Genomic DNA, 49781 nt, shown 5'->3' on the forward strand with positions numbered 1-49781 from the left:
CGTTTAAAGGCTATCTGGATAATGTGTACTAATCCCATCACCAGTATGCCCAACGCGCGTTTGGTAGAAGAGGCTTTGAAGAAAGCAAAGTTTGTAGTGGTGCAAGAGATCAGCAATAAGCCCGAAACCCTGGCTTTTGCCGATGTGATTTTGCCCGCCGCTGCCTGGGCCGAAAAGGAAGGCACCATGACCAACTCTGAGCGCCGTATTAGTTATTTAAACAAGTTGATCGATCCACCCGGCGAAGCGTTGGCCGATGCAGAAATCATATGTCGATTTGCGCGTAAATTGGGCTACAAAGGGTTTGATTATGAAAACCCGGCCGCTATTTATGCCGAGCATGTAAAGCTAACCGCCAAAACCAATATCGACATTAGCGGCCTGAGTTATGGGGTGCTGAAAGAAAGAAAAACGGTACAGTGGCCCTATAAAAAGAAAAATGCCGGTGCAGGCACGCCGCGCTTGTTTACCGATAAAAAATTTTATACCCCAACACAAAAAGCCAAAATACATGCTGTTGCTGATACGCTTACCAGCGAGTTGCCGGATAATGATTTTCCGTTCATTCTAACCACTGGCCGTATTCGTGATCAATGGCATACCATGAGCAAAACCGGGAAGGTAAATAAGCTTAATCAGCATTACCAGCAGTCGTTTTTAGAGATTAATCCTGCCGATGCCGGCCGTTTAGGTATTAAGGAGGGCGATGTCAGCATCATAACCTCTAAGCGTGGTACGGTACAGGTTAAGGCTAAAATATCGAACCAAATAAAACAAGGCGTAGTGTTTTTGCCTATGCACTGGGGCAAGATTTTAGGTAATGATCTTAACCGGGCAAACAACATTACCAGTGACAGGGTCGACCCTATATCTAAAGAGCCCGACTTTAAATTTTGCGCCGTGAACGTCACCCGCTTTAAAAAGCCTTTTCAGCGCATCGTGGTTATTGGCGCCGGTGCCGGGTCTTACGGTTTTGTAAAATCATACCGCGAGTTAAACTGCGATGATCAAATCACTGTGTTTAGTAAAGAAAATCATCCATTTTACAACCGAGTTATGCTGCCCGACTACATTAGCGGCGAGCAGCAGTGGGAGCAATTGGTAAAAATGACGGACGAGGAAGAACCGGGTTACAACATCAACCTGCTGCGCGGCGTAAGCATTGAGCGGGTTGACCGCGAAAACAAGTTTGTGGTTGATTCGCGCGGTATCAAAACTCCTTATGATGTGTTGCTGATGGCTACGGGCAGCCGTGCGGCAGTGCCTAAAAATGTGCCAACACTGCCGGGTATTTTTACCATGCGTACCCGTAACGATGCCGATGGCTTTAAAAAACACGTGCCCGCAAACGGCCATGTGGTTATTGTGGGTGGCGGTTTGTTGGGCTTAGAGATGGCAGCTTCGCTTCGCGAGATAGGTGTACGGATAACCATTATACAACGTACCTCGCGGTTTTTAAACCGCCAGTTAGATGCTTTGGGTAGCCAGTTGCTGCACGAGGAAATGGTTGACCAGGATTGCGATATTTATTATGATGATGAGATTCAGTTGTTTTATGGCCGATCAAAATTAACCGGGATAGGCTTAAAAAGCGGTCGCAAAATAAATTGCGATGCTATGATACTAGCTGTAGGCACCACGCCTAATATGGAGCTTGCCAAAGCCTGCGGACTGGAATGTCGCCGAGGTGTATTAGTTAATGAGCGTTTGCAAACCAGCGATCCAAACATTTATGCTATTGGCGAAATTGCTGAATTTAACGGCACACTTTACGGCATTACCGCAGCAGCCGAGCAGCAGGCCCACGTGGTTGCCGAGTACATGAACGGTGACATTGCCAGCTATTACCAAGGCAGCCTGTTTATGAATATTATCAAGATCCACGGTTTTGATTTGTGTAGCATTGGACTGCCTGAGTGCCCGGATGACCCGGCGTACGAGGAAGTGGTATTTATTGATAAGGCCAAACGTTACTATAAAAAATGTATCATTCATCAAGACAGGTTGGTGGGCACCATTTTGATTGGCGACAAAGGCGAATTCCAGGAATTTAGGGACCTGATAGCCAATAAAACCGAACTAAGCGAAAAGCGCCTGCAATTATTGCGCAGTGGGAGCAAGGCCGAACCGGTATTGGGTAAGTTGGTTTGTAGCTGCAACAACGTAGGTAGCGACAATATCTTTAAAAAGATTGAAGAGGGATGCCATACATTAAAAGATGTATGCACAGGAACAGGTGCTGGTACAGGGTGCGGATCATGCCGCCCGGAAGTAAAACGTTTGTTAGACGAAGCATTAGGAAACTTTTTAGCAAAAGCCGTTTAAAATGGAGCACCTCATCAAAATTAACCTGCCGGGTGGCTTTATATCAGCTGGTGACTTGTATGAAATACTGTTAATAGCTGAAAGCGCCGGTGCAACTGATATTCGTTTTGGCAACCGCCAGCAATTGTACTTTAAGGTAACTGCGGATAATTTAGAGGACCTGGAACTCGATATGCTCAAATCTGAGATTAGCTACGAAACGGATGCGGACATTCATCCCAATATTATCAGCTCGTATGTGGCTGATACCATTTTTACCCATCAGGAAGCTTGGCTGCGCGAGGGTGTTTACAAAGATATTTTTGATGGCTTTGACTATCAGCCCAAGCTTAAAGTGAATGTTGTTGATAGCAATCAAACTTTTGTGCCGTTTTATAGCGGTAACATCAATTTCATTTCTTCGGTTGTAAATAATTACTGGTTTGTTTACATCAGGTTTCCTAAAACAATCAAGGTGTGCTGTTTTCCGTCGTTGGTGTATTCTGAAGATATTCCCGCATTCGCCAAAGCTGCTGAAGAGCTTATTTTGCAGCAAAAGGATTTGTTTTATGATCAGTCGGTTGTTGACGAGGATTTATTCTTTGAAACCCTATTAGCGCGGCTGCCATTGGCGTATCGCCAAATAAGCGAAGCCTTAAAACTGCCGGATTTTTCCTTGCCCTATTACGAAGGATTTAATAAATACAGTAATAAATATTGGCTGGGTATTTACCGCCGTAACGAGTTGTTTAAGCTGAGCTTTTTAAAGGATATTTGTTTATTATGCCTTAAAAGTCGCATAGGGCAGGTGTACAGTACGCCATGGAAATCTATCATTATTAAAGGTATTGAACAAACTGATCGCAATCTATGGGGGCAGATATTAAGCAGGCATCGTCTTAATATAAGGCATGCCGCAAATGAGCTTAACTGGCAGGTAGAGGATATTTGCGAAGAAGGGCTGGCCCTAAAACAGCACCTTGTACAACAATTTGAAGGGGCTGATTTACGTACTTATCAATTAAGTTTCGCAATAAAAACACAACCCAAAACCGGTTTGCAGGCATCTGTCGTTCTCAAAAAAACCGCGTCGGGCTTGTATGATATTTTGCATACACGCGATTTTAACCCTAACTCTAAAGAAGAAATTTTTTATGCTACGCAGGTAGAGCCACAAGGCTTAAGTGAGAAACTTATTGCACTGTGCGGTGGATTTTATGACCGGCAAAGCAGTAGTAGTCTATTGGCGGTATCCGACGCCGTGGATGAAACTATCATACAGCAAGAAATAATAAACGTTTATGAATGCAAATGCTGTCTTACCCGGTACGACGAACGTTATGGTGACCCACAAAATGACATTGAAAAGGGTACACCGTTTGATACTTTAACCGATTATTGCTGCCCTGTTTGTGAAGCGCCTGCTGTCGAGTTTTCGTTGATAGAGGCGTAGACCTAGTTATGCCGTTATGGGTAGTGTAAACCAAAACGTACTTCCCTTGCCAAGTTCACTATCCACACCGATCTCGCCGCCATGCCTTTTAACTATCTCTGCACTTATGTAAAGGCCAAGCCCTAAGCCACTATAGTTTTTACTGGAGTGGTCTGCACGATAGTAGCGGTCAAAAAGGAAAGGTATTTTCTCTGGTGCAACGCCTGGGCCGGTGTCCCTCACAGAAACTTTAGCTTTGTTATCAATTTTTTCGACGATAAGATAAATGTTTTTGGAGCTTGGGGCATACTTCACCGCATTGTTTACAAAGTTAACTACAACCTGATCTATGCGGTGTTCATCTGCATAAATTTGTAATTTATCATCACCTTGTAATATAAGTTCATGCTGTCCCTCTACGCGGACATGGTTACAACAAAGATTGAGCATTTCTGCAATAGTAAAAGTGGTTTTATCTAAGGGCAATTGCCCTTCTGTGAGGCGGTTTACGTTCAATAATTCATCTATCAAGACGCCCATTTTGTCCATGCTTCGGTTAGCTTGGTCAATAAGCTTTGCCTGCATTGGCAATGCAGGTTGATTTTTCATCCTGTCCAACAATTGTAAAGAGGCTTTCAGGCTGGTAATGGGTGTTTTTAGCTCGTGGCTGGCTATACTTAAAAATTCGTCCTTACGCTGCTCTAAGCTATGCTGTTCGGTTATATCAGTATTAGTTCCAAACCAATTCAATATTTCCCCCTCTGCATTTTTAATGGGTACAGCACGCGATAAAAACCAACGGTATTTCCCATTCGTTCCTAACAACGGAAACACGTCTTCCCAATCTTCACCACTTTTAAAATGGCGTGCAATTTTCTCAGCTACCCGGTCCAAATGGTCGGGGTGATGAACCCTTTGCCAACCCCCACCTTGCATTTCTTCTAATGTTGTGCCAGTAAAATCAAACCAACGTTTGTTATACCAAAAAATTGAACCTTCCGCATTGGCCATCCAGGCAAGTTGCGCAATGTTGTCCGATATCATGCGGAAGCGCTGTTCCGCGGCCTCTAATTGTAAACGAGCTTCTACATGGGTAGTAACATCGGTCGCTACAACCATGATATCTCGGGTAGTGTCATTATCTCCCTTTATCGGATGATAAACAAAATTTATATAGCAATCTCGTAATGTGCCTTCCTGTATTAGCGAAACTTTAACTTCGTTACCATAAAAAGGCTGTCCGCTAGTAAATACATTATCCAGTATTTCTAAAAAGGGTTGACCTTCCAGCTCGGGCAAAGCAACATGCAAGGGCTGGCCTATTATTGCTGCGCTCTTGCCCCAAATATCAAGTATCATTTGATTGGCAGAGCTAACAATTAGCTTGCGCCCTCCTAAAGTGGCGATTGCAACCGGTGCCTGAGTGATTAAGTTACGAAAACGAGATTCGCTCTCCATCAAGCTTTCATTGGCTTTAACCAAATGCTCTTGCGAAGAATGTAGTTCTTTATTTGCAGCATTTAATTCTTCATTAATGGCTGCTGCTTCGTCCATTATAGAATTAACAGTTGCCTGCGACTGGCGCAGGTCTTCGTTTATCGTCGTTAATTCATCATTAATGGCCTCAGTCTCTTCTCGTTGTTGGGTTAGGTCGTCATTTGCGACTTGCTGCTTGTTAATTTCAGTCAGCGCAGATAACCGTAATTCTACCTGGTCCATTGCAGCTCTCGCTAAACCAGCTAATATTTTCTCGTCTTGCTTTGAAAATAAGCGGGGTTGTTTATCTATTACACACAAGGTGCCTATCATAAAGCCGTCATGAGTAATTAGCGGGGCGCCGGCGTAAAAACCTAAGCCAAAATCGCCGGCGACGTTAGGGTTGGCAATTAAACAGGGTTCTTTAAGAGCGTCTTCAAAAACGGTAACCCGTTCATCAAGTATAGCCAGTGCGCAAAGGCTGTGGCCCCGGTTGGCTTCTTTAGCTTTACCCATTCCGACATTTGACTTGAAGAAAACGCGGTCAGCATCTACTAACGATAAGAGGGAAATAGGAACATTGAAAATCTCCGACGCCAATTTGGCAATATTATCAAATGATTCTTCGGATGGGGTGTCCATAATCCGGTAACGTTTAAGCGCAATGAGACGCTCAGCATCGTTGTCGGGAACAATGTTTTTTCCGAAAGTGTTTTCAATCATTTGTTTTAATTAATAAAAGGGAAGGCAAAGATAATAATTTAACTAGAACAAAAATTAAAATAGGTAAAGATCAAGTGTTGTTTTCGTTAAATGATATTAATGCCCTCAATTTAGCATTAATATCTGGTATGTCGTTGTGTAAATAGTTGGATTGCAAAGTTTTAAGGTTTGGTTCGTGATAGGGTTTGAGCGCTTAGATGATAGCATCTTTAAAAGAAATAAAAAAGCCTGTCACATTTTCATGTAACAGCCTTCTACGAGTAGCGGGGAGCAGGATCGAACTGCCGTCCGTTAGCTAACGGATATGATGCTACGCTCTAGCCATCTAAAAGCTTAATTTTTCTATTATAATGCTCCGAATACTAGCGCGTCCTTTAGATGATTTTAATTGTTTCTCCCTTTTCATAGCGTCAGATTTCATGTCAAACTGTTCCGTATGAACAATTGTCCACGGACGATATTTAATTGTATGACCTTTAGTAGCCAATTCATTATGAGAAAGGAGGCAGTTATGCAAATCAGCTGTATAGCCAACGTAAATTTGATCAAATAACGGGGAATACAAAACGTAAACGGTAAACATACGCTGGGATTAAAGTAGGAAGGCCCCTTAAAGGGGCCTCACCGGTAGCGGGGAGCAGGATCGAACTGCCGTCCGTTAGCTAACGGATATGATGCTACGCTCTAGCCATCTAAAAGCTTAATTTTTCTTTTATAATGCTCCGAATACTAGCGCGTCCTTTAGATGATTTTAATTGTTTCTCCCTTTTCATAGCGTCAGATTTCATGTCAAACTGTTCCGTATGAACAATTGTCCACGGACGATATTTAATTGTATGACCTTTAGTAGCCAATTCATTATGAGAAAGGAGGCGGTTATGCAGATCAGCTGTATAGCCAACGTAAATTTGATCAAATGACGGGGAATACAAAACGTAAACGGTAAACATACGCAGGGATTAAAGTAGGAAGGCCCCTTAAAGGGGCCTCTACCAGTAGCGGGGAGCAGGATCGAACTGCCGACCTTAGGGTTATGAATCCTACGCTCTAACCATCTGAGCTACCCCGCCTTACATAAAATCAGTAGTTAATTCTGAGTTTTGTTATGCTTTTTTTATTGGGATGTTCTATAAAGGCGTCCCCTAAAAAAGGTTTGCAAATATAGGATAAATTCGTTTCCTTTAAAAAAAATCTTAACATTGCAGCTTAAGCCTGATTTATAGACCCCTTTATGTCTGAGAAGAAGAAGTTTACTATTGAGTATGAAATCAAATCATCTCCGAGAATATTATATACCTTTTTAAATGAACCTAACGGCTTATCGCAATGGTTTGCTGATGATGTATCCGTACGCGACTCGCTTTATACCTTTACCTGGGATGGCGAGGAACAGAAAGCCAAACTGGTAACTATTAAAGAAAATAAATTGGTAAGGTTTAAATGGTTGGATGATGAGCCACAGTGTTATTTTGAAATGGAAATTATCCAGGACGAACTGACCAACGATGTAGCCTTAGGCATTACCGATTTTGCCCTGCCAGAACTTGTTGGCGAAAGAAAATTAATCTGGGATAATCAGATTCAGTACCTTATTAGCGTTATAGGTGCCTAACGGGATAATTTTTCCCTAATTTTGCGCCAGTGAAAAAAATACACCTGCTATTGCTAAAATCATTTATAAGGCCCTTTTTGGTGACCTTTGTGATAGTGATGTTTGTGTTGTTAATGCTGTTTCTATGGAAATACATTGATGATCTTATAGGCAAAGGTTTCGAGTGGTATGTAATAGCCGAGCTGATGCTATACGCCTCGGCAACTAACGTGCAAATGGCACTGCCTCTGTCGGTACTGCTTTCTTCTATAATGACCTATGGCAGCCTAGGCGAGAATTACGAGTTGGTTGCTATCAAGTCTGCCGGTATATCATTAACGCGTGCCATGTATCCCATGCTGGTAACGGTGTTAATATTAGGTATAGGCGCATTCTTCTTTTCTGATTATATGTTACCCAAAGCCAATCTAAAGTACTATTCGTTACTTTGGGATGCCCGCGAACAAAAGTCGGCTAATTTTTTGCCTGAGGGTGTTTTTAGCAGCAGTTTCCCAGACTATACCATCAGGGTTGAAAAAAAAGACGAGGATGGACAAACTCTGCATGGTCTTACCATTTATTACAAAGGTTCAAATTTTGGTGACCAGCCTTTTGTTATGAAGGCGAAGAACGGCAGGATGGTACGCTCAAATGACAATAAGTATCTGGTAATTTATCTGGAAGACGGCATTCGTTATGAGGAAGCTCCGGGCACCGGCGCTTTTAATCCACACCCACGGCAAACATTTACCAGGTATCGTTTTAAGTTTACGCAACAAAAGCTGAAGCTTGAGGGGCTGGGATTTAAACGTACGGACGAAAAACTATTTTCGAGCGCGTTCCAAATGATGAGCCGCAGATTGTTGTTAGACACCATTAGCAAAATAGACCATGTTATAGATAGCGGCCGCCGGGTCAACTTTGCGCAGGCATCAGCTTATATAAAATACTTTAACATGCCTAAAAAGCCCACCGATAGTACTTTGAAAATTGAGAAGTACAATCAGGGTGTCATGTCGTTTGGCAATAACTCGCAAGAAGGTGGTTATATTCAAAACGCTTTAGGTGAGGCAAGGTCGGTGTTGGATTTGATGAAATCTCGTGCCGATAGGTATAAGGAGGCTTCGTATAGCGTCCATAGTGCAGCGGTTGAGTATCAAAAGAAATTTACCTTATCAGCTGCCTGCCTGGTACTATTTTTAATAGGGGCACCGTTAGGCGCAATCATACGTAAAGGGGGGTTGGGCCTCCCGGTAGTAGTGTCGGTAGTATTTTTCCTTATCTATCACATTATATCAACCATTGGCGAAAAGGCCGTAAAAGCCGGCGATGCTTCGCCGCTTGTAGGCATGTGGATAGCTATCGCGATATTAACCCCTATAGGTTTGTTCCTTTCATACAAAGCCGCGAATGACTCGGTAATATTTGATGCTGATTTATACAAACGCTTGCTAAATAACAGTGTTGGCCGTGTGCTTTCAGCCTTTAAAAGCAAAGTAAATTTGGCGGGTAAAAGTGTTGAGTAATAAGGGCTAAACATACCTTCGATTGCTAATAATTTATAAAGCACTAAGTTTACAAACTACCGACGCTATATTTTAGATTAACCATTAACTTTGTTATTGTAAGGGGCGTATCTATCGCAAAAGCTTACCAGAACTAAATCAAATGCTGAACACCATTCCAGAAGCCATTGAGGCAATAAAGGCCGGTAAAATTATTATTGTTGTTGATGATGAGGATCGCGAGAATGAAGGCGATTTTTTAGTAGCGGCACATTACGCCACACCCGAGGCTGTTAACTTTATGGTACGTCATGGTCGTGGGTTGGTTTGTGCGCCAATTACACAACAACGCGCCAGCGAGCTGGAATTAGAGCCAATGGTGAGCCATAATACCACATCATACGAAACCAACTTCACTGTATCTGTAGATCTTTTAGAAGGCTGTACCACCGGTATTTCCGCATCAGACCGGTCAAAGACCATTATGGCGTTGATTGATCCCGCCACTAAGCCCGAACACCTGGGCCGACCGGGGCATATATTTCCTTTAATAGCCAAAAATGGGGGCGTGCTGCGTCGTGCCGGGCATACCGAAGCGACGATTGACTTTGCTGTATTAGCCGGGCTTGAGCCTGCAGGTGTTATCTGCGAGATAATGACCGAAGATGGCGAAATGGCCCGTTTGCCCGAATTGCTTGAACTGGCCAAAACGCATAATATGGTTATTGTATCCATTAAAGATCTGATAGCTTACCGTTTAGATGCAGAGACGATGATCCGTAAGGAGGTATCAGTGAGATTACCCACAGAGTGGGGCGATTTTGAAATGATTGCCTACACCCAACTTAACACCGGCGAAAACCATATGGCCCTTGTTAAAGGCGAGTGGGAACCCGACGAACCGGTAATGGTACGTGTGCATAGTTCATGCGTTACAGGCGACATCTTTGGATCATGCAGGTGCGATTGTGGTCCGCAGTTACATAAAGCTATGGAGATGATAGCAGCCGAAGGCAAAGGCGCCATAGTTTACATGAATCAGGAAGGTAGGGGTATTGGCTTAGTTAATAAACTAAAGGCTTACAATCTGCAGGATAATGGCTTTGACACTGTTGAAGCAAATCTTCAATTAGGCTTTAAGATGGATCAGCGTGACTACGGCATTGGTGCACAAATATTGCGTAGCCTGGGAATATCAAAAATGCGCTTAATGAGTAACAATCCAAAAAAACGTGCCGGGTTGATTGGTTACGGTTTAGAGGTGGTTGAAAATATCGCTATCGAGATTGCCTCAAACCCACATAATGAAGCTTACCTTAAAGCTAAACGCGACAAGATGGATCACACCATCATGCGCGATCATTAATTAATCTTCGTAATCATCTTTCCTCGCAGGCTGGACCGGTTGTACTGGTGTGGTTGTAGGCGTACTGCCTGATAATGGTGTAGTTGTCGGCGTTGGTAACGGCGCAATGGGTAGTGCCCTATTTGGGTTTCGTCCCCTTGTAAATAGTCTTCTGAAAAATTCGCCGAAGGTGTCAAAATCCCGTTGATACACCAAACCTAAACCATTTACATACTGCGGCGCCAATTGGCCAATTGTATTCAAAGTAGTGGTGTTGAGTACCCTATAAGAATAACGTGCCTTCAAGGATCCATCCGGACGTATGAGATAAGAAGTTTCAAAGTCTTTAGTAAGGTTGCCAAAATTTGAGTTTAAAAGATTTTGGTTGTTAAAAAGATCATTGCTACCTGTGCTGTTGTTGTATAAACTGCCGCTAAAGCTTAGCCTGTCGTTAAAGAATTTCAAGGATGCGCTGGCATCATTAAATGATCGTATGTTGAAATCGAAATATTTAATGTTTGATTGCGCTATCAGGTTGTTAATCTTATTAAATGCAAACTCGCTCACCGCGCTACTGGCGGTAGCAAAAGCCTGGTTAGCAAAGTTGCTACCCGTGCCAGAATTAAAGTTTCGCCTTACAATAACACTTAGCGCCTGTTGATTACGGTTATTAGCATCGGCCAGGTAAGTGCCTACATCATCTTTAACAGACGGATTGGTAGGAAAAGTGAAATCAAAATCAATCTGCGGTTGTATTAACGATTTGGTTAACAATAATTCTGCCTGTACCAATACCAACTCACTTCCTTTAGGCGATTGTAAGCCTGCCGCAGTATATAATGGTTTTATATCCGTCCGTACCTCGTAGGTAGCTTTAAGGTTTATCTCTGCATTAGCCGGATTACCTGTCCAGCGGATGGTGCCGCCCTGATTTATAGTGAATTTTTTGTTGATGAAGTTTTTGGCTGTAAAATCAAAATTACCCGAGGTGATTATAAACTCGCCAAACATATCAAAATCGCCAAAGCTGTTGATGCGCAGCTTCAGATTTTTTGACTGTCCACTGCCTTCTAACACACCGTAATCCGTAGTGATCTTTACTATGGCTTTTTCATCAACAGTAAGGTCAAAGTTTAGGGTAACGCCATTAAATGATTTAACTTTTTCTTCGCCTTTTAAGCCTATCGTGTCTTTATGGCTCACAAACTTAATAAAATCGTATTCGCTTACGGTTGAGGATGTATTTAATGGAAGGTTAAACACCGTACCGGCTTGGGTAGTAGCGGTAATATTAATGTTCATGTTATCAACCGGACCGCTAAAGCTAAAATCGCCAGAGGCAAATGCTTTACCAAAATAGATGTGATTATCTTTAAAGTTAGTGTTAAGCGCCATCAGATTACGCGCTACTAAGTCCACGTTGATAGTAGGGTTAGAAAGGCTGTTCAGATCGACCGTGCCTTTGGCAGTACCACTACCACCATAAATGTCTTTCAACACCAGGTTATTGATGTTTACTACACTGTTTTTTACACTTAGCTTATCGCTTATGGTGTAGGCTGTTTTTAAGTAGTTAACCGTTAAGCCGGTATTGTTCAGCGTGAGATCGCCATTCAACTCAGGCTTTGATAAAGATCCGGTCAGTTTCAAGTCGGTGGATATGGTTCCTTTTAAATCTGAAACCAGGTCTTTGATAAACGGCTCAAAAATGATAGCCTCGGTTTCGCGCATTTTTACGTCGAAGTCCAGCTTGTCATCTTTATCTGTGCCTAGGTAATAAGCACCACCAATGTTCAGCGTTTCAAGGCCTTTGTTCAGAATGTTAATATTTACATTGGCCTGCTTGCGTTCGTTATCCAGGTTTGATAGTACTTTGATATTGCCCACCAGGGTATTATTCATCTTAAACGAATCGATATTCAGCTTGGCATCAATGCCCGGTGATTTAAGTATGGAGCTAAACACCACATCGCCATTTAGTGTGCCACTTATATTAAGAGCCGCAGCTTTAGTGAGTTCGTTAAGTGTACTCATCCTAAACTTGTTAAAGGTAAGTGTCAACTTATCAGCAGAGTTGTCAGATATAAATCCATCAATGCGGGCACGTTGCTCCCCATTTGAAAGCTCAAAATTCTCAATCTTAGTTTTACCATCAAGCAAACGTATACGCACTTGCTCCTGCAAACGCCACTTTTGACCTTCTAAAATGATATCAGACGGCAGTAGCTTTAATTTGGCCGTAGTGTCCCTGCCAAACTCCACCAAGCCGTAAAGATCTAACTGATTAGTAGCGTCTTTGTCTGCCAGCTTAACGTTAAACTGAAGGCTATCGTTGTTTACAAAATTGGTAATGTTAATGTCCTTGATAAATAAATCATCACTAAGGTCTACACGTTTTAATGATACGTTGAGCGCCAGGTTTTCATCACTGGTGCTTTCGTCCAAAATAAGGTCGTGAAAAACCATTTTGTTGTATTTAATGGTCTTTACGTAACCCGTTAAAGTAGCCGTTTTCTCGGCCGAATTAAACTGGCCAATAAATGTACCCTGTTCCGGTATCTTCAATGCCGGTAAAAATATCGCGGTCAGTGGGTCAAGATTCTTTATCTTGAGGTTAAGCTCAAAATGTTGTGGTTTTGTTGGGGTTATATTTGTTTTTAGCGATGGTATGTATTTTTTTGCGATACTTTTAAAGTACGATGGTAAAGTAGCCAGATCATAGCTTCCTTTAATACTACCGTCTAAAGCATCAGACCGTAAGGCTATCAACCGCTCGTCGCCTTTGCCGGTGGCAGATATATAAACAGAGTCAAGCAAATAATTATTCCGTGGATCAACTATCCTAACCGGCGAAAGTAAAATGTTGCCCTCAAAATTTTTCAGGTCGGTACCAGAAAACCTGGTTCGTAACTGCGCGCTGATAACTATGGTGTCTTTAGTTAATTTTAGGGTATTCAGGTTAGCATCATTAACATTAGCTACAAAACTGTAAACGGGCAGGGTAGGGTTAAGGTCCATGCTGCCGGTGCCGTCAAACTTAATGTGCTTGTCATTAATGGATAGCTTGGCGCTTATTTTTTTGTTAACGTATGTACCGTTTACCGCTATGTTTTTGTAACTATAGCCTTTAAAAGTAAAATAGGCTATGTTAGCGCTTACGTTTTCGTTTAGGTTTTTAAGCCCATTGCCACTACCTTTTATGTTGGCTTTAAAAGTGGTGCGGCCAATAATATTGTCGCCAATTAGTGTACCCAGGTCAAAGTCATACGCGTTGACAGTACCGCTGTAAGTCGGCACACCGGCTTTGTTCATTTTTAGTTTAATGTCGGGATCAAACCTGCCAAGCTGTGTTTTAAATACGCCTTTAGCGGCCAAATCGTTTTGGAAACCTTTAATAGAGCCGGTAAAGTTGATATTGCCAAATCGTCCTACCAAGTCTGGTACGGTAGCTTTAGCATTGCCACTAAAATTCTTAATCAGTACATTCAGGTCTTTTTTATTGGTAGCCAACTGGTCAAATTTTAAATCCAGATAAGTATGCTCCAAGTCGGGCAATCCTTTTAGTGTAAAATCGCCCTTTAAAAAAGTAGCTTGCCCGGCAGTAACTGTAAGATTGTTAGCTTTCAGGTTATTCACTTTACCGCGGATGCGGCCGTCAATGCCCAAGTCGAACTTTACGCCGTCAAGCCCGGTAGTGAAATAGGCTATATCTTTTGATGATATGCGCGACCCCTTGATGTTGCCGTCCATATAAACCTTGGTTGTAAAGTCGCCAAGATCTTTGAACGATTTAAAGCGCATGTCCAGGTAGTTCCTTATCAATGAGTTTGGGGTTTCAATGATAAGGTTTTTAGCTAGTATGCGGTTGGTATCGATAGCGAGGAGCCCCGTTAGATTTTTAAGGTAAAAGCCGGCCTTTTCTTTCAAGGTAAGATGCTGTACATCACCCATAAAAGTATGGTTCTTGATGTCCATGTTATTTACCGTTACGCTGAAATTAGAGACATCGAGATCAGAAAAATTAATGCCTTTTATTTTCTCTTTATTGTTTAAGTCGTAATACCTGAAATGGAAATTATTAACTACCGATTTTTGAAAGACTAAGGTCCAGGGTTTACCCGGATTGGCCTTTGTTGCTGCTTTCGAGGCCAGGCTGTCAAGAACAAATTGCAGGTTGGTACTGCTATTTTTATAGTTTTTTAAATAGAAAGATCCGTTATCCAGCTGTATCAGCTTAAAGTTAAGTTTACGCGCGCTAATGCTGTTAAAAATAGAGAAGCCATCAAGTTCAACAGTAAGCTTTGGCGTGCGTATTAAGGTGTCGCGTTGTTTGTCAAGGATATACAGATCCTCTAAGACAATGGCTGTAAAGGGTTTGATATAAAGGCTCTTGATATCAACCTCAGTCGCCAATTTTTTTGATAGATACGCGGTAGCCTTTTTAGCTGCCCAGGTTTGCACCGGTTTGTACTGAAACAGCAACAAGGCAATGCTTACCGTTAACAGTAGGAACAATACAATGCCTAAGGCTATTTTTAGTACTTTTTTAATAACTTTGTTGTTTAGTTCTAAATTCAAAAGTAAAATTCAAAAACGCGTAAAGTGTTTTGATTTTTGAATTTATAATGTATTTATATTCAATAGTTGCAGTCGGTTTCGACTTTAACTTTTGAGTTTGATTTTAAAAGCATGCCACCTGTAATTTTAGCCATCGAGTCATCTTGCGATGATACCTCTGCCTCAGTATGTGTTGACGGGATTGTGTTAAGCAATGTTATTGCCAATCAATCCATTCATGAAGCCTACGGTGGTGTTGTCCCTGAGCTTGCCTCCAGGGTGCATCAGCAAAATATCGTTCCGGCGGTTCAACAGGCGCTTGCAAAAGCAAAAGTAAGCAAAAATGACGTTGATGCAGTAGCTTTTACGCGCGGCCCGGGACTTTTAGGGTCATTATTAGTAGGTGTTTCTTTCGCCAAGGCGTTTGCGCTGTCAAAAAACATCCCGCTAATAGAAATTAACCATATGCAGGCGCATGTTTTAGCGCATTTCATAGGGTCAAACAAACCATCATTTCCGTTTTTATGCCTTACCGTATCGGGCGGGCATACGCAGATTGTTTTGGTTAAAGACTATTTTGATATGGAGGTAGTTGGCCAAACTCTTGATGACGCGGCGGGCGAAGCCATGGATAAAACCAGCAAGATACTGGGACTGCCTTACCCCGGCGGTCCGTTGATTGATAAGCACGCCCGTTTGGGAAACCCGGAAGCTTATAGGTTTCCGGAACCACAGATCCAGGGCTTTGACTTTAGCTTTAGCGGCTTGAAAACCTCAATACTTTATTTTATAAGGGATAACGTAGCTAAAAACCCTGATTTTATTGCGGAGAATATTAATGATATATGCGCATCGGTAGAAGGAAGAATTGTAAGCATCTTACTAAACAAGCTCAAAAAAGCCGCTGATCTTTATGATATAAAAGATGTGGCTTTAGCAGGCGGTGTTTCAGCAAACACAGGTTTAAGGCAAGGGCTGCAAAAAATGGGCGAAAAGAACGGCTGGAATTGTTTTATCCCTGAGATGCAATACTGCACAGATAACGCAGGTATGATAGCCATAGCAGGCTACCATAAGTATTTAAAGGGCGATTTTGCGGGGCAAGACGTCGTTCCGCTGGCAAGGATGCCATTTTAGCCACCATCCCCCTATGGGAGAATCGTGGATTTATATATAACATTAATTGAGTTAAAAATAACATATGTCGGCACCTTCACTAATTTTCTGGATAACATTTGTAGTGCCGTTTGTGGCGTTTTTGGTTTGGCTTATGCGCCAGGACAAACGTAAAGGCTGGATTGGGCTTATTGTTTTAAGCATCATTGTGATAGGGGCTATCACCTATACGATTATCAAAAAAGATGGTCAGGCTGACCCTAATACAGAGCAGACTCAGCAGGCACCAGACTAAAGTTGTACCCTTGCGCTGCCCAATATTCCATCGCTCTTGGTAACGCATACGCTAATCGATCAAAAGCCTTAAGGCTATCATGAAACAAGACTATATCGCCGCTGGCGGTATTTTTAATTACGTTTTGCAGGCATTTTTCGGGTTTTAAGCTAGTGTCAAAGTCGCCGCTTAATACGTTCCACATGATAAATTGCATGTGGGGATGGGTTTCTTTGATCAACTTTGATTGCGATCTTTTTATGCGGCCATAAGGCGGACGAAACATGTTACCCCCTATGATTTTATCAGCCTCTAAAAAATTATCTACATAGGTTTTATCAGTAGTATCCCAACCTTTAAGGTGATTGTAGGTATGGTTACCAATAGCGTGACCATCGGCTTTTACCTGTTCAAAAACATCCGGATGTTTCCGGATGTTATCGCCGATGCAAAAAAACGTAGCTTTGGCATTATACTGCTTTAAAATATTTAATACGAAGGGTGTAACAATGGGTATAGGCCCATCGTCAAAAGTAAGATAAATACAACGGGTGCTTCTGTCACTGTCCCACGTTAAATGAGGATATAGCTTTTTAAGCAACCAGGGTGTTTTTACCAAATACATATTAACAGAACAGAGATTTAAGGAATAAGATCTGAGAAAAAATCACTTAATTTAGTGAGCGTTATAAATAGTCATTAACAACAAGCTCAAATCTAACATCTACCGGCCGACATCTCAAATTATTGCACGAATAAGTTTATGACCCGATATAAAATAACCCGTATAGCCCTGGCAAGCCTGCTGCTTGTTACGCTGGTATATGCACCTGTATTCGCTCAGGAAAAAATCACGCTGCAAATGGCTGTAGACCGCACCTTGGCTAATAACTTGACGATAAAGCAATCGTTGGTTAATGAGCGTATTGGCGACGTGGATTTGCAACAAGCAAAAAATAATTTATTACCAAGCCTAAACGCAAGTACCCAGGGAGGGTATAACTTTGGCCGAAGCCAGATAGCGGGTCAATTTACCTATACTACAGCAACATCTTTTAACGCCAGCGGTAATGCGCAAATGCAGGTAACTGTTTTTCAAGGTGGCCAATTGCGTAACCAGATTATTCAAAACCGAATTGCGCTTGATGTTAATAAAGGCCAAACTGCAAAAGTGAAGAATGACCTGGTGTTAAACGTAGTAACTACCTATTTGCAGATTTTGACAAATCAAGATTTAGTGACGGCTGCAAAGCAACAAATTGATTTGGCTAATCAAACTCTGCAGCGGTCAGATATCAGTTTTAAAGCAGGGAATCAAACCCTGGCTGACCTTTCGCAGGCTAAGGCACAGGTATCAACAGCGACATTAAATTTAACCACTGCTCAAAATCAACTTGACCTTTCGTTATTGATATTAAAACAATTTATGGAGGCAGATCCGTATGCACCGATAGAAGTTGAAAGACCGGATATTAGTAAACTAACAGACATTCAAACTATTTACAATGCCAACGAAGTAGTGCGTACTGCAATGAATATTAATCCCGATATTCGGTTGGCAGAGCTGCAACAAAAGACTTCTCAGCAAGCTATACGTGTAGCTAAATCATATTATTATCCAACTGTGAGTTTATATGGAGGGCTTGGTTCTAACTACACAGACAGGTTGAAAACAAAAGTGATAGATGTAGATAATAATGTACCTGTGTATTCCCCTTATTCTGCTTTTAGTCAAATAGGCGACAATTTTAATCAAAACATTGGCTTAAGTGTTCAGGTGCCAATATTTAACAAATTTAACACACGTAGCAATGTGCGCAGAGCTGAGCTTAACTTTCAAAATGCACAGCTTAATACGCAAATTTCAAAAAATAACCTAAGCAAAACTATTATCCAGGCGGTGCTTGATCTGCAATCTGCAGATAAACAGTACCAATCAGCCACACAAACCTTTGAAGCGAATAAAGATGCATTGAACGTTACTAAGCAGCGCTATGATGTTGGGCTTGTAAATTCGTTAGACTATAACACGGCTGTAACCAATTTTAATAGATCACAAACGGATATGATCCAAGCCAGGTACAGTGTCATTTTCCGCAGCAAGATCATAGACTATTATCTAGGAAAAACTATAACATTATAAAAAAGAATAAATCCTCCACATATCATGGGAAAGACTACAAAATATACTTTAATTATACTTGGCGCGCTTGTGGTGTTGCTCATTATTGGCAAGGCCACCGGCATCATCGGTAAATCAAAAAAGACAGAGGTGGCTACCGAAAAAGCTGCCATTCGCGAGATCAACGAAACGGTATCTGCCAGCGGCAAAATTAAGCCACACATTGAGGTAAAAATCAGTCCGGAAGTATCCGGAGAAGTGGTTGAACTACCTGTAAAAGAAGGCGACGTGGTAAAAAAAGGTCAGCTTTTGTGTAAGATCCGCCCGGATATTTTAAAATCAGGTTATGACCGTGCTGTTGCGTCATACAACTCGCAAAAAGCAAGCGTCGGCAACTCGGGTCAGATGTTAAAACAAGCCGAAGCTACCTTTAACAACCAGGCGTCAAATTATAAACGGAGTAAGGAGCTTTTTGATAATAAAGTGTTAACAGCGGCCGAATTTGATAATGCCAAAGCCAGTTATGAGGGTGCTAAAGCCTCGCTAGAAGCTTCAAAGCAAAACGTGATAGGATCGCGCTACGGTTTGGCGCAATCGCAAGCTACGGTTAAAGAGGCGCAGGATAATTTGTACAAAACTACAATCTACTCACCGGTTGATGGTGTAATATCAAAATTGGCTATTGAAAAAGGCGAACGTGTTTTGGGTACCAACCAATTTGCCGGTACCGAGATCATGACCATATCAGACTTGAGCCAAATGGATGTCAATGTTGACGTAAACGAGAATGATATCAATCGCATCACTCTCGGCGACCAGTCGAAAATTGAGATCGACGCCTTCTTCGGTAAGAAATTTACCGGCGTAGTTACAGAGATTGGTAGCTCGGCTAACGTTGTAGGCACCAATGCCGATCAGGTTACCAACTTTACCGTTAAGGTAAGGATAGATGCGGCATCGTACGCCAACCTGCTGGCTAAGTCATCGGCTAACCCTTCTCCGTTTCGTCCGGGGTTAACAGCTACGGTGGAGATCAATACTAACCACACCAAAGCGCTTTCTGTACCAATTCAATCGGTAACTACCCGCGAGGATAAAAAGAATGACGAAGAAGGCCCTAAGAAAGATGCAAAAGTAGCTAAGATTGCCAACGCGCTAACTAAAGAGTACGTGTTTGTTTACGAAAACGAGAAAGTAAAGCAAGTAGAAGTAACCACCGGCATACAAGACGATATGTACATACAGGTACTATCCGGCATCAAAGCGGGCCAGGAAGTAGTGTCTGCACCTTACCCGGCCATATCTAAAACCTTGAAGGATAAAGACGAGGTTACTAAGGTTGACAAGGCCAAGCTATTTGCTGGCGATAAAGAGAAAAAGAATTAATGGGATTAAAGTTAAAAATGTGCGGACATGCACATGATTTAATAATTGAGGCTAATCGTAAGATTAGCCTTTTTGCATACTTTCCCGCTCCTCCCGTTCATTACCTGATATCCGCCCATTTGCATATCTGCACATCTAACCATTATTGTTAACTTTGCGTTAATGCAGCAAAAAAATAACAAGGTATTAGTTGTAGGTGGGGGTAGCTGGGCTACGGCCAATGTTAAAATATTGACCGATAACACCACCGAAAAAGAGGTTTTTTGGTGGATGCGTAATGAGCAAGCTGCAGCGCATGTGAAGCAGTTTAAACACAACCCTAATTACCTGAGTTCGGTTGAGATTAATGTGCCTGCCGAAAATATTTCGACAGACCTTAAATCCCTGATCGCTAAAGCCAATGTTATTTTATTGAATGTACCTGCGGCTTTCCTGAAAGAGGCTTTGCATGACATCACGCCAGAAGATTTTGTAGGGAAAAAGGTAGTATCGGCTATTAAAGGAATTGTGCCTGATGAGAACCTGATAGTGGGCGAATTTTTGAATACTAAGTACAATATATCCTTTGATGATATTGTAGTGATCAGCGGTCCCTGCCATGCCGAAGAAGTGGCGCTTGAAAAATTATCTTACCTAACCATAGCATCCGGCGACCCCGAACTTGCGGCTGAATTTGCCGCGATGCTAAACACGCGGTATATTAAAACCATTGTATCTGATGATATATTCGGCACTGAATATGCCGCGGTATTAAAGAATATCTACGCCATTGCCGGTGGCATTTGCCATGGTGTTGGCTATGGCGATAACTTTCAGGCGGTGCTGATATCAAATGCTATACGCGAACTGATGCGCTTTGTAGATGCCATACATCCCATTACACGCGATATTAAAGAGTCGGCCTACCTTGGCGACTTGTTGGTTACTGCCTACTCTCAATTTAGTCGTAACCGTACCTTTGGTAATATGATAGGCAAAGGCTACACCGTACGCTCTGCCCAGTTAGAGATGAATATGGTGGCGGAGGGTTATTACGCCATAAACTGCCTACACGAAGTTAACAAGCAATACAATGTAAACATGCCAATTGCCGATGCGGTGTATGCCATCCTTTATCAAAAAAAGTCGCCGGCTTATGAGATGAAGAAGTTGGCTGAGCAGTTGAATTAGTTGTGATAATTAGATAGTAAAATAATTGATTTGCTTATTGTATAAGTTGTTCATTTTGTGTTATTATGGTTTTAGCGGCTAACTTTAAGTCGCCATTCTTTTACAGCTTTTCTTTTTCCCGACAGCTTTGGCAGCAAAATTGTAATAGTATCTGTAAATACTACTACCATGAAAAACATATTAAAAATAGCATTAGTTACAGGCGGTATGTTAGCTGCCATGCAAGGCCCGGCCTGGGCGCAAGAAAACAAGCCGGTTGGGAAACAAATTACCGAAGCAGGTAAAGACGTAGGTAACGCTACAGCTACTGCGGCTAAAGATGTTGGTAAAACTACCGCTAAAGGAGCTAAGGCCGTAGGTAAAAAAACATCCCAGTTAGCATCAAAAGGTGCAGCCGCGGTTACTGACAAACGCTACAATGGCCATTGGGCACAAACAGGCGAACTGGTTTACATAGATGAGTATAACAGGTACTTTTATGTAGATAAAAAAGGACATCGCCAGTTTATTACAAAAGTACAAATGCGTACTACTAAACCGTAAATTAAATAGTAGTCAATTAATATCGCCATGAAAACTTATGCTTTAATAGCCATCCACATAGTTACGGCAGTGCTGTTGGCGGGTATGGCGTAACTTAGCAATAAAGGTTACAGATTAGAGATTAGTTGATAGAGAAGAGAAGAAGGATAGGTGAGGTATCAGCAATCTTTAATCTGTAATTAGTATAATACAAAAAGCCCCTACGAAGGGATCGAAGAGGCTTTGAAACTAAAACTAAACTAAAACTATCTTGTAAAGAATAAAGATTGGGGATTAAACCAACCAATCTTTATTCTTTAATTGCTGATCCTTAAAACTTAAGATCTGCGTTTACGGTCGCTACGATCTTCGCGGGCTTTGCCTGAAAAATCACGGAAACCAGCATTAGCGCTTGGGTTACCACGGTAACCACCATCACGACGGTCGCCACCGGCACTGCGGTTGCCGCCATCACGACGATCTCCGCCACGGTCACCACCACCACGATATCCACCTCCGCCTTCGCGACGATCGCTACCACCACGGTAACCACCTTCACGACGGTCGCCACCACCACTACGGGTAGTGCTTGTGCCTTCGCCAGATACTTCTATACGTACTTCGCGGCCTTTAAATTCAACGCCTTTAAAGTTATTTATTACAGCTTCACTGTCAGCATTTGGGACTTCAAAGAAGGAATACACACCTTTAACGTCAATCTTACCTACGGTACGGCCGCTAATTTTAGCATTTGTACAGATATAGCCCAACAAGTCGCCACGGTTAAACTCGTCTACCGAGCCTAAGTTGATAAACAAACGGGTATATTCTGATGGTCCGCTTTCGCCACGTGGAGCGCGTTCGCTACGTTCTCCGCGCTCACCTCTTTCACCACGCTCACGATCAAATCTGCCTTCTTCAACAGGGGCATTTAAATCAGCTGCGTTTTTATAATAATCTAAAAAGCGGTTAAACTCGATAGATGCAAAACGTTTAATAAAGTCTTCTTTAGAAACGTCTTTAAACTCTTCCATAATACGCGGAAGATATTGTTCAATTTGCTGCTCGTTAACTTCTACTTTGTGGATAGTGTGAACGATAGAGAATAATTGTTTCTCGCAAACGTCAAAGCCGGTTGGGATATCAGTTTTAACGAATTTTTTACCTATAACACGCTCAATCTGACGAATCTTACCTAGCTCTTTTGCATTAACAATAGCGATAGATACACCTGTTTTGCCGGCACGGGCAGTACGACCGCTACGGTGGGTATAATTTTCAACCTCGTCTGGTAAAGAGTAGTTAATTACGTGTGTTACGTCGTTAACATCAATACCACGTGCAGCAACGTCTGTAGCAATTAATAGCTGCAGGTTACGCTCGCGGTAGCGTTTCATCACTTTATCACGTTGTTGCTGAGATAAATCACCGTGCAACGAGTCGGCATTATAACCGTCCTTCATTAACGCTTCGGCAATGTCCTGAGTTTCAATTTTAGTACGGCAAAATACGATACCAAAAATGTCAGGGTTAAAATCAACAATACGTTTAAACGCGGCATACTTGTCACGGGCACGTATTACATAGTACTCATGCTCGATGTTGGCGTTGCCGGTGTTTTTAGTACCCATGGTAAGCTCAAACGGCTCATTCATGTACTTTTTAGCTATGCGGCGTACTTCGGCCGGCATAGTTGCAGAAAACAGCCATGTTTTCTTGGTGTCTGGCGTGGTAGACAAAATACTGTCAATATCTTCCTGAAAGCCCATGTTGAGCATTTCATCAGCTTCATCCAATACTACAAATTGCACCTTTGTGAAATCAATTGCCTTACGGTTGATAATATCAAGCATACGGCCAGGTGTGGCAACGACGATTTGAACGCCGCGACGGATCTGGCGTAATTGGTCAGAAATACTAGCTCCACCATAAACGGCAACAACGTTTACGTTGTCCATTTTTTTGGAGTAATTTTTAATGTCGTTAGTAATTTGCAAACAAAGTTCGCGTGTTGGGCATAAAATAAGCGCCTGTGGATGATTTTCTTCGAAATCCAACAGTTCTAATAATGGTAGGCCAAAGGCAGCAGTCTTACCGGTCCCGGTTTGGGCTAATCCGACAAAATCGTTGCTGCCTGTTAACAATACCGGGATTGACTGTTCCTGGATTGGCGTAGGGTTTTCAAACCCTAACTCAGAGATGGCATTAACAATATCTTCACGGATTCCCAGATTAATAAATGGGTTCATGATTTAAAATAACGTATCTGGCTACATCGCCAAATCGGGCGCAAAGGTAAGGTTAATTATCGGAAATCGCAACAGATACGCCATGTTTTAGATTAGTTACACAGCGTTTGAGCAGATTGATAGTTGAAAAATGGCGGTAATTGGCTTTAATCGGTTAGTTCTTATCTGGTTTCAACAACCCCTTGTTCTTACTATTATAAATAATAAACAACCCAATAACCCCTGATGTTATCCACACATCGGCTACGTTAAATATACCGGTTCGGATATCCCCGACGCCTATGTTCATAAAATCGGTAACCCGGCGGTCGTAAATAATGCGGTCAATAATATTGCCGAGTCCGCCGGCTATGATCATGGAAAAACAGAAGAGCTTAAAATTGGTAAAGTTGCCAATCTCTCTCATCACATAAACAAACAAAGCTATCATTACAGCGAGGGGAATTATGCTCAGCAGCCAAAAGCTCCAGGGCTGCGGCAGGCTATCGCCAAGGCTTAGAGCAGCCCCTGTGTTTTCAACATATTCGAAGCGAAAAAAATTATTCCAATAAACTTTGGGTTCTCTAAACATCAGGTGGTCTTTAGCCCATTGCTTGGTAACACGGTCAAGACCAATAAATGCGAGGCAGGCAAGGCAAAACCAAATTACTTTAACCCTTGTTTCTTTTGTCATAATACTAATGGAGATGGCTAGTTATCTCAACCTGTCGGCAGAGCGTACTAGTTTTTCGTCTTTTTGGATAGACTTTTGCGCAATAACTATCAGCAACAAACTTACAGATAGCAGGATAATACCAACACCATAGTTGCTCATATTTAAATAAGCGCCACCCAAGACATCTTTAACGGTTTGCGCCGCCCAATAGCTATAACCAATATTTAGCACCATTAAAAGGTAGCAAAGGTTGATCTGTGTTTTCCGATCTTTATACATAAAGATCACTATTAGCGGCAACAGTGCTACAAATGCAGTGGCTAAGGTTAGCACGGTAAAAATCTCTGTGTGAACGCGCTGTCCATTAATATCCTGATAAACACCGGTAACCATAATGGTTAGGGCTTTGCCATCAACATAAGCATTGTTGATAAGCGGAAAAACAAACAGCGCGGCTATTACGAGCCCTGCAGCAAAAAGATATATGCTTTGTATACGTTGTAGCATTTTGATTATATTTATGCAACAAATATAATAGCGAGTATTGATAAAACTATCATACGGGCTGACATTATTGAAAGTGTAAATAAACTTGTAAATTTGGCCTCCTTAATTGTTAAAACAACATGGCACAAACCCCTGATGCTTCGCTCACACCCAAAGAGGTTAAGTTTGAAGACAATCATTTAAAACGAATGTTTCTTGAACATTTGAACAGCATATATTTGGGTAAGCACCACCTGCTTGATTTTTTTGAGGAGATAAAAGAAATGGCTTCGTTAAATCAGTTAAAGCTTGCAATAGAAGAACTTAAAAGCGATACCCAAAAACAAATTGAGCAAATGGACGCTATTTATGTGTCCATACATAGCACACCCTCTAATGTAAGTGTATTGGGTATTAAGGGTATGACTTTAGAAGCGTACCTTTCTGTTATTAAATCGGTAAAGACGCCGTTGGAGCGCGATGCCTTTGTTTTGTTTTACGTGCAAATTATTGAAGGCATTGAGATAACCTACTTTAAGGTGCTTAAAAACCTGGCTAAGGCCATAGGGTACAATAATAGCTTTTTAGACCAACCCTTTGACCTTGCTGTTGAGAATCGACTTTTATTTGAAGCCATTTATAACGAGTATATTAATTAATTGATTATCATATCCTAGCTTAGCCAAACTTAATTCCCAATCGCTAACCAACTAATTACTATTTTTGCCTGATGGCAAAGTACCGCTATTTTATAGAGCTTTCTTACGATGGTAAGAACTATCACGGCTGGCAAACCCAGCCTAATGCTACGGCTGTTCAACAAGTTCTGGATAAAGCGCTTAGTACAGTTTTACGCCAGCTTATTGAAACTTTAGGTTGCGGCCGTACGGACACCGGCGTGCATGCTACTGAGTTTTTCGCCCACTTTGATTGTGATCATTTAATCGAAAGCCAGTCGGCCATGGACAATATTATTCGTGGGCTGAACTCTATTTTACCTCGTGATATCGCCATAAAGAACATTTTTGAAGTTGATGCCGGGACTCATGCCAGGTTTGACGCTACTTTACGCAGTTACCAATATCATATTCATTTTAAAAAGGACCCGTTTAGAAACGGTTACTCGTGGTTGCTGCGCGACGTGCCCGACCTGGAGCTGATGAACCAAGCCGCCGCTATTATTATGGAGTACACAGATTTTAGTAGTTTTAGTAAATCAAACACGCAGGTTTTTACTAATAATTGTAAGATTTATAACGCCGGATGGGAAGGAAACAGCAATGGAATACAATTTAATATTTCTGCCGATAGATTTTTAAGAAACATGGTGCGCGCCATTGTTGGTACCATGATGATGGTAGGCAAAAAAGAGATCCCGCCAGAGGGCGTCCGCGAAATTATTGAAAGTAAGAACCGCAGCAATGCCGGCACATCAGTACCTGCTTGTGGTTTGTATTTGACGGAGGTGAAGTACCCTTTTACCCTCTAATCCCCAAAAAGGATCGATAGCGGAGAATCTATTTATTTCAACCAATAAAATTACCTTTGTAGCGTGAGCGATACCAAAAATACTGACACCAAAATAGCTGCTTTAAAAGCGCCCACTTTAGGGGGCGGAGGGACCGTTACAGGTAAAGCTTTCGATTGGCGTTTGCTAAAGCGTATAATACACTATGTCGGGCCTTACAAGGGTACTTTTATCCTTTCGGCGGTTTTGACAGTCTCTCTGGCAGGGAGCGCACTTGTGCAGCCTATACTAATTCAAAAAACGCTGGACGAATATATTATGCAGAACGACTACAACGGCTTGCTATTTATGGTAGAGGCCATGATAGTGTTGTTGGTTGTTCAAACGGTAGCGCAGTATTACCAAACCTTTCTGACTAATACCTTAGGGCAATCGGTTATTCGTGATCTGCGGGTTGACGTATTTAATCATATTACCAGCCTGCGGCTCAAATATTTTGACCGGACACCTATTGGGATGTTGATTACGCGGACCGTAAGTGATCTGGAAACTATTGCTGACATCTTCTCTGAAGGTTTGATCTCCATCATAGGCGACTTGCTGCTGGTGGTGGCTATCATTACCTATATGATCATCCAGGACTGGAAACTGGCCATGATCACCCTGATACCTATGCCGTTTTTGTTTGCATCAACGTATGTATTTAAAGAAGCCATTAAATCGTCTTTTCAGGAGGTACGTACGCAGGTGGCCCAGCTAAATACCTTTTTGGCCGAGCATATTTCGGGCATGAGTGTGATACAGAACTTTGCACGCGAAGCCCAGGAGATGCGTAAGTTTAATGCAGTTAATCTTAAATACCGCGATGCCAACATTCGCTCTAACTGGTATTACTCTATATTTTTCCCTGTTGTCGAGATCTTGTTCGCCGTTTGTATTGGTTTACTGGTTTGGTATGGCTGTCAACGCATTTTATCAGATCAGCAATTGTCGGCTATCAGTGCTCATGGAAGCGTCACACCAGGCCGTATAGTGGAGTTTATGGTGCTCTTGAATTTACTGTTTAGACCTATTCGCCAACTGGCTGATAAGTTTAACACCCTGCAAATGGGCATGGTAGGTGCCGACAGGATTTTTAAAGTATTAGACACCGACGAAGTTGCCCCTAACCCCGGCACCTTAAAACCCGAGCGCCTAAATGGTGAGATTGAATTTAGAAACGTTTGGTTTGCTTATAACGATGAGAACTGGGTTTTAAAAGATATTAACTTCCACATTAAACCCGGCGAAACGCTGGCGCTGGTTGGCGCTACGGGCGCTGGCAAATCATCAACCATAAATATCCTTAACCGTTTTTATGAGATAGGTAAAGGCGAGGTGGAGGTTGATGGGCAGAATATTAGCGATTTTGATGTAAATTATTTGCGGTCGCAAATTGCTACGGTGATACAGGATGTATTTTTGTTTACCGATACCATTGCCAACAACATCAGCCTTAACAACCAAAAGATCACCCGCGAGCAAATCATTGCGGCAGCAAAAGATGTAGGCGCGCATGAATTTATTGAACGCCTGCCGGGTGGCTATGATTATAATGTCATGGAGCGCGGCGCAACGCTTTCTGCGGGGCAGGCGCAGCTTATCTCTTTCATCCGGGCGCTGGTTTATAACCCGGCTATTTTGGTGCTGGATGAGGCTACCTCATCAGTAGATACCGAGACAGAGGTACTGATACAAAACGCTATTAATAAACTTATGCAGGGTCGCACGGCTATCGTCATCGCCCACCGTTTGTCGACTATCCAAAATGCTGACAAGATCATCGTACTTGACCATGGCGAGATCAAAGAAATAGGAACCCATCAGGAGCTGCTACGTATTGATGGCGGCTACTACCGCAAACTGTACGATCTGCAGTTTAACTCAACCGGTATAGCGCGGGCTTAAGCCCAAATACAAAAGTCTGTCATTTCGAAACGTAGTGAGAAATTTATACGCTGGGTAAGTTGCTCGTAGAAAATTTCTCTGCGTTTCTCGACTGAAGTAGCAAACTGGTTGAACAGGCTGTCTATTATCAACCATAATACGCCAAGCTCAGCCGCTTAACTTGCTGATATACCGCAAAATACTACATCTGTATTATTGATGCCCGTTGCTTTAGGGGATAACTTTGACTTGTCAATCAGCCGGAAAATATTGCCGCGCTATCGACATCAACAAAGTAATTAAATAACAAAAACTATAAATCCTCTAAGCAAAATTATTATGAAAACACGTTTTACCCTACTAGTAGCCATGATCATGATCAGTGGTTCATCAGTAATGGCTCAAGGCCTTTTAGGCAAAATTGTATCAGGCGCAGCAAAAGTAAGCGAAACTGCAAATGGTGCTAACGGTGCTGCAACCAGCGTTGGTGGCGCCTTAGGTACTGCAGAGCAAGCAGTGGGTGCGGTTAACCAGTTAAAAGGGTTATTTGGTGGTAAAAAGAAAAAAGAAGCTGAAGCTGCCGCCGCTGCTATAGCTACCGCTGCTGCAAATGCAATTGCTGCTGTACCCGTTTTACCTGCCGGTATGAAAATTACTACCGTTACAGTAACAGGAATTGATTATGCTACCTTGAAAAAATTTAACGAAAGCATACAAGCTTGCGGTAGCGTAACAGAAACCAAAATGAAATTTAACTCAACTTCTTCAACTATTGACGTTACGCACAAAGAGTCGACCGACAACCTGTTAAAACTAATGTCAGAAACGAGCAAAGACATCTTTACCGACAAAAACATTGAAGGTATTGAAGATGGTAAAATTGCCTTAAAACTTAAATAACAAGCTTCCCTAAAATAATAACATATTAACTGTCTGCTTTAGGAGGGGTTTACCGGGTAACCGGTTGCTCCTCCTTTTTGTATTTTCACGCTGCAGCCAGTCAATAGCTAATCGGGTTGTACTTGCCCTTTGTCCATACCTTCCTCGGCAGGTGGCGTTTTAATAGGGTTAACGGGTTGCTCTTCCCTTTCTCTTTTAGTAGCTATGTCGCCACCGTGGGGTTGGTCGGCATCGTATTGTCTATCTTCAGGACGCACTTTGCTTTTGTGGCCGTTATCATTTGGCCTGTCCGTTGGGGTATCTGATGGCGATGCTTTGTCTGTAGAGTTTGCTGGCTTTGTCATATTGCTACAACAGGCGTCCCGGAAGTTTGTTTAATGGGATTCCTTAATATGGATTTGATTTTTGTATCCAAACCAATCGCAACAAAAAAATCTGCACCTTTGCCTTGCTATTTTACGGCGATACACCATGAATAATTTACCCGAAGAGCTACAGGAACGCATAGATATTATAAACCATAAGCTAAAGTTTACTGACGCAAAGCCCATGGTAGCCTGCATAGTAGCTTTAAACCCATTGCAACTTGCTACAGATGAATTGGCTGAGCAGATTACGAGGGCCGGCGGTATATCTATAGCAGGCGATGCTGATACGATGTTGCAGCTTAATCCCGATGTGATCATATTAAAACCTCAAGGCTACAGCATTGAGCAAACCATATCCACAGTGGCGAGCTTGTTTGACTTAGATGGCTTTGCCGATTTAAAGGCAGTTAAGAGCAACCGTTTTTACATCGTCGACGGCGACCAGGCTTTTAAGAGCAACGAAGAAACCTACGTGGATGCTGTAGAATTATTGGCGGAGATCATTTACCCCAAACAATTCATCTTCGGCCACGAAGGCGAAGGCTGGGTTAAGTTCAGCCTGTAATAAAATAATGCCCACTCGGGCTTGTCGGTTCTTTAATACCTGAAAGCTATCCCGGCAAAGTAGTTTTTCTTTGCTTCGTGCTGTAAACCATAGTTGATACCTGCATCAACTTTAACATCAGGGCTAATTTCAAGCTGCAGTGCGGCGTTCACAAAATTCCGGATCTGGTGATCCTTGAAATTGTAGGTGTAATAGGTTTCGCCCATTACTTCTAGCTTTTTAAAAAGCACGTGGCTTAACACTAATGTTTGCAGCAACTCTGTGTGCATACCCTCTTCTTCATCGTCTTTTAGGCGGTCGCCCTCTACTTGCAGGCCTATTTTCCAATCATGCAGTAGTTTAAAAGATACAGGCACTATCAATCCCTCTTCATAGCTTTTATTGTCTGCGTAACGGTTGGTAGGAAACTTTATGTAAGGCATAACGGCTATGCTAAAGTTACCATTGTAATTACCATATAAATTTTGCTTAACACGTACAGTGATATCGCCAAAGCCCTGGTTGGTTTGCTTATCCATTGTAACAAGGTCCTTGGTAATGTCTTTACCATAGGTTTGTACAACTAATTGTAGGGAGGTATTTTTTAACAGGCCAACCTTTATATTAGCCTGGTTTATTAACCAGGTTTGCTTCAGGCTTTCTGTACTGCGTTGCCTTTCGTAATTAACCAGATCCGCTTCATACTGTATATGTCCTGCTTCAACGGTGTAGGGTGTTTCGGTAATATCCGGTCGGTCTGTTTCCATGTCCTCGCGCATGAGCGCCCTGGGCAAGGGCTTAAATAAACTATAGGTTTTACGGGTGTTGTCTACCTGTCCATATACATTTATGGTGACTGTAAAGAGTATAGCTAGTGCTAGTAAACGTTGCAGATTTATCATATAGCCGTGTTAAATTATTAATAATTAACACGGCTCGCTTTAAACAGTTTGCTAAACCTTTATTTGGCAGGCTTACTAAAATCTTACGTTAAAGCCTGCATAGTAGTTACGCAGCGGCGAGGGGTTGTAAAAGCGATTTCCTATGGCATCTAAATCAGCACCAAGGTTATAATATTGATTAAGGATATTATCCGCACCGGCAAAAATCTCCAATCGTGACTTACCAAACAGATGCTGCCAGCCAACTTTAGCTTGCCATAATTGGTAGCGTGGCGAGTAAAATGAGTTAGCTTCATTAAGCGGTATACGCGCCGTTGAGTTAAACTGGCTGTATAGATACAGCGATTGCGGAAACTTTACCTGCACGCTGGTTACGCTAACATGGCGTGGTACGCCGGTAAGTTCGTGCCCTCCAAAACCGGCACTGGCCACACTGTACGTGCCAAAGCTAAATTTGCTGATCGTTAATGACTCGCTGATCTGCAAGCCGCGGATAAAGCCTGTATTGCGTGGTTTTATTAACCAACCGGTTGTGTATACCTCAAGTCCGGGTTGTTTAACATCGCCCGCATTAACATAATACTCGGTATTACCAGCTGTTAATCTGCGCACTATGGCGTTGTTTAAGCGGTAATAAAAGGCAGATACGTCTAACATAAAAGTTTCGTCGCTGTTTCGCAGGCGGAAACCTGTTTCATAGTTCCAACCGTATTGGGCGCTCAGGTCTGTATTGATAATGTTATTTGACGGGCGTATTTCGGCAGATGTAGGGGTAGAGTAGCCTTTGCTTGCAGATACACGCCAAACAAAGTTATTGGTTACCTGGTATGACAACGCAAGCCTTGGCATTATCTGCGGTGTAAAGCTGCGAGTGCTAAAATCTGTTTGATTGCGCGGAGCGATATTTTTAAAGTCGTACCCATAAAAATTCAGGCTGGCAGCGGCCTCCACGTGCAAGCGGTTATAAATAGTTTCTTCCCAGCGGGCAAAAATAAAGCTTTGTTGGGCGTTAACCCTGTCAAGGCTTTGTACTGTGTCGCGCACGCCGCCACGGTTACCATAGTTGTTGGCGTCGGTGTTAGTTTTGGCCAACTCCATGCCTACATTGGCTTTCCATTTATAATTCGGTTTTTCCTTACCGGTAAACTCAAAGTAGGTACGCATGCCATAGGTGCGCTCGTAACGTTGCTCGTAATTGGTTATGAACGGATTGGTGAAATTTACATAAGCGCCATATACCGCAAATATGTTGCGAATGTTGGGCGTGATAAACCACTCGTTAACCGCGCCACCATAGGTCATTTTATTGCTGATGCCAATATGTTGCGCAATAGCGCCCGGTACCACAGGCGTTGATGGCCGCGCAGCTCTGGGATCAATGGCTACTTGGGCCAGGGTAAGCCCGCCCGGCGTTTGATATTTCAGATCAGAATAAAAGCCTAATATCTTTAATGAGTTAACACCGCCATAGGTAAACTTATCAACCAACTGAAAGTAGTTGCGGCGCATATCGCTATTAGCGCGATAGCCATGGTAGGTTTGGTATCCCTGATTAATATTAAGCTGATTGTTTTTACTAACGTTTTGCAGGCCTGCATTTTGCTGTACCAAACCGTATGAGCCCGCGGTAAAGCCAGCCGTAACGTAATTAGATTTGTCTAATCGGTTAACCGGGTTAAGCAAAACCACTCCACCCGAGTTAGCGCCAAACAAACTACCGTCCGGGCCTTTCAAAATCTCGATGCCTTGCACGCTGTTAAAATCAATCACATTTAAATAGGTGTTGCCGCCCGCGTCAGTCAGCGGGAGCTCGTCATAATAGATTTTTACATCGCGTATGCCAAAAGGAGATCGCAATAAACTACCCCTTACAGATAACCTGTAGCTGCCCGGCGAGCGCTCTTCCATCCGCACGCCCGGCACAATGTTCATGCCCGACACCAATGAATTGCCCTGCTGCATTTTTAACTGCTCGGGGGTAATTATCGCCACCGATGCAGGCACGCTTAGCATGGGCTGGGTTGACAGGTAACCTTTTACGGTTATAGTATTTAATTTATTGGTATCAGCTTTTGTACCATTGGTTTGGGCATTAGCTGTAAAGCCAAGGCCCATTAATAATAAACTTACAGGTATAATTTTTAACACGGCTTAATTTTTGGTGAGCAAAAATAGCCCCTTTTTTGGGTAAAGGGCTATCATTGATTGTAAGAAATTAGATACGTTAGTTACATAGCGCTTACCCGCCAAATGGTGTTGCTGGCATCGTCTGCAACCAGTAGTGCGCCATCTTTTGCTACCGCGATGCCTACCGGCCGGCCGTGTACTTGTTGTTTAGCAGGGTTAGCGATAAAGCCGGTCAGAAAATCCTGCATAGCCCCGCTAGGACGGCCATTGGTAAACGGTACATAAGTTACTTTGTAGCCCGACAATACCGACCGGTTCCATGAACCATGCTGGCCGATAAATGCGCCACCTTTATATTTCTGCGGAAATTTTGAGCTGTTATAAAATGCCAAACCTAATGACGCAGTATGCGGCCCGACGGCCATATCGGGCACAACGGCTTTCTTTACCAGGTCGGGCCGTTTTGGCTTAGGCCTGTCATCAACATGCTGCCCAAAGTACGAGTATGGCCAGCCATAAAAGCCGCCTTGTTTAATCCCGGTTAAGTAATCAGGCACTAGTTCGTCGCCTAATTCATCACGCTCGTTTACTACGGTCCACAATACTTTAGTAGTTGGTTCAAAGTCAATACCGCAGGGGTTACGTAAGCCACTGGCATAAACGCGTTCGCCGGTACCGTCAGGATTGATCTCTAATATGTTAGCTCGGCGCACCTCATTTTGCGCTCCTTTTTCCATTACGTTAGTGCCCGAACCCACGGCAATGTAAATTTTTGTGCCGGCGGCATTAGCACGCAGGTTACGGGTCCAGTGGTTATTGTACCCACCGGCAGGCAGGCGCACAATCATTTTGCCAGGGCCAGCAACTTTTGTTTGACCTGGCTTGTAAGCAAACCGCCATAAACCGTCGGTATTTGCTACATAAAACCAGTTGCCTAGTATTAGTAATCCAAATGGCTGGTTTAAGCCGCTCAGAAAAACTGTTTTCAGATCAGGCACCCCGTCGCCATTGCTATCGCGCAGCAAAGTAACACGGTTTGCGCTTTTACCCAGGTTTTGCGATTTATCGACACCTGTTATAGCAGCGCCTACTTTTTTGATGCCTTTAACTTCGGTATTAGCCTCGGCAACAAACACATCTCCATTGGCCGCAACATACATATTGCGCGGGTTAGCAAGAGCGGTTGCAAAGCGGCTTACTTTAAAACCTGCCGGAGCTTTGGGCATTTCGTTAACTTTCCAACCTATAACCTCGCAATAATTTTTAACAGATTTGGTAGCATAGGGTGATGGCAACTTTGGCTGCTGCGCAACCGCGCCCCAAGACGCGCTTAACAGGCTTATAAATAACAGTTTAATTTTCATATAGCTATAATAGATGTATTAATAAATCAACCTGACAGTTAAGCATTTGTTTGGCTAAAACTATTCCTGTTGGCGATTGCAAACAAGAAGAGTTCCTGATGGGCAGGTCTTACTAACCAATTATAAACCAATATATGAGAAAGATATGCTTTCAGAAATCAGATAGGCACATTGCCTTAGTTCATCGTGTTGAATAACAGTTTACAATCGCTGTACCGATTTTAAATTGCGTTTAAAAAGATACTTAAGGCTTTTTTACGCGTCGTGTAAGGTACTAAAAGCACGGCCGACTATTGGGTCGGGCCGTGCTTGTACCTTAACTAACTGTCTTAGAATGTGTGTAATGCGTTTCTTGTGTGATACGTTTTGACGAACATTGTCAACACAAGCCTATGGTAAGCGGCAACACCAATTACATTTACAGTACATAAAAAACAGCGGTTTCGGTGATGGTCGCAATTGGTTTAGTTGGTTCATTAGCAGACTCTACACACAATAACTGATTTAAGTTTCGCTCAATAGTTTGGCTTATAGCCGTTGTTGGCGTGTCTGTGGGTTTGTTTTCAAATGGGTCTTGTAAGTGTATGGCCATTTTCTCTATTAAAAAGAAAGAAGACGATATGGCAACTACCAATGGGATCTGAAAAATACCGAAGCTTTCTATCAAAGCAAAAGGCAGTAACATTACAAAAAGCATCACCAAAAGGTGGATATAAAAGCTATATGTAACCGGGAATACCGTGTTTTTAATCCGTTCGCAGGCACCCATCGAGTTAGAGAAACGGGTAAGCATCTCGTCCATGCTAACCTGTTGATACTCATTGATCCAACCCATGTGCAATAGTAAGCGCAAATCATCCGCCTGGCGCTCTATTAAAGCCAGGGGCACGTGTTCTACATCAAGCATCTGCGTAGCTTCTTCGTCAGAGATGTATTTAGTAAGATCCCTGTGCGCATTCTGTCCGCGTAAAAAGCGGCTCAAGCTGTAGCTCCAGGCTATTTGGCGTTTAATGATACGCTCTTTCATTACCCTTTTGTCCTCTCCATCGTAGGTTTTGTCAATAAAGGCAATCACCTGGCGGGCAAATGAGCGAGAATCATTAACAATTGCCCCCCAAAGTGTGCGTGCTTCCCACCATCTGTCATAAGCTTGGTTTGACCTAAAGGCCAGTAGCAGTGATATAATGGTCCCCAAAATACCCAACACAGCAAGCGGTATAGATACGCCCGGGAAATTATAATAAGTATGCGATACGTATACGGCAATTGAGTAGGCTGTTAAAAAGGCCATCTCAACTTTTATCCTTCCAAATACGTAGCTAATCGGTATGTTTTTCTTTAATAGCATGGTATAGTAATTAAGGGTTAAACTACTTCTTCCTCAAGCTCCGGCACTTGTAAGGCAGGTGCATATTCTTCAACAAGCTGTGGGGTGTATTGCACCGGTTTTGTGCTGGCCCAAATAATTTCTTTACCACTACGGTGCATCAGATTATTTGGGTTGATGCTTTTTTCGGTAAGCAATTGGTAATCGTAGTCGTCAAGTTTAACAATGGCATCAATATCCTGCGCATCTAAAAAGTTGCGGAAGGCCGCCATGGTATAACCGTAAAAGAATGTTACGTCAATCTTTTCAATCACATCAGCATGCTGTTGTTTTAAGCGGATGCAGGAATTGTAAAATTCGGAAGATATCAGGCGGTACTCTACCGAGCGGCGCGACAATAGTTCCAGTTCGCCCATGCAGTCGGTAATACCAAGCATGTGAACCATCACGATATTTAATTTTTGTGGGTGCAAAGTTTCAACAAGGCGCGAAACTGCATTCAACGATTCTAATTTAAAGTCGGTGGGGATTAATAAAGTTTTCATAGCCATTCTTGATTATTGTGTTTAACAATTTGTTATGATACAATTGTAGTTCACAATAATTAGCAAGTGCTAAGAGACTAATTAGAATTTAATTAGAATTAAAATTAGGATGGGCCAGATGGCAGGAAGATCTGTATTTCAGTACCTAAATTAACTTCAGACCGTATGCCAATGCTGCCGTTATGCAGCCTGATAATGTTAAGCGCCAGCGGCAGGCCTACGCCATGGCCTTTATACTCGTGCGTGTTTGAAGCGCGGAAGAAAGGCACGAAAATATGCTGTAACTCGTCAGACGGGATACCAATACCCAGATCTGTGATTGCGATAACAAGCTTGCCGTTTTGTGCCGTAAGCTTTACTATCACCAATTTGTTTTGCGAGTATTTACAAGAGTTTATAATGATATTAGTGATTGCCAGATTAAGCAGGTTACTGTTGCCTGCTACATTTAGCAGTAATTCGTCGGCAGGCAGATTAGAGAAATCAACTTCTATATTACTATCCGGATTGATCTTTTTAACAGATTCAATAGCAAACCACAACAGCTCATCCACACGGATCTGCTCCCAGTTTTGCTTTTTACCGTCATAACCAGATTGTGCCATGGTAAGCAAGCCGTTTAATATTTGTATTAGCTTGTTTGTTTCGGTTTGTATGGTGCTAAGCACCTCGTGTTGCCGAGAGCCTGCCTCTGATTTATTAATGGCTAACTCTATTTCGCTGTTAATAATCGTAAGCGGGGTTCGTAACTCGTGCGATGCATTGCTTACAAAGTTATTTTGCGTTTCAAAAGCTGTTTCAAGCCGGTTAAGCATGTTATTAAAGGTGTGCTGCAGTTCGGCTATCTCATCCTTGCCGGTAACGTCTAAGCGCTGGTGCAGGTTGCTTGATGTTATGCTGTTTACCTTATTATTTAATTTACGGATAGGGGCGAAAGTGTTAAAGGAGAAAAATTTACCCACAAAAAAGACAATCACCAGCGCACCCATAAAGCCAAATAGCAATATTTGCTGCAAATCCTCAATTTCCCTATAGCCATAGGGGTTTTTGGCCGATACTACTACAATATATTTATTTTGCCCACGCGATACGATTTTGCCCGAGTAAAACCGATTATCCTGTTTATACTCTGCACGATTATTTGCTACCAGATCTTTGAAGAACTTTTCGGGCAGCCCGGGATTGGTAGTAATATTTGCCGGTGCTTTAATAAACAGTTCCTGCTCGCCGTCTAGCTTTTCTAAAAAGCGGTTACGCATTTCGAGGTAGCCTTTTGTTTTTTCGGGTAGCAGGTTAATGTCGGCGGTGATGTTTACACGGGCGGCAAGGCGTTTAAAGAAATCGCGATAGTTAAAACGGGATTCAAAATATAAAATAAACGCGTTAAGTAGTATCAATATCCCCGTAGACAGGGCCAGAAAGTGCAGCGTTATTTTGGTTTGTATCTTCATTAACTTTCCTTCATCATATATCCCATACCAAATACGGTTTGTATAAAGCGGGTAGGTTGTTTTTTGTCCAGCTTTTTACGCAGGTAATTAATATACACATCTACCACATTGGTGCCCAGGTTAAAGTTAATATCCCACACGTGCTCTAATATCTGTATGCGCGATAATACCTTTTTCTGGTTTTTGATAAAGTATTCTAATAGCCGGTATTCGGTAGAGGTAAGGCTCACCCCTTCGCCGTTCAGTGTAACGGTTTTTGCATCGGCGTTTAATAACAAGCCGTCAATGGTAAATAGTTGTTCGGCCTGCTTGGCGTGGTTGTTACTCCGGCGCAGCAATGTTTTTAACCTGGCCGCCAACTCCAGCATCTGGAACGGCTTTGACAGATAGTCGTCGGCGCCGGCAGCTAAACCGGTAACAATGTTTGCAGTAGTATCCAGCGCGGTAAGCATCAGTATAGGTACTTCCTGGTCCTGTTCGCGTATTTTTCGGCAAACCTGTATCCCATCAAGTTGAGGCAGCATTACATCAAGTATAATAAGATCAAACCGGTAGCCCAAAGCCATTTCAAGCCCGGTTAAACCATTCATAGCTACGCTAACGTCAAAGCCGTGCTCTGCCAGTCCGCGCTTTATCACCGATACTACATTTGGCTCATCTTCTACTAATAATACTGTCATCAACTGCTGATTTGTGAGTTATCCGCTATCTGCTTTAGCCCAAAGAAATAAAATGCTATCAAGATGAAAACCCCAGTGCGTCAAAAAGTTTGTTTGCGGCAACTGTTTTACACAATTACAACTAAAACAGGAAGGTTTCACACGTCGGGGTTAAACTACGTTGCTGAAATTAGAATTTAATAAGAAAGGCCATCAAGATGACGGCCCGTTCAATATGTTTTCAATTTGATGTCTAAACGGCTTGCAAATAGTTGGTGGTGTAGTATAACACAATGATGATTAAACCGGCCACAATACGGTAATAGCCAAATAATCTAAATCCTTTTTGCTCCAGGAAAGTGATAAACGATTTGATAGCTAACAAAGCGACTATAAACGCTATAACACTACCGGTAAGCAGGTAGGTAATGTCTTGCTGCAATTCGGCAGCGGGGATGTTATTATGCTTGTAAAAATCGTAAAGGTCTTTCACCGTAGCGCCAAACATGGTTGGTACTGCTAAAAAGAAAGAAAACTCGGCAGCAGCTTTGCGACTTAACTTTTGAGTCATACCGCCTATAATAGAGGCTCCCGAACGTGATACCCCAGGTATCATAGCCAGGCATTGAAAAAGACCGATTTTAAAGGCAGTAAGTTTAGAAATATCTTCTTCTTCGGTAATGGTTGGTTTTTTAAACCAGTCGTCAACAAACAGTAGTACAATACCACCCAGTACAAAAGCCACGGCTACAATAAGCGGGCTTTCTAGTAAAAGGTCTATCTTCTTTTTTAATAATAAGCCAAATACCACGGCGGGTATAACGCCTATCACCAACTTTATGTAAAAGTCTATCGACTTAAAAAAACGTTTGAAATACAGCGCCACAACAGCCATAATAGCGCCTAGCTGAATTACAATTTCAAAGAGCTTTACAAAATCATTAGTGCCTATGCCCATAATGGCACTGGCTACAACCATATGGCCTGTTGATGAGATTGGTAAAAACTCGGTTAGCCCTTCAATAATAGCAAGGACGATGACGTGAATAATATTCATTGTGGTAATGAGATTGACTACTTAGCGTCAGGTGATTTTTTCAGGATAGCATAAAAGCCCAGGCCAAAGCCAGCTAACACAACAATTGGTGCAATAACAATTTTGGTAGTGCTATAAATATCTGTAGTGCCGGCCATTAGTACAAAGCCTAATGCAACAACAGCTATAGCTATTATAAACCAGATATAGTTGCCCTTGTCGAATATGAATTTTACCGGTGCCGCATCTGGTGCCGTTTTTCTTGCTGCTGATGTTGTAGTGGTCTTTGCCATCTGTATTTAATGAGTGATTACGTGAATAGTAAGTGAATGCTTTTAGTTTTCACCTTTTTGCTTACCTGTATAAATCGTATATTTTTAAACGTAGAAACTTGTTAACGGCCAAAAAGGTACTAAAGGCCGATATGAAAATGCCCAGGCCTATTACCGCTAAAAATACCACACCAAACTCCATATTGTTTTGCAAAATGATCAAATCAGGGATCTGTAAGTTAGCCAGGTAAAGCGTGCCTATTAATATGATGGTAGCTATAAGCCCGCCCAGTAAACCATGCCATATACCGTACAGTAAAAACGGTTTGCGGATAAAGCCTTTTGTTGCACCCACCAACTGCATTGATTTAATTAAAAAGCGTTGCGAGTAAATTGCCAGCCTGATGGTGTTATTGATCAAAGCTACCGATACTACCACAAATATGCCGGTAAAGGCCAGTATGATTAGGGTTATTGAAGTCAGGTTAGCGTTCATTTGATCAACCAGCGACTGTTGGTACTTAACCTCTTTTACCAGCGGGTTTTTTAGTAGCTGATCTTTAAACTTGGTGATCTCTGCATTGTTGGCAAAGTCAGCATTCAAGTAAACATCTATTGATTGCGATAGCGGGTTATAGCCCAAAAACTTTACAAAGTCTTCGCCAAGGTCTTTTTGCAGGTTACGTGCAGCCAGCTCTTTACTAACATAAACTGCTTGTTTAACAGCCGGATTGTTTTCTAACTGCGTTTGCAGCTGGCGTACGTCGGTTTCGTGCGCGGCATCGTCAACAAAAATATTAAGTACGATGTTTTCTTTTACGTACCGCGACAGGTTATTGGCGTGTACTAATATCAAGCCCAATAAGCCAACCATAAGCAATACCATAGCAATACCAAATACTGTAGATATATAAATGGTCTTAGTTTTATTTGCCGATTCGCTTACTTCAAATTCTTCCATAGCTTACTGTTAGTTTTTGCGAAATTAAGAAACACAGCCTAAAGGTAAAAGTTTATATTTCATTAATTAGCTTTTGGTTGCAGTTTAACATTATTTAACGGGGATAATGATTTGTATTTGATTTAACATTAAAATAACCGGTAGGGCATATTAGCATAGTGACTTGTCTGTATATATTTGGCGTGATGATATTTTTGACATTCTTTTTGGGCCTTACTGCTAATTTTATAGGTTATATCCCGCCCGGCAACATCAATTTAACACTGGTGCGCATAACTGTAAACCGCGGCATGCAACATGCTATGCAGTTTATCATTGCATTTTCTGTCATAGAGTTTTTCTTTACCTTTTTTATTATGCATGCGGCCAAATGGCTGGCATCGCAAGTGCATTTAGATGTTGTTATTGATTGGGTAATGTTTGCCCTGTTTGCTGTTTTAGCAGTAATTACCTGGCTTGCCCGTACCAAACCATCTAAAACAAGGTACAGCGAACATGCCAGTATTAAATACGGCGTCATACTAGGCATAGTTAACCCCATGCAGGTACCGTTTTGGATGATTTTTGGTACCTACTTGATAACGCACGAATGGATTGTAGTTGGCACCATCGCGCTAATTATCTTTAGCCTTGGATCAGCCGCCGGATCGTTTTTGTGCCTGTTTTTGTACGCCAGGTTTGCGCGGTATATTCAAAGTAAATTTGCGCTAAGCAACCGCATTTTTAATACAGCCATAGCTATTTTATTCTTCGGCTTAGCCGGATATCATTTAGTAAAGAGGGTGTTTTTGGCGGTGCAGCCGGGGGTGGAAGTTGCCCTGAAAACTTAGGCGCTGGTAGTTTCCTTGCTCTTCAAATTCCAAATCTTCTCCGCTTTTCTTCCAATCAGCCAAAACGAACCGGCCAGTATAGCGAAGAAAAGCGTTTTGTTGGTATGGTCCCAAAAGTATTCGAAGTATTTGGTGTAAATGAAAATGATGAGAAAGGTGATGCCAAATTCGCGAGATATATCGTCCTTCGTTTTTAGGCCGTACAGCAAAAAACCGATAGCAAAGGCTATGGCTATAATGCCCCAGTAAAACAGGGTGATCTGTTTGATGTGGTACCAATGATCTAAGTTACCCAAATTGCCAAAAATACTAAGCATCCACAACGAAAGAAACAAGTAGATCAAACCCACGACATACGTTTGTTCGGAGAAGTAAGTAAACCATTTTTTGTTACGTAACACCGCGCAGGCTGATACCAGCACCAGGCCGAACACCACAAAACGCAGCGGATAGTTCATCCCCAAAAAGTAATCGGTCCATTGGGTTTGAAAACCGGTTTCGGTACCAAACCAGCTACCCAACGATATTAAGGCGAATAGCCAGATAAGGCGCGATTGCATGCGCCAGCCTAAAAAGCCATAAACAAAAATAGAGAGGAGAAACAGCAAAGAATAATGGCCTGATCCGCGATCTAGAGCCTTGCCTAAATAAGCAATGCAGCAAGCGGTGAATAGTATCCCTGTAAATATTATAGCCTCGTTACTGAAAATCTTTTCCGGATGCAGCCGCTCTAACCGGCGGCCCCAATAAAAAAGGCCGGCTGCTGCTATGGCCGAGCCAATACTGATGATGATATCCGGAGTATAATACAGATTTTTAAGCCAGTTGATTACCACATCATTCACTATCAAAAAGGTAAATGATACAGCCCCGCATATGAGCGCTATCCAAAACGAGTATTTGGCCAGCCGCATCCAATCAAAGCCCTTAACTTCATAACTGTTGCGTAAAGCGTTGGCTTTTTCATCGCTCAATAAACCGGTTTTCTCCCAATGGGCAATGGTTTGATTAAGGAATTCGCTTTCGGCTTTGTCTATGTTGAGTTTAGTCATTGGTCATCGTGTAGTTAGTCACCAGGTAGCCTTGTGACTAATTATAAATATAACAAACCAGTATATTAAAGTTTTAAAATCTGGCTGATTTTATTGCCATAGCGATGGGTTTAAAAACCATCGCTACTTAGGCCAGACGTTTTAAAACTTCTTCTTTATCGCGGGCAATCTGTGCCTTCAATTCGTCGAGCCCGTTAAGCTTCATGTCGCCTCGGATAAAATTTAAAAACTCCATACGGATAGTGTCGCCATAAATCTCTTTGTCGAAATCAAATAAATTGACTTCGATGTTGCGCGTCATACCGTTAATGGTTGGGCGGCTGCCTATGTAGGCCATGCCTTTATATTCGATGTTATCGTGTTGAACCTTTACAGCAAAAATGCCATCGCCGGGTATTAGCTTATATCTTTCTTCGACGTGAATATTGGCGGTAGGATAACCTATCTGGCGGCCTATCTGATCGCCACGTATAACCTTGCCAGTAAGGAAAAAAGGATAGCCCAAAAATTGGTTGGCAAGCTCAATGTTAGCAGCCAGTAAAGCTTCGCGGATACGGGTGGAGCTTACGGCAACTTCGTTAATGTCTTGCTCTGGTATCTCTATCACATCAAAACCATATACCGGCGACAGTTGCAGCAGGTCCTTTAAACCACCACGACGATCTTTGCCAAAACGGTGGTCATAACCTATCACAATTTTTTTAGTGCCTATTTTGCTCACCAATACGTCGCGTATATAATCTTCGGGACTTTGATTGGAAAAATCGCGTGAGAAAGGAGTAATAATCAGATGATCTACATCCAGTTGTGCTAAAAGATCGGCTTTTTCATTGATGGTGTTGATCAGTTTAATGCTGTCATCCTCCGGGTGCAATATCATCCGCGGATGCGGAAAAAAAGTAAGGATAACCGTTTCGCCACCACAGGCGTCTGCCAATTCTTTTATGCGTGATATGATTTTCCGGTGCCCGTGGTGTACGCCATCAAAAGTGCCGATGGTTACCACAGCATTTTTAACCGGCTTAAAGTCATCTATATGATGATAGGTTTTCATTTAGCTAATTTCACTAATTTTTGATTCCACCGATGGCTTGTCCGCTTTTTGTTCCCTGATGAAATCTACCAGTTCCAGCACTTCCCAAGCATCTGCTAACTTAAAGTTACCGCTGCGGGTACGTGTTAATTTTGACAGGTAAGCGCCGTTATTTAAGGCTTTTCCAAAGTCGTTTACTAATGATCTGATATAAGTGCCCTTACTGCAAACTACCCTAAATTCAACTTCGGGCAGCTCAATGCGGGTAATTTCAAAGGTGCTGATAGTTACACTGCGCAGGCGCAGCTCAACTTCTTCGCCACGACGGGCCTTTTCGTATAAACGTTCGCCATCAATTTTTATAGCCGAGTGCGCCGGCGGATACTGCTGTATGTCGCCGGTAAACTGTGCACAGGCGTTGCGTACCTGGTCGTCAGTAAGGCTGCCGGTGTCAAAAGTTTGATCGGCCTCGGTTTCCATATCGTAAGATGGGGTAGTTGCACCCAAAACCATTGTGCCGGTATACTCTTTTTCTTCGGCCTGAAAAGTATCAATCTGCTTGGTCATTTTACCGGTGCAGATAATGAGTAGGCCGGTGGCTAACGGGTCAAGTGTGCCTGCATGTCCAACCTTAAGTTTCAGGGGTTTAAAAGAGTTACGCAGCTTGCCTACCACATCAAAGCTTGTCCACTTGTAGGGTTTGTTTACCAGCAGCAACTCGCCCGCGGCAAAATCAAAATCTTTGTTTTTTTGTAACGTGATATCCAATGTATGCGTATTAACCGCTGTAAAGGTAATATTTAATTTTTTGTGCTGTGTAAACGCTGCCCGCTCTTAGCGGTTTTATAAATAATATTTAAATTGCGGTCCCAATTATGACGAACCAAATAATAGAGTGCGTACCCAATTTTAGCGAGGGTGTAGACCGCGAGATCATCAGCAGGATTACTGACGAGATAGCGTTGGTAGATGGCGTTAAACTATTGAATGTAGACCCCGGAAAAGACGCAAACCGTACGGTAGTAACCTTTGCCGGCGAACCAGCAGCCGTTATAGAAGCTGCCTTTAGCGCTATCAAAATGGCCGGAGAGCTGATAGATATGCAAACGCAAAAAGGCACGCATCCCCGTATGGGCGCTACTGACGTTTGCCCATTAATTCCGGTAAGCAACATTACTTTAGATGAAACCGGCGAATACGCACTTCAACTGGCGCGCAAGGTGGGCCAGGAGTTGCAGATCCCGGTTTACTTATACGAGCATTCGCAAACAAACGCTAAACGGAACAATTTGGCGGCTATAAGAGCAGGCGAATACGAAGGGTTTTTCAAAAAAATAAAGCTGCCTGCATGGCAGCCTGATTTTGGCCCGGCGGAAATGGATGCCAAACGAGGCGCCACCGTAATAGGCGCGCGCGACTTTTTAATAGCCTACAATATCAATTTAAATACCTCATCAGTAACCGTTGCCAATGAGATTGCCCAACAGGTTAGGGAGACGGGAAAAATAATTATTGGAGAAAATGGAAAAGAACGTATCCCTGGCGCATTAAAATACGTAAAAGCCATTGGCTGGTATATGGAGGAGTATAAAAAGGCCCAGGTATCTATGAATTTAACCAATATTGCTGTGACGCCTATACACCAGGTGTTTGATGAAGTACAGGCTAAAGCCGACGCGCTTGGCGTTAAAGTAACCGGCAGCGAGTTAATAGGTATGATACCTTTAAAAGCCATGAAAGATGCGGGGCAATATTTTTTACAAAAGCAGGGCATAACTTATATTACCAGCGAAGAGAAATTGATTGCTGCCGCCATTGAGGCAATGGGTTTAAATGAGTTGGCGCCCTTTAACCCCCGGCAGCGTATTATTGAATACCTGATCTAATTGTTAGTTTCCAAACTGAACAGGATTTTAAACGGGAGTATTTATATTCAATTTAAGAATTATATTTATAAATAATTAAAGTTTGTAACACAATTTAAGCCTAAAACAAGCGTTTTTTTGAGCGTTATTGCAAATGAATATCACTAAACGAATACCCCTACTAGTAGGATTTTTATTGTTGCTGTTGGCAGTAGTGCCAGTTATGGCGCAAGGTGTTGCTGCGCCCGCTGAAAGTGAAAAGGCTAAAAAAGCTTTTAACGAACTATTGGCAGAAACTGGTATGACGTTTGTTTTTCCTGAAGGATTCAAAGAGGTTAAAGTACCAAGTACCGACGCGTTGCCATTTTGCTACGGAATGGGGCTACCTGGCCAGGAGTTTGAAATCTGGCTGCGCCTATCAACTCAAAAAGAAGGCGAAAAGCTTTTGGCCGATAAAAATATTCACGTATCATCTCCCGATTCGTTATATGCACATTTGGCGCAGGACCAAATCCCCGCATTTACCTCTGAAAAGGGATTTTTAAGGCGGAGATTACCGGATTACATATTACGCAGATATAATGCCGACGCAGGTAGCACTTACCTGTTAAATATCGACGATAGCAGACTTACCAAGCATTACAAATACGCCCTGTTAACCGTTTTGCAAAAAAATCAGGCAGGTGTAGTAATGGCTGTTTGTTTTACCAACGAGAAAGGCCCTGAGTTTTTTAAAACCATGGGCATGGCGGCCAGCTGTATGAAATTTAAAGATTAGTATGTGTTAATGATTGGTAGTTAAAGACTAACGCTCATTAAATGGATATCAGACTTTGTCGCTTTTTTATTGCATCTTTCTACTCACCAGTCACTGACTAACCTTTAATCTTCAATCACTAATCTTTAAAAGCATTATGTGGATAAGTTGAGATTTTTTCACTCGCATTTGCGCCGCTAAACTTTATTTTTGCAATAGGCGCCATTTTCTGCGCCCCGGCTAGTAAATACGTGTACAATTATGGCAGAACCAGTAAATTACAGTGAAGACAGTATCCGATCGCTTGATTGGAAAGAGCACATCCGTCTTCGCCCCGGTATGTATATTGGTAAGTTAGGTGACGGATCTGCCTATGACGATGGGATATATGTATTACTGAAAGAGATAGTAGACAACTCGATAGATGAGTTTGTAATGGGTTCGGGCCGCAGCATTGATATCAATATCAGCGATCATAAGGTTGCCGTACGCGATTATGGGCGCGGTATCCCTTTGGGTAAGGTGATTGATTGCGTCTCAAAGATTAACACTGGTGGTAAGTACGACAGCAAGGCATTTCAAAAATCGGTAGGCTTAAATGGTGTGGGTACCAAGGCGGTTAACGCTTTGTCAGCTTCATTCACTGTACAATCATACCGAGATAACCGTACTAAGATAGCGGAGTTTGCCAAAGGGGAACTAGTGCGCGATGAGCCCGAAAAAGAAACCTCGCAACGCAATGGTACAGCCATTAACTTCTTCCCCGACGAAGATATCTTTCGTCACTACAGGTTTATCCCAGAGTTTGTAGAGAGCATGGTCTGGAATTATGTTTACTTAAACTCTGGCCTGACGGTTAATTTCAATAATCAAAAGTATTTTTCAGAGCGCGGATTGTATGATCTTTTAACAAAAAAGACCAACAATTCAGAAACACTACGTTATCCAATTATCCACTTAAAGGGCGAAGATATTGAGATAGCTATGACGCATGGCCAGCAATATGGCGAAGAGTATTACTCTTTTGTTAACGGCCAAAACACGACACAGGGCGGCACGCACCAGGCAGCTTTTCGCGAGGCTATAGTGTCCACCATTCGTGATTTTTATAAAAAGACTTTTGAACCTGCAGATATCCGTGCCTCAATAGTTTCAGCTATCGCGATAAAGGTGCAAGAGCCGGTTTTTGAGTCGCAAACCAAAACCAAATTAGGCTCGCAAAACGTTGGTCCCGAGGGCCCATCAGTACGTACTTTTATCGGTGATTTTGTAAAGCGGGAACTTGACAATTATTTGCACAAAAACCCTGCTACTGCGGATGCGTTGCTAAAACGTATTTTGCAGTCTGAACGCGAGCGTAAAGATATTGCCGGCATTAAAAAACTGGCTAACGATCGTGCCAAAAAAGCATCGCTACATAACCGTAAACTGCGCGATTGTAAACTGCATTTTGAAGATACCCACGAGCGTAAACAAGATACTACGTTATTCATCACAGAGGGCGACTCGGCTAGCGGGTCTATCACCAAATCTCGCGATGTGATGACGCAGGCGGTATTTAGCTTAAAAGGTAAACCCTTAAATTGCTATGGCCTCACCAAGAAAGTTGTATATGAGAACGAAGAGTTTAACCTGCTACAACATGCCCTTAATATTGAAGACGGCATTGATGGCTTACGCTACAACAACATAGTTATAGCTACGGATGCTGATGTTGACGGTATGCACATCCGTTTGCTGTTAATGACTTTCTTTTTGCAGTTTTTCCCTGACGTGGTAAAAGCCGGACACGTGTTTATATTACAAACACCGCTGTTTCGCGTACGTAATAAAAAGGAGACTATCTATTGCTATAGCGACGAAGAACGTCGTAACGCGATTGCAAAATTAGGTTCAAAGCCAGAGATAACCCGTTTTAAAGGTTTGGGCGAGATCTCGCCTGACGAATTTGGCCTGTTTATTGGCAAAGACATACGCCTTGACCCCGTGATTTTGAAAGATGCCAATATTAAAGGGCTGCTTGAATATTTTATGGGCAAAAATACACCTGCCAGGCAGCAACACATTATTGGCAATCTGCGGGTAGAGAAGGATGACGAAAGCGTTAACCCTATAATTGTAGCGGACGAAGCGTTGGGGGTAGCGGTATAAATTTAAAACGAATTTATTAAATTCGAAAGGAGCTGGTTTGGACCGGCCGCCTGATTTTTTAAAATGGAACGCACTTATAATATTCCCTTGTTCTAAAAGACAGGGGATTTCTTTTATATAAACTTTACGCAGCTATTTATGTTGAGTGAAGACAATTAGGACGATGACAAACCACGAAATCAAAATATCATTCCAGGAATACACTTCGGTACAAGAACTCGAGTCCGCTGATCGTCAACTTTGTGCGGAGGCTGTAAAGGCGATGGATAATTCGCATTCGCCTTATTCAAAATTTAGGGTGGGCGCCGCATTGCTATTAAAAAGCGGTAAGGTGATTTATGGCAGTAACCAAGAAAATGTGGCTTATCCCTCAGGACTTTGTGCCGAGCGGGTGGCGTTGTTTCATTGGGGAGCCAATCATCCTGATGATCCAATTGTCAGCATGGCTGTTACTGCTCATACCGATGAATTCGAACTAAAGAAACCTATTACCTCATGTGGCTCGTGCCTGCAGGTACTAGCCGAATGCGAAAAAATGCAACGTGAGCCGGTAAAAGTGATCTTGTTTGTCGCCAACGGTCCGGTTTGGGTAACTAACGGAATAGAAAGCTTTTTGCCATTCCTGTTTTTTGAAGACAGGTTATCCTAAAAACTAAAAAGGCTCCTGGTAAACCCGGAGCCTCTTAACTATAAACAAAACTAAACTAAATTATGCCAGCGTTTCAATCTTGGTGATCGTTGCGTCCTTGTTATTTGAAATCGTGATCAGGTTAGTGCGGGTATAACCTTCAAATTTCATAGTTACTTTTACTACCGTTCCATTAAAGCCTTCCTCCATAATGGTAGTGTTAACTTCGCAAGCTTGTTTAACGTTAGCATTTGCTTTTAACGACTCGAGGATTTGCTTTTTATTTAAATTAAACTCCTTTTCGCCGCGATGTAAAGTGTGTTTAACGTCCCTGTGAAGTATGTTTTCCACGCCGTCAATTTTGCCTTGCGTTAAAGCGGCTACATACATATTTATTACTTCCTCTTTTGATAATGATGCTGCAGATTTTGCTGCGAAAGTGGCTGTGCTTACTACTAGCAGTGCTAAGCCTAAGAATATTGTTTTTAAAGTTTTCATACTATTGGGTATTTAAGGTTGTTGTTTTTTTTAATACATCTATAAGACACCGGCAGTTATCCAAACGTTACAAACAAAAAATAAATAATTTTACATTTAACTAAAATTGTAACTATTCAGGTTAAAATTGGTTAAAACAATTAAAAACAGGGTTATCAACAAATTTGGCTTAGGATTTCGAAAATTAAGAGGTTGTCCACAAAG

At 42.3% G+C, this 49781-nt stretch carries 44 protein-coding genes and 1 tRNA gene (1 of these 45 only partly in view); 21 read left to right on the forward strand and 24 right to left on the reverse strand.

Features of this window, described 5'->3' with window-relative positions; genetic code table 11:
* Together ACFSYC_RS12945 and ACFSYC_RS12950 are read left to right on the forward strand one after the other, a co-directional pair.
* Positions 1–2325: the 3' portion of a molybdopterin-dependent oxidoreductase gene (locus tag ACFSYC_RS12945; protein ID WP_377128223.1), read on the forward strand. Its footprint begins 1197 nt before the window's first position; only the last 2325 of its 3522 coding nucleotides appear in the window; the start codon falls outside the window, past its left edge; its stop codon occupies positions 2323–2325.
* A 1-nt stretch (position 2326) separates the two neighbouring features.
* Positions 2327–3757, forward strand: a complete 1431-nt coding sequence (locus ACFSYC_RS12950) for a rubredoxin (protein ID WP_377128226.1) — start codon at positions 2327–2329, stop codon at positions 3755–3757.
* Positions 3758–3763: 6 nt separating this feature from the next.
* On the opposite strand, the gene ACFSYC_RS12955 is transcribed toward ACFSYC_RS12950, so the two are convergent.
* From ACFSYC_RS12955 to ACFSYC_RS12970, 4 genes are all read right to left on the reverse strand, one after another.
* Complete coding sequence (locus tag ACFSYC_RS12955) at positions 3764–5935, reverse strand: ATP-binding protein (RefSeq protein ID WP_377128228.1); 2172 nt, start codon at positions 5933–5935, stop codon at positions 3764–3766.
* A gap of 325 nt (positions 5936–6260) precedes the next feature.
* The gene (locus tag ACFSYC_RS12960; RefSeq protein WP_377128231.1) at positions 6261–6518 is read right to left on the reverse strand and encodes a GIY-YIG nuclease family protein; all 258 of its coding nucleotides are present in this window, start codon (positions 6516–6518) and stop codon (positions 6261–6263) included.
* Positions 6519–6627: 109 nt separating this feature from the next.
* Positions 6628–6885, reverse strand: a complete 258-nt coding sequence (locus ACFSYC_RS12965) for a GIY-YIG nuclease family protein (protein WP_377128234.1) — start codon at positions 6883–6885, stop codon at positions 6628–6630.
* Positions 6886–6931: 46 nt separating this feature from the next.
* Positions 6932–7005: transfer RNA gene (locus ACFSYC_RS12970), tRNA-Met, on the reverse strand.
* A 161-nt stretch (positions 7006–7166) separates the two neighbouring features.
* On the opposite strand from ACFSYC_RS12970, the gene ACFSYC_RS12975 reads away from it, so the two are divergent.
* The 3 genes from ACFSYC_RS12975 to ACFSYC_RS12985 all read left to right on the forward strand — a co-directional run bounded on the left by ACFSYC_RS12975 (position 7167) and on the right by ACFSYC_RS12985 (position 10397).
* Positions 7167–7547, forward strand: coding sequence for an START-like domain-containing protein (locus tag ACFSYC_RS12975; protein WP_377128237.1), 381 nt, complete (start codon positions 7167–7169; stop codon positions 7545–7547).
* A gap of 29 nt (positions 7548–7576) precedes the next feature.
* Positions 7577–9052 carry an LptF/LptG family permease gene (locus tag ACFSYC_RS12980; RefSeq protein ID WP_377128240.1) on the forward strand — a complete coding sequence of 492 codons (1476 nt, stop codon included), beginning with the start codon at positions 7577–7579 and terminating at the stop codon, positions 9050–9052.
* Positions 9053–9194: 142 nt separating this feature from the next.
* Positions 9195–10397 carry a bifunctional 3,4-dihydroxy-2-butanone-4-phosphate synthase/GTP cyclohydrolase II gene (locus tag ACFSYC_RS12985; RefSeq protein ID WP_377128243.1) on the forward strand — a complete coding sequence of 401 codons (1203 nt, stop codon included), beginning with the start codon at positions 9195–9197 and terminating at the stop codon, positions 10395–10397.
* On the opposite strand, the gene ACFSYC_RS12990 is transcribed toward ACFSYC_RS12985, so the two are convergent.
* Complete coding sequence (locus tag ACFSYC_RS12990; RefSeq protein WP_377128246.1) at positions 10398–14954, reverse strand: translocation/assembly module TamB domain-containing protein; 4557 nt, start codon at positions 14952–14954, stop codon at positions 10398–10400.
* Positions 14955–15065: 111 nt separating this feature from the next.
* On the opposite strand from ACFSYC_RS12990, the gene tsaD reads away from it, so the two are divergent.
* Positions 15066–16070, forward strand: coding sequence for a tRNA (adenosine(37)-N6)-threonylcarbamoyltransferase complex transferase subunit TsaD (gene tsaD / locus ACFSYC_RS12995; protein ID WP_377128249.1), 1005 nt, complete (start codon positions 15066–15068; stop codon positions 16068–16070).
* Between the two features lie 64 nt (positions 16071–16134).
* On the forward strand, positions 16135–16344 hold the full coding sequence (locus ACFSYC_RS13000; RefSeq protein ID WP_377128252.1) for a hypothetical protein: 210 nt from the start codon (positions 16135–16137) through the stop codon (positions 16342–16344).
* Here the strand turns inward: ACFSYC_RS13000 and ACFSYC_RS13005 are convergent.
* Positions 16310–16948, reverse strand: a complete 639-nt coding sequence (locus ACFSYC_RS13005; RefSeq protein WP_377128255.1) for a polysaccharide deacetylase family protein — start codon at positions 16946–16948, stop codon at positions 16310–16312. The two genes, ACFSYC_RS13000 and ACFSYC_RS13005, sit on opposite strands and share 35 nt — an antisense overlap.
* 138 nt (positions 16949–17086) lie before the next feature.
* Between ACFSYC_RS13005 and ACFSYC_RS13010 the strand changes: the two genes are divergently transcribed.
* From ACFSYC_RS13010 to ACFSYC_RS13025, 4 genes are all read left to right on the forward strand, one after another.
* Positions 17087–18466 (forward strand): TolC family protein, encoded by a 1380-nt coding sequence (locus ACFSYC_RS13010; protein ID WP_377128258.1) that lies wholly within the window; start codon positions 17087–17089, stop codon positions 18464–18466.
* Between the two features lie 24 nt (positions 18467–18490).
* Complete coding sequence (locus ACFSYC_RS13015) at positions 18491–19831, forward strand: efflux RND transporter periplasmic adaptor subunit (RefSeq protein WP_377128260.1); 1341 nt, start codon at positions 18491–18493, stop codon at positions 19829–19831.
* A 162-nt stretch (positions 19832–19993) separates the two neighbouring features.
* Positions 19994–21001 carry an NAD(P)H-dependent glycerol-3-phosphate dehydrogenase gene (locus tag ACFSYC_RS13020; protein ID WP_377128263.1) on the forward strand — a complete coding sequence of 336 codons (1008 nt, stop codon included), beginning with the start codon at positions 19994–19996 and terminating at the stop codon, positions 20999–21001.
* A 168-nt stretch (positions 21002–21169) separates the two neighbouring features.
* Entirely contained in the window at positions 21170–21544 is a 375-nt protein-coding gene (locus tag ACFSYC_RS13025; RefSeq protein ID WP_377128266.1) for a hypothetical protein, read from the forward strand.
* A 317-nt stretch (positions 21545–21861) separates the two neighbouring features.
* Here ACFSYC_RS13025 and ACFSYC_RS13030 read toward each other — a convergent pair whose 3' ends face one another.
* The 3 genes from ACFSYC_RS13030 to ACFSYC_RS13040 all read right to left on the reverse strand — a co-directional run bounded on the left by ACFSYC_RS13030 (position 21862) and on the right by ACFSYC_RS13040 (position 24934).
* Positions 21862–23772 (reverse strand): DEAD/DEAH box helicase, encoded by a 1911-nt coding sequence (locus ACFSYC_RS13030; RefSeq protein WP_377128268.1) that lies wholly within the window; start codon positions 23770–23772, stop codon positions 21862–21864.
* A gap of 154 nt (positions 23773–23926) precedes the next feature.
* On the reverse strand, positions 23927–24445 hold the full coding sequence (gene lspA / locus ACFSYC_RS13035; RefSeq protein WP_377128271.1) for a signal peptidase II: 519 nt from the start codon (positions 24443–24445) through the stop codon (positions 23927–23929).
* Positions 24446–24466: 21 nt separating this feature from the next.
* Positions 24467–24934 (reverse strand): DUF4293 domain-containing protein, encoded by a 468-nt coding sequence (locus ACFSYC_RS13040; protein ID WP_377128274.1) that lies wholly within the window; start codon positions 24932–24934, stop codon positions 24467–24469.
* Positions 24935–25053: 119 nt separating this feature from the next.
* Between ACFSYC_RS13040 and ACFSYC_RS13045 the strand changes: the two genes are divergently transcribed.
* The 4 genes from ACFSYC_RS13045 (at position 25054) to ACFSYC_RS13060 (ending at position 29207) form a co-directional block, all read left to right on the forward strand.
* Positions 25054–25572, forward strand: coding sequence for a DUF892 family protein (locus tag ACFSYC_RS13045; protein ID WP_377128277.1), 519 nt, complete (start codon positions 25054–25056; stop codon positions 25570–25572).
* A 71-nt stretch (positions 25573–25643) separates the two neighbouring features.
* Positions 25644–26402, forward strand: coding sequence for a tRNA pseudouridine(38-40) synthase TruA (gene truA / locus ACFSYC_RS13050; protein WP_377128280.1), 759 nt, complete (start codon positions 25644–25646; stop codon positions 26400–26402).
* Between the two features lie 93 nt (positions 26403–26495).
* On the forward strand, positions 26496–28328 hold the full coding sequence (locus ACFSYC_RS13055; protein ID WP_377128348.1) for an ABC transporter ATP-binding protein: 1833 nt from the start codon (positions 26496–26498) through the stop codon (positions 28326–28328).
* Positions 28329–28646: 318 nt separating this feature from the next.
* Entirely contained in the window at positions 28647–29207 is a 561-nt protein-coding gene (locus tag ACFSYC_RS13060; protein WP_377128283.1) for a hypothetical protein, read from the forward strand.
* A 107-nt stretch (positions 29208–29314) separates the two neighbouring features.
* On the opposite strand, the gene ACFSYC_RS13065 is transcribed toward ACFSYC_RS13060, so the two are convergent.
* A complete protein-coding gene (locus ACFSYC_RS13065) occupies positions 29315–29551 on the reverse strand; it encodes a hypothetical protein (RefSeq protein WP_377128286.1) in 237 nt (78 codons plus the stop codon).
* 127 nt (positions 29552–29678) lie between these two features.
* Between ACFSYC_RS13065 and ACFSYC_RS13070 the strand changes: the two genes are divergently transcribed.
* Positions 29679–30140, forward strand: coding sequence for an ABC transporter substrate-binding protein (locus tag ACFSYC_RS13070; RefSeq protein WP_377128289.1), 462 nt, complete (start codon positions 29679–29681; stop codon positions 30138–30140).
* Between the two features lie 32 nt (positions 30141–30172).
* On the opposite strand, the gene ACFSYC_RS13075 is transcribed toward ACFSYC_RS13070, so the two are convergent.
* The 10 genes from ACFSYC_RS13075 to ACFSYC_RS13120 form a co-directional block, all read right to left on the reverse strand.
* On the reverse strand, positions 30173–31021 hold the full coding sequence (locus ACFSYC_RS13075) for a transporter (protein ID WP_377128291.1): 849 nt from the start codon (positions 31019–31021) through the stop codon (positions 30173–30175).
* A gap of 75 nt (positions 31022–31096) precedes the next feature.
* Positions 31097–33169 carry a TonB-dependent receptor gene (locus tag ACFSYC_RS13080; protein ID WP_377128294.1) on the reverse strand — a complete coding sequence of 691 codons (2073 nt, stop codon included), beginning with the start codon at positions 33167–33169 and terminating at the stop codon, positions 31097–31099.
* A gap of 80 nt (positions 33170–33249) precedes the next feature.
* Complete coding sequence (locus tag ACFSYC_RS13085) at positions 33250–34512, reverse strand: PQQ-dependent sugar dehydrogenase (protein WP_377128297.1); 1263 nt, start codon at positions 34510–34512, stop codon at positions 33250–33252.
* A 418-nt stretch (positions 34513–34930) separates the two neighbouring features.
* Positions 34931–35860, reverse strand: a complete 930-nt coding sequence (locus tag ACFSYC_RS13090) for a bestrophin family protein (protein WP_377128300.1) — start codon at positions 35858–35860, stop codon at positions 34931–34933.
* A gap of 17 nt (positions 35861–35877) precedes the next feature.
* Positions 35878–36384 carry a hypothetical protein gene (locus ACFSYC_RS13095; protein ID WP_377128303.1) on the reverse strand — a complete coding sequence of 169 codons (507 nt, stop codon included), beginning with the start codon at positions 36382–36384 and terminating at the stop codon, positions 35878–35880.
* Positions 36385–36488: 104 nt separating this feature from the next.
* Complete coding sequence (locus ACFSYC_RS13100) at positions 36489–37835, reverse strand: HAMP domain-containing sensor histidine kinase (RefSeq protein ID WP_377128306.1); 1347 nt, start codon at positions 37833–37835, stop codon at positions 36489–36491.
* Positions 37835–38515, reverse strand: coding sequence for a response regulator transcription factor (locus ACFSYC_RS13105; protein WP_377128309.1), 681 nt, complete (start codon positions 38513–38515; stop codon positions 37835–37837). Before ACFSYC_RS13105 ends, ACFSYC_RS13100 begins: the two co-directional genes overlap by 1 nt.
* Before the next feature lie 232 nt (positions 38516–38747).
* On the reverse strand, positions 38748–39551 hold the full coding sequence (locus ACFSYC_RS13110; protein ID WP_377128312.1) for an undecaprenyl-diphosphate phosphatase: 804 nt from the start codon (positions 39549–39551) through the stop codon (positions 38748–38750).
* 17 nt (positions 39552–39568) lie between these two features.
* Positions 39569–39823, reverse strand: coding sequence for a DUF3098 domain-containing protein (locus ACFSYC_RS13115; RefSeq protein ID WP_377128315.1), 255 nt, complete (start codon positions 39821–39823; stop codon positions 39569–39571).
* 61 nt (positions 39824–39884) lie between these two features.
* Positions 39885–40763 (reverse strand): cell division protein FtsX, encoded by an 879-nt coding sequence (locus ACFSYC_RS13120; protein ID WP_377128318.1) that lies wholly within the window; start codon positions 40761–40763, stop codon positions 39885–39887.
* 158 nt (positions 40764–40921) lie between these two features.
* On the opposite strand from ACFSYC_RS13120, the gene ACFSYC_RS13125 reads away from it, so the two are divergent.
* Positions 40922–41593: a lysine transporter LysE gene (locus ACFSYC_RS13125; RefSeq protein WP_377128321.1), complete on the forward strand. Its 672-nt coding sequence runs from the start codon at positions 40922–40924 to the stop codon at positions 41591–41593.
* Here ACFSYC_RS13125 and ACFSYC_RS13130 read toward each other — a convergent pair.
* The 3 genes from ACFSYC_RS13130 to truB form a co-directional block, all read right to left on the reverse strand.
* On the reverse strand, positions 41590–42645 hold the full coding sequence (locus ACFSYC_RS13130; protein ID WP_377128324.1) for a DUF2157 domain-containing protein: 1056 nt from the start codon (positions 42643–42645) through the stop codon (positions 41590–41592). The two genes, ACFSYC_RS13125 and ACFSYC_RS13130, sit on opposite strands and share 4 nt — an antisense overlap.
* 127 nt (positions 42646–42772) lie before the next feature.
* Complete coding sequence (locus ACFSYC_RS13135) at positions 42773–43699, reverse strand: bifunctional riboflavin kinase/FAD synthetase (protein WP_377128327.1); 927 nt, start codon at positions 43697–43699, stop codon at positions 42773–42775.
* The gene (gene truB, locus ACFSYC_RS13140; protein WP_377128330.1) at positions 43700–44446 is read right to left on the reverse strand and encodes a tRNA pseudouridine(55) synthase TruB; all 747 of its coding nucleotides are present in this window, start codon (positions 44444–44446) and stop codon (positions 43700–43702) included.
* Positions 44447–44553: 107 nt separating this feature from the next.
* On the opposite strand from truB, the gene ftcD reads away from it, so the two are divergent.
* The 4 genes from ftcD to ACFSYC_RS13160 all read left to right on the forward strand — a co-directional run bounded on the left by ftcD (position 44554) and on the right by ACFSYC_RS13160 (position 49100).
* On the forward strand, positions 44554–45564 hold the full coding sequence (ftcD, locus tag ACFSYC_RS13145) for a glutamate formimidoyltransferase (protein ID WP_377128333.1): 1011 nt from the start codon (positions 44554–44556) through the stop codon (positions 45562–45564).
* 133 nt (positions 45565–45697) lie between these two features.
* Positions 45698–46321, forward strand: coding sequence for a hypothetical protein (locus ACFSYC_RS13150; RefSeq protein ID WP_377128336.1), 624 nt, complete (start codon positions 45698–45700; stop codon positions 46319–46321).
* A 240-nt stretch (positions 46322–46561) separates the two neighbouring features.
* Entirely contained in the window at positions 46562–48451 is a 1890-nt protein-coding gene (locus ACFSYC_RS13155; protein WP_377128339.1) for a DNA topoisomerase IV subunit B, read from the forward strand.
* 163 nt (positions 48452–48614) lie between these two features.
* Positions 48615–49100: a cytidine deaminase gene (locus tag ACFSYC_RS13160; protein ID WP_377128342.1), complete on the forward strand. Its 486-nt coding sequence runs from the start codon at positions 48615–48617 to the stop codon at positions 49098–49100.
* 60 nt (positions 49101–49160) lie between these two features.
* Here ACFSYC_RS13160 and ACFSYC_RS13165 read toward each other — a convergent pair whose 3' ends face one another.
* Positions 49161–49577, reverse strand: a complete 417-nt coding sequence (locus ACFSYC_RS13165; protein WP_377128345.1) for a hypothetical protein — start codon at positions 49575–49577, stop codon at positions 49161–49163.
* Positions 49578–49781 lie beyond the last annotated feature (204 nt).

The organism is Mucilaginibacter antarcticus (assembly GCF_042686155.1).
Taxonomy (GTDB): domain Bacteria; phylum Bacteroidota; class Bacteroidia; order Sphingobacteriales; family Sphingobacteriaceae; genus Mucilaginibacter; species Mucilaginibacter antarcticus.

Bases quoted from the DNA above. Each gene is read 5' to 3' on its own strand.
- ACFSYC_RS13160 (WP_377128342.1), top strand. From the start codon at position 48,615: ATGACAAACCACGAAATCAAAATATCATTCCAGGAATACACTTCGGTA.
- ACFSYC_RS13005 (WP_377128255.1), bottom strand. From the start codon at position 16,948: ATGTATTTGGTAAAAACACCCTGGTTGCTTAAAAAGCTATATCCTCAT.
- ACFSYC_RS13100 (WP_377128306.1), bottom strand. From the start codon at position 37,835: ATGAAGATACAAACCAAAATAACGCTGCACTTTCTGGCCCTGTCTACG.
- tsaD (WP_377128249.1), top strand. From the start codon at position 15,066: ATGCCACCTGTAATTTTAGCCATCGAGTCATCTTGCGATGATACCTCT.
- ACFSYC_RS13165 (WP_377128345.1), bottom strand. From the start codon at position 49,577: ATGAAAACTTTAAAAACAATATTCTTAGGCTTAGCACTGCTAGTAGTA.
- ACFSYC_RS13085 (WP_377128297.1), bottom strand. From the start codon at position 34,512: ATGAAAATTAAACTGTTATTTATAAGCCTGTTAAGCGCGTCTTGGGGC.
- ACFSYC_RS13155 (WP_377128339.1), top strand. From the start codon at position 46,562: ATGGCAGAACCAGTAAATTACAGTGAAGACAGTATCCGATCGCTTGAT.
- ACFSYC_RS13070 (WP_377128289.1), top strand. From the start codon at position 29,679: ATGAATAATTTACCCGAAGAGCTACAGGAACGCATAGATATTATAAAC.
- ACFSYC_RS13105 (WP_377128309.1), bottom strand. From the start codon at position 38,515: ATGACAGTATTATTAGTAGAAGATGAGCCAAATGTAGTATCGGTGATA.
- ACFSYC_RS13000 (WP_377128252.1), top strand. From the start codon at position 16,135: ATGTCGGCACCTTCACTAATTTTCTGGATAACATTTGTAGTGCCGTTT.
- ACFSYC_RS13020 (WP_377128263.1), top strand. From the start codon at position 19,994: ATGCAGCAAAAAAATAACAAGGTATTAGTTGTAGGTGGGGGTAGCTGG.
- ACFSYC_RS12985 (WP_377128243.1), top strand. From the start codon at position 9,195: ATGCTGAACACCATTCCAGAAGCCATTGAGGCAATAAAGGCCGGTAAA.
- ftcD (WP_377128333.1), top strand. From the start codon at position 44,554: ATGACGAACCAAATAATAGAGTGCGTACCCAATTTTAGCGAGGGTGTA.
- ACFSYC_RS13095 (WP_377128303.1), bottom strand. From the start codon at position 36,384: ATGAAAACTTTATTAATCCCCACCGACTTTAAATTAGAATCGTTGAAT.
- ACFSYC_RS13015 (WP_377128260.1), top strand. From the start codon at position 18,491: ATGGGAAAGACTACAAAATATACTTTAATTATACTTGGCGCGCTTGTG.
- ACFSYC_RS12960 (WP_377128231.1), bottom strand. From the start codon at position 6,518: ATGTTTACCGTTTACGTTTTGTATTCCCCGTTATTTGATCAAATTTAC.
- ACFSYC_RS12965 (WP_377128234.1), bottom strand. From the start codon at position 6,885: ATGTTTACCGTTTACGTTTTGTATTCCCCGTCATTTGATCAAATTTAC.
- ACFSYC_RS13130 (WP_377128324.1), bottom strand. From the start codon at position 42,645: ATGACTAAACTCAACATAGACAAAGCCGAAAGCGAATTCCTTAATCAA.
- ACFSYC_RS12950 (WP_377128226.1), top strand. From the start codon at position 2,327: ATGGAGCACCTCATCAAAATTAACCTGCCGGGTGGCTTTATATCAGCT.
- ACFSYC_RS13150 (WP_377128336.1), top strand. From the start codon at position 45,698: ATGAATATCACTAAACGAATACCCCTACTAGTAGGATTTTTATTGTTG.
- ACFSYC_RS13040 (WP_377128274.1), bottom strand. From the start codon at position 24,934: ATGCTACAACGTATACAAAGCATATATCTTTTTGCTGCAGGGCTCGTA.
- ACFSYC_RS13060 (WP_377128283.1), top strand. From the start codon at position 28,647: ATGAAAACACGTTTTACCCTACTAGTAGCCATGATCATGATCAGTGGT.
- ACFSYC_RS12975 (WP_377128237.1), top strand. From the start codon at position 7,167: ATGTCTGAGAAGAAGAAGTTTACTATTGAGTATGAAATCAAATCATCT.
- ACFSYC_RS13110 (WP_377128312.1), bottom strand. From the start codon at position 39,551: ATGAATATTATTCACGTCATCGTCCTTGCTATTATTGAAGGGCTAACC.
- ACFSYC_RS13065 (WP_377128286.1), bottom strand. From the start codon at position 29,551: ATGACAAAGCCAGCAAACTCTACAGACAAAGCATCGCCATCAGATACC.
- ACFSYC_RS13075 (WP_377128291.1), bottom strand. From the start codon at position 31,021: ATGATAAATCTGCAACGTTTACTAGCACTAGCTATACTCTTTACAGTC.
- truA (WP_377128280.1), top strand. From the start codon at position 25,644: ATGGCAAAGTACCGCTATTTTATAGAGCTTTCTTACGATGGTAAGAAC.
- ACFSYC_RS13025 (WP_377128266.1), top strand. From the start codon at position 21,170: ATGAAAAACATATTAAAAATAGCATTAGTTACAGGCGGTATGTTAGCT.
- ACFSYC_RS13090 (WP_377128300.1), bottom strand. From the start codon at position 35,860: ATGCTATTAAAGAAAAACATACCGATTAGCTACGTATTTGGAAGGATA.
- ACFSYC_RS13120 (WP_377128318.1), bottom strand. From the start codon at position 40,763: ATGGAAGAATTTGAAGTAAGCGAATCGGCAAATAAAACTAAGACCATT.
- lspA (WP_377128271.1), bottom strand. From the start codon at position 24,445: ATGACAAAAGAAACAAGGGTTAAAGTAATTTGGTTTTGCCTTGCCTGC.
- ACFSYC_RS12955 (WP_377128228.1), bottom strand. From the start codon at position 5,935: ATGATTGAAAACACTTTCGGAAAAAACATTGTTCCCGACAACGATGCT.
- ACFSYC_RS13045 (WP_377128277.1), top strand. From the start codon at position 25,054: ATGGCACAAACCCCTGATGCTTCGCTCACACCCAAAGAGGTTAAGTTT.
- ACFSYC_RS13115 (WP_377128315.1), bottom strand. From the start codon at position 39,823: ATGGCAAAGACCACTACAACATCAGCAGCAAGAAAAACGGCACCAGAT.
- ACFSYC_RS13135 (WP_377128327.1), bottom strand. From the start codon at position 43,699: ATGAAAACCTATCATCATATAGATGACTTTAAGCCGGTTAAAAATGCT.
- ACFSYC_RS13010 (WP_377128258.1), top strand. From the start codon at position 17,087: ATGACCCGATATAAAATAACCCGTATAGCCCTGGCAAGCCTGCTGCTT.
- ACFSYC_RS13030 (WP_377128268.1), bottom strand. From the start codon at position 23,772: ATGAACCCATTTATTAATCTGGGAATCCGTGAAGATATTGTTAATGCC.